Source organism: Neobacillus sp. PVCKKU3 (assembly GCF_058323225.1).
Genome location: NZ_JBLVQN010000046.1, coordinates 1 through 49,851 on the forward strand (window position 1 = coordinate 1; position 49,851 = coordinate 49,851).

Annotated in this window: 48 protein-coding genes and 1 other annotated feature; of the genes, 20 read left to right on the forward strand and 28 right to left on the reverse strand. The window is 40.4% G+C overall.

The features are described from left to right. The first annotated feature begins 193 nt into the window (after nucleotides 1-193). The 6 genes from dltX to ACNQGS_RS24050 all read left to right on the forward strand — a co-directional run bounded on the left by dltX (nucleotide 194) and on the right by ACNQGS_RS24050 (nucleotide 4,757). A complete protein-coding gene (gene dltX / locus ACNQGS_RS24025) occupies nucleotides 194-343 on the forward strand; it encodes a teichoic acid D-Ala incorporation-associated protein DltX (protein ID WP_213140447.1) in 150 nt (49 codons plus the stop codon). Between the two features lie 15 nt (nucleotides 344-358). Then, on the forward strand, nucleotides 359-1,876 hold the full coding sequence (gene dltA, locus ACNQGS_RS24030) for a D-alanine--poly(phosphoribitol) ligase subunit DltA (RefSeq protein ID WP_491489526.1): 1,518 nt from the start codon (nucleotides 359-361) through the stop codon (nucleotides 1,874-1,876). Then, nucleotides 1,873-3,039, forward strand: coding sequence for a D-alanyl-lipoteichoic acid biosynthesis protein DltB (gene dltB, locus ACNQGS_RS24035; protein ID WP_491489527.1), 1,167 nt, complete (start codon nucleotides 1,873-1,875; stop codon nucleotides 3,037-3,039). Before dltA ends, dltB begins: the two co-directional genes overlap by 4 nt. A 5-nt stretch (nucleotides 3,040-3,044) precedes the next feature. Beyond that, the gene (dltC, locus tag ACNQGS_RS24040; protein ID WP_491489528.1) at nucleotides 3,045-3,281 is read left to right on the forward strand and encodes a D-alanine--poly(phosphoribitol) ligase subunit DltC; all 237 of its coding nucleotides are present in this window, start codon (nucleotides 3,045-3,047) and stop codon (nucleotides 3,279-3,281) included. Then, on the forward strand, nucleotides 3,278-4,474 hold the full coding sequence (gene dltD, locus ACNQGS_RS24045; protein WP_491489529.1) for a D-alanyl-lipoteichoic acid biosynthesis protein DltD: 1,197 nt from the start codon (nucleotides 3,278-3,280) through the stop codon (nucleotides 4,472-4,474). Before dltC ends, dltD begins: the two co-directional genes overlap by 4 nt. Before the next feature lie 73 nt (nucleotides 4,475-4,547). After that, entirely contained in the window at nucleotides 4,548-4,757 is a 210-nt protein-coding gene (locus tag ACNQGS_RS24050; RefSeq protein ID WP_491489530.1) for a twin-arginine translocase TatA/TatE family subunit, read from the forward strand. Nucleotides 4,758-4,825: 68 nt separating this feature from the next. Here ACNQGS_RS24050 and ACNQGS_RS24055 read toward each other — a convergent pair whose 3' ends face one another. Both ACNQGS_RS24055 and ACNQGS_RS24060 read right to left on the reverse strand, forming a co-directional pair. After that, nucleotides 4,826-4,951 carry a hypothetical protein gene (locus tag ACNQGS_RS24055; protein WP_491489531.1) on the reverse strand — a complete coding sequence of 42 codons (126 nt, stop codon included), beginning with the start codon at nucleotides 4,949-4,951 and terminating at the stop codon, nucleotides 4,826-4,828. A gap of 134 nt (nucleotides 4,952-5,085) precedes the next feature. Next, complete coding sequence (locus ACNQGS_RS24060; RefSeq protein WP_491489532.1) at nucleotides 5,086-5,646, reverse strand: hypothetical protein; 561 nt, start codon at nucleotides 5,644-5,646, stop codon at nucleotides 5,086-5,088. A 279-nt stretch (nucleotides 5,647-5,925) separates the two neighbouring features. On the opposite strand from ACNQGS_RS24060, the gene ACNQGS_RS24065 reads away from it, so the two are divergent. Further along, the gene (locus ACNQGS_RS24065) at nucleotides 5,926-7,149 is read left to right on the forward strand and encodes an NAD(P)/FAD-dependent oxidoreductase (RefSeq protein ID WP_491489533.1); all 1,224 of its coding nucleotides are present in this window, start codon (nucleotides 5,926-5,928) and stop codon (nucleotides 7,147-7,149) included. Between the two features lie 104 nt (nucleotides 7,150-7,253). Here the strand turns inward: ACNQGS_RS24065 and ACNQGS_RS24070 are convergent, their stop codons facing one another. The 4 genes from ACNQGS_RS24070 to ACNQGS_RS24085 form a co-directional block, all read right to left on the reverse strand. Beyond that, entirely contained in the window at nucleotides 7,254-7,622 is a 369-nt protein-coding gene (locus ACNQGS_RS24070) for a VOC family protein (RefSeq protein ID WP_491489534.1), read from the reverse strand. 71 nt (nucleotides 7,623-7,693) lie between these two features. Then, nucleotides 7,694-8,674: an ABC transporter permease gene (locus ACNQGS_RS24075; protein WP_423802021.1), complete on the reverse strand. Its 981-nt coding sequence runs from the start codon at nucleotides 8,672-8,674 to the stop codon at nucleotides 7,694-7,696. Continuing rightward, nucleotides 8,667-9,581 carry an ABC transporter ATP-binding protein gene (locus ACNQGS_RS24080; protein WP_491489535.1) on the reverse strand — a complete coding sequence of 305 codons (915 nt, stop codon included), beginning with the start codon at nucleotides 9,579-9,581 and terminating at the stop codon, nucleotides 8,667-8,669. The genes ACNQGS_RS24075 and ACNQGS_RS24080 overlap by 8 nt, the downstream gene beginning before the upstream one ends. A 12-nt stretch (nucleotides 9,582-9,593) precedes the next feature. Further along, nucleotides 9,594-10,370 (reverse strand): SGNH/GDSL hydrolase family protein, encoded by a 777-nt coding sequence (locus tag ACNQGS_RS24085; RefSeq protein WP_213140457.1) that lies wholly within the window; start codon nucleotides 10,368-10,370, stop codon nucleotides 9,594-9,596. Between the two features lie 215 nt (nucleotides 10,371-10,585). Here ACNQGS_RS24085 and ACNQGS_RS24090 point away from each other — a divergent pair, with 215 nt between their 5' ends. After that, entirely contained in the window at nucleotides 10,586-11,434 is an 849-nt protein-coding gene (locus tag ACNQGS_RS24090; protein ID WP_491489537.1) for a DegV family protein, read from the forward strand. A gap of 154 nt (nucleotides 11,435-11,588) precedes the next feature. On the opposite strand, the gene hmpA is transcribed toward ACNQGS_RS24090, so the two are convergent. Continuing rightward, nucleotides 11,589-12,854, reverse strand: coding sequence for an NO-inducible flavohemoprotein (gene hmpA, locus ACNQGS_RS24095; protein ID WP_491489538.1), 1,266 nt, complete (start codon nucleotides 12,852-12,854; stop codon nucleotides 11,589-11,591). A 223-nt stretch (nucleotides 12,855-13,077) separates the two neighbouring features. Here hmpA and ACNQGS_RS24100 point away from each other — a divergent pair, with 223 nt between their 5' ends. Then, nucleotides 13,078-13,689, forward strand: coding sequence for a YdcF family protein (locus ACNQGS_RS24100; RefSeq protein WP_491489566.1), 612 nt, complete (start codon nucleotides 13,078-13,080; stop codon nucleotides 13,687-13,689). 4 nt (nucleotides 13,690-13,693) lie between these two features. On the opposite strand, the gene ACNQGS_RS24105 is transcribed toward ACNQGS_RS24100, so the two are convergent. Together ACNQGS_RS24105 and proS are read right to left on the reverse strand one after the other, a co-directional pair. Continuing rightward, nucleotides 13,694-14,254: a GNAT family N-acetyltransferase gene (locus ACNQGS_RS24105; RefSeq protein WP_491489539.1), complete on the reverse strand. Its 561-nt coding sequence runs from the start codon at nucleotides 14,252-14,254 to the stop codon at nucleotides 13,694-13,696. 61 nt (nucleotides 14,255-14,315) lie between these two features. Continuing rightward, the gene (gene proS, locus ACNQGS_RS24110; RefSeq protein ID WP_491489540.1) at nucleotides 14,316-15,746 is read right to left on the reverse strand and encodes a proline--tRNA ligase; all 1,431 of its coding nucleotides are present in this window, start codon (nucleotides 15,744-15,746) and stop codon (nucleotides 14,316-14,318) included. A 95-nt stretch (nucleotides 15,747-15,841) separates the two neighbouring features. After that, nucleotides 15,842-16,057, reverse strand: a binding site (T-box leader). A 169-nt stretch (nucleotides 16,058-16,226) separates the two neighbouring features. On the opposite strand from proS, the gene ACNQGS_RS24115 reads away from it, so the two are divergent. The 5 genes from ACNQGS_RS24115 to ACNQGS_RS24135 all read left to right on the forward strand — a co-directional run bounded on the left by ACNQGS_RS24115 (nucleotide 16,227) and on the right by ACNQGS_RS24135 (nucleotide 22,218). Then, on the forward strand, nucleotides 16,227-16,364 hold the full coding sequence (locus ACNQGS_RS24115) for a hypothetical protein (RefSeq protein ID WP_491489541.1): 138 nt from the start codon (nucleotides 16,227-16,229) through the stop codon (nucleotides 16,362-16,364). Between the two features lie 102 nt (nucleotides 16,365-16,466). Beyond that, nucleotides 16,467-16,667 carry a hypothetical protein gene (locus ACNQGS_RS24120; RefSeq protein WP_491489542.1) on the forward strand — a complete coding sequence of 67 codons (201 nt, stop codon included), beginning with the start codon at nucleotides 16,467-16,469 and terminating at the stop codon, nucleotides 16,665-16,667. Between the two features lie 133 nt (nucleotides 16,668-16,800). After that, nucleotides 16,801-17,262 (forward strand): MarR family winged helix-turn-helix transcriptional regulator, encoded by a 462-nt coding sequence (locus ACNQGS_RS24125; protein WP_491489543.1) that lies wholly within the window; start codon nucleotides 16,801-16,803, stop codon nucleotides 17,260-17,262. 3 nt (nucleotides 17,263-17,265) lie between these two features. Further along, the gene (locus tag ACNQGS_RS24130) at nucleotides 17,266-20,403 is read left to right on the forward strand and encodes an MMPL family transporter (RefSeq protein ID WP_491489544.1); all 3,138 of its coding nucleotides are present in this window, start codon (nucleotides 17,266-17,268) and stop codon (nucleotides 20,401-20,403) included. A gap of 261 nt (nucleotides 20,404-20,664) precedes the next feature. Continuing rightward, nucleotides 20,665-22,218: a TerD family protein gene (locus ACNQGS_RS24135; protein WP_491489545.1), complete on the forward strand. Its 1,554-nt coding sequence runs from the start codon at nucleotides 20,665-20,667 to the stop codon at nucleotides 22,216-22,218. A gap of 47 nt (nucleotides 22,219-22,265) precedes the next feature. On the opposite strand, the gene selB is transcribed toward ACNQGS_RS24135, so the two are convergent. Further along, nucleotides 22,266-24,152, reverse strand: coding sequence for a selenocysteine-specific translation elongation factor (gene selB, locus ACNQGS_RS24140; protein ID WP_491489546.1), 1,887 nt, complete (start codon nucleotides 24,150-24,152; stop codon nucleotides 22,266-22,268). A 119-nt stretch (nucleotides 24,153-24,271) separates the two neighbouring features. After that, the gene (gene coaW, locus ACNQGS_RS24145; protein ID WP_491489567.1) at nucleotides 24,272-25,072 is read right to left on the reverse strand and encodes a type II pantothenate kinase; all 801 of its coding nucleotides are present in this window, start codon (nucleotides 25,070-25,072) and stop codon (nucleotides 24,272-24,274) included. Nucleotides 25,073-25,180: 108 nt separating this feature from the next. Between coaW and ACNQGS_RS24150 the strand changes: the two genes are divergently transcribed. Continuing rightward, nucleotides 25,181-25,654 carry a GNAT family N-acetyltransferase gene (locus ACNQGS_RS24150; RefSeq protein ID WP_491489547.1) on the forward strand — a complete coding sequence of 158 codons (474 nt, stop codon included), beginning with the start codon at nucleotides 25,181-25,183 and terminating at the stop codon, nucleotides 25,652-25,654. A gap of 343 nt (nucleotides 25,655-25,997) precedes the next feature. Here the strand turns inward: ACNQGS_RS24150 and ACNQGS_RS24155 are convergent, their stop codons facing one another. Beyond that, nucleotides 25,998-26,435 carry a GNAT family N-acetyltransferase gene (locus ACNQGS_RS24155; protein ID WP_491489548.1) on the reverse strand — a complete coding sequence of 146 codons (438 nt, stop codon included), beginning with the start codon at nucleotides 26,433-26,435 and terminating at the stop codon, nucleotides 25,998-26,000. 69 nt (nucleotides 26,436-26,504) lie between these two features. After that, nucleotides 26,505-27,083 (reverse strand): histidine phosphatase family protein, encoded by a 579-nt coding sequence (locus ACNQGS_RS24160; RefSeq protein WP_491489568.1) that lies wholly within the window; start codon nucleotides 27,081-27,083, stop codon nucleotides 26,505-26,507. A gap of 336 nt (nucleotides 27,084-27,419) precedes the next feature. Between ACNQGS_RS24160 and liaG the strand changes: the two genes are divergently transcribed. After that, on the forward strand, nucleotides 27,420-28,280 hold the full coding sequence (gene liaG / locus ACNQGS_RS24165) for a LiaG family protein (protein WP_491489549.1): 861 nt from the start codon (nucleotides 27,420-27,422) through the stop codon (nucleotides 28,278-28,280). 48 nt (nucleotides 28,281-28,328) lie between these two features. Here the strand turns inward: liaG and ACNQGS_RS24170 are convergent, their stop codons facing one another. The 6 genes from ACNQGS_RS24170 to ACNQGS_RS24195 all read right to left on the reverse strand — a co-directional run bounded on the left by ACNQGS_RS24170 (nucleotide 28,329) and on the right by ACNQGS_RS24195 (nucleotide 36,192). Next, nucleotides 28,329-28,913 carry a uracil-DNA glycosylase gene (locus ACNQGS_RS24170; protein ID WP_491489550.1) on the reverse strand — a complete coding sequence of 195 codons (585 nt, stop codon included), beginning with the start codon at nucleotides 28,911-28,913 and terminating at the stop codon, nucleotides 28,329-28,331. A gap of 99 nt (nucleotides 28,914-29,012) precedes the next feature. After that, nucleotides 29,013-32,150: an AAA family ATPase gene (locus ACNQGS_RS24175; RefSeq protein WP_491489551.1), complete on the reverse strand. Its 3,138-nt coding sequence runs from the start codon at nucleotides 32,148-32,150 to the stop codon at nucleotides 29,013-29,015. Beyond that, nucleotides 32,147-33,292, reverse strand: a complete 1,146-nt coding sequence (locus tag ACNQGS_RS24180; RefSeq protein ID WP_491489552.1) for an exonuclease SbcCD subunit D — start codon at nucleotides 33,290-33,292, stop codon at nucleotides 32,147-32,149. The genes ACNQGS_RS24175 and ACNQGS_RS24180 overlap by 4 nt, the downstream gene beginning before the upstream one ends. Nucleotides 33,293-33,475: 183 nt before the next feature. Then, entirely contained in the window at nucleotides 33,476-33,676 is a 201-nt protein-coding gene (locus ACNQGS_RS24185; protein ID WP_042463935.1) for a cold-shock protein, read from the reverse strand. A gap of 386 nt (nucleotides 33,677-34,062) precedes the next feature. Continuing rightward, on the reverse strand, nucleotides 34,063-34,419 hold the full coding sequence (locus ACNQGS_RS24190) for an ArsR/SmtB family transcription factor (RefSeq protein WP_491489553.1): 357 nt from the start codon (nucleotides 34,417-34,419) through the stop codon (nucleotides 34,063-34,065). A 24-nt stretch (nucleotides 34,420-34,443) separates the two neighbouring features. Continuing rightward, complete coding sequence (locus ACNQGS_RS24195; protein ID WP_491489569.1) at nucleotides 34,444-36,192, reverse strand: SulP family inorganic anion transporter; 1,749 nt, start codon at nucleotides 36,190-36,192, stop codon at nucleotides 34,444-34,446. A 335-nt stretch (nucleotides 36,193-36,527) separates the two neighbouring features. On the opposite strand from ACNQGS_RS24195, the gene ACNQGS_RS24200 reads away from it, so the two are divergent. Then, entirely contained in the window at nucleotides 36,528-37,319 is a 792-nt protein-coding gene (locus ACNQGS_RS24200) for a TIGR00266 family protein (RefSeq protein ID WP_491489554.1), read from the forward strand. Nucleotides 37,320-38,078: 759 nt separating this feature from the next. Here ACNQGS_RS24200 and ACNQGS_RS24205 read toward each other — a convergent pair. The 9 genes from ACNQGS_RS24205 to pruA all read right to left on the reverse strand — a co-directional run bounded on the left by ACNQGS_RS24205 (nucleotide 38,079) and on the right by pruA (nucleotide 47,188). Continuing rightward, on the reverse strand, nucleotides 38,079-39,539 hold the full coding sequence (locus tag ACNQGS_RS24205; RefSeq protein ID WP_491489555.1) for a DUF4153 domain-containing protein: 1,461 nt from the start codon (nucleotides 39,537-39,539) through the stop codon (nucleotides 38,079-38,081). Between the two features lie 69 nt (nucleotides 39,540-39,608). Beyond that, nucleotides 39,609-40,247 (reverse strand): HAAS signaling domain-containing protein, encoded by a 639-nt coding sequence (locus ACNQGS_RS24210; RefSeq protein WP_491489556.1) that lies wholly within the window; start codon nucleotides 40,245-40,247, stop codon nucleotides 39,609-39,611. Next, the gene (locus ACNQGS_RS24215) at nucleotides 40,228-40,575 is read right to left on the reverse strand and encodes a PadR family transcriptional regulator (RefSeq protein ID WP_491489557.1); all 348 of its coding nucleotides are present in this window, start codon (nucleotides 40,573-40,575) and stop codon (nucleotides 40,228-40,230) included. The genes ACNQGS_RS24210 and ACNQGS_RS24215 overlap by 20 nt, the downstream gene beginning before the upstream one ends. A gap of 117 nt (nucleotides 40,576-40,692) precedes the next feature. Beyond that, nucleotides 40,693-40,866 (reverse strand): hypothetical protein, encoded by a 174-nt coding sequence (locus ACNQGS_RS24220; protein WP_491489558.1) that lies wholly within the window; start codon nucleotides 40,864-40,866, stop codon nucleotides 40,693-40,695. A gap of 84 nt (nucleotides 40,867-40,950) precedes the next feature. Further along, the gene (locus ACNQGS_RS24225) at nucleotides 40,951-42,393 is read right to left on the reverse strand and encodes an amino acid permease (RefSeq protein WP_491489559.1); all 1,443 of its coding nucleotides are present in this window, start codon (nucleotides 42,391-42,393) and stop codon (nucleotides 40,951-40,953) included. Between the two features lie 350 nt (nucleotides 42,394-42,743). Beyond that, nucleotides 42,744-42,998, reverse strand: coding sequence for a biotin/lipoyl attachment domain-containing protein (locus ACNQGS_RS24230; RefSeq protein ID WP_491489560.1), 255 nt, complete (start codon nucleotides 42,996-42,998; stop codon nucleotides 42,744-42,746). Nucleotides 42,999-43,044: 46 nt separating this feature from the next. After that, nucleotides 43,045-44,310 carry a Glu/Leu/Phe/Val family dehydrogenase gene (locus ACNQGS_RS24235; RefSeq protein ID WP_491489570.1) on the reverse strand — a complete coding sequence of 422 codons (1,266 nt, stop codon included), beginning with the start codon at nucleotides 44,308-44,310 and terminating at the stop codon, nucleotides 43,045-43,047. A 69-nt stretch (nucleotides 44,311-44,379) separates the two neighbouring features. Next, entirely contained in the window at nucleotides 44,380-45,582 is a 1,203-nt protein-coding gene (locus tag ACNQGS_RS24240; RefSeq protein ID WP_491489561.1) for an ornithine--oxo-acid transaminase, read from the reverse strand. 61 nt (nucleotides 45,583-45,643) lie between these two features. Continuing rightward, nucleotides 45,644-47,188 carry an L-glutamate gamma-semialdehyde dehydrogenase gene (gene pruA / locus ACNQGS_RS24245; protein WP_491489562.1) on the reverse strand — a complete coding sequence of 515 codons (1,545 nt, stop codon included), beginning with the start codon at nucleotides 47,186-47,188 and terminating at the stop codon, nucleotides 45,644-45,646. A gap of 213 nt (nucleotides 47,189-47,401) precedes the next feature. On the opposite strand from pruA, the gene ACNQGS_RS24250 reads away from it, so the two are divergent. The 3 genes from ACNQGS_RS24250 to ACNQGS_RS24260 all read left to right on the forward strand — a co-directional run bounded on the left by ACNQGS_RS24250 (nucleotide 47,402) and on the right by ACNQGS_RS24260 (nucleotide 49,819). After that, on the forward strand, nucleotides 47,402-48,817 hold the full coding sequence (locus ACNQGS_RS24250) for a sigma-54 interaction domain-containing protein (RefSeq protein WP_491489563.1): 1,416 nt from the start codon (nucleotides 47,402-47,404) through the stop codon (nucleotides 48,815-48,817). A 336-nt stretch (nucleotides 48,818-49,153) separates the two neighbouring features. Next, a complete protein-coding gene (locus tag ACNQGS_RS24255; protein WP_491489564.1) occupies nucleotides 49,154-49,387 on the forward strand; it encodes a methionine aminopeptidase in 234 nt (77 codons plus the stop codon). A 93-nt stretch (nucleotides 49,388-49,480) separates the two neighbouring features. After that, entirely contained in the window at nucleotides 49,481-49,819 is a 339-nt protein-coding gene (locus tag ACNQGS_RS24260; protein ID WP_491489565.1) for a hypothetical protein, read from the forward strand. Nucleotides 49,820-49,851: the final 32 nt, after the last annotated feature.

The following is a 49,851-nucleotide window of genomic DNA, read 5'->3' on the forward strand; positions in this document are numbered from 1 at the left end:
GCCTGGAGCGCAAATCAACAGACTTTTCAACAGCCTGTCCCCCCAATTCCTTTTGAGTTTCTTAATAAAATTTAATAATTTATTAAGTTTTTATTTATTGAGGCGGGATTAAAAGCTATTTATGATTAGTTAGTAGATTAAAAAAATGGTTCATTTTAACTACATCAAAACAACAATACTGGAGGATTCACCAATGTTTGCTAGGTTAAAAGTTTTCTTTGCCAATCAAAAGATAAAATGGTTTGGCAGATTTTTTTATTACTTGCTTATCCTCCTTCTATTATTCTTCATGTATGGCTTCAACGACGCAAGCGCAGGTGCTTATATTTATAACGATTTTTAACGGGAGGCATCCAAGATGAAAATGTTATCAACCATTCAGAGCTTTGCAATTTCAAATCCAAATACATTGGCATATATCTCTCCCACTGAAGAAATCACTTATGGTGAGTTATGGAGACAATCTGAACAAGTAGGAGCATATCTTCTTAACGAAATGAACGAAAGAAAAACTCCTGTGATTGTTTACGGCCATATGGATGCTTCCATGATTAGTTCCTTTTTGGGCTGCGTAAAAGCAGGTTTAGCCTATATCCCTGTTGATACCTCCATTCCAATCGAAAGAATCATGACGATCATTAGCCGTTCCCATGCGGAATTGGTTATTAATACAACTGGGCTGGACCTTGATTTTGACAATCTTCCTGTCACGACTGTTAATTTTGAAAAAGTCATGGCTGAACAGGTAACTACTGCCCCAATTCATGTTGCAAATTGGGTTGACGGTGACGAAAACTATTACATTATTTATACATCGGGCAGTACGGGCAATCCAAAAGGTGTGCAGATTTCCGCCAATAACCTGCAAAGCTTTGTCGATTGGATGTTGAACGACTTTCCAATCACAAGAAATCAGCGGTTTTTAAACCAGGCTCCCTACTCTTTTGATCTTTCCGTAATGGACCTATATCCAGCGCTTGCAAGCGGAGGGACTATTTTTGCGATTACAAAAGAGATGATTGCCAAGCCAAAGTTGCTATTCGCAGCATTAGCAAAATCCAAAACAGAGGTCTGGACCTCGACACCATCTTTCGTGCAAATGTGTTTAATGGATCCGTCCTTTAACCAAGAGCTTTTACCGGAACTGAGGATATTCTTATTTTGCGGTGAGATCTTGCCGGCTACGATTTGTCAGCAGTTAATAGAACGATTCCCTAAAGCCAGGATTTATAACACCTACGGGCCTACGGAAGCAACGGTTGCTGTAACTTCCGTTGAGGTAACTTCAGAATTGCTTGAAGCGAATCCCAATCTGCCAATCGGAAAATCTAAAGCAGATACCCAGATTTTCATTGTCGATGAAAACGGCACCCCCGTCCCACGGGGAGAAAAAGGTGAAATGATTATTGTTGGTCCAAGTGTAAGTAAAGGCTATCTTGGAGAAAAAGAGCTGACTGAAAAAGCGTTTCTTCGTTTCGATGATAAACAGGCATATCGAACTGGTGACGCAGCCTTTATCGACGAAAAAGGTTTTATTTTCTACAAAGGCAGAATGGATTTTCAAATCAAACTGCACGGCTACCGGATGGAATTGGAGGAGATTGAATATCATATTGCCAATTCCAAATATGTTAAATCAGCAGCGGTAGTGCCTATTTACCAAAATGACAAAATAGAGTATTTACTGGCAGCCATCATCCCTACTGCTCATGAGTTTGAAAAGGAATTTCAGTTGACCAGTGCTATCAAAAAAGAACTCAGCGAGGTATTGCCCGTCTATATGATTCCGAGAAAGTTCTCCTATTTTGAAGAACTGCCGATGACGGCAAACGGAAAAATGGATCGAAAAAAATTCAAGGAATTGGTGTTGCAATGACACCATATGGTTCTTTTACATTCTTTATCATCCTTGCTGTACTATTAGCGCCAACTGCTGTTCTGGGACTTATGGGAAAAAGGTTTCACACCTACAATATGTTTATTACGGTTGTTGCCCTAGGGTTAATCTTTGCTTCATCCCTTAAGCAGGCTGCGGACTTAATTATCTTTACCGTTTGGCAGGTAGTATTAATACAGTCATATATATCTTACCGAAAAAAAAGCAATAGCAATGGCGTCTTTTACGGGGCCGTGATCATATCGATTTTACCGCTTGTTCTTTCCAAGCTGCTGCCCTATTTTTCGGATGTTAATTTCATCAGTTTTCTAGGTATTTCCTATTTAACGTTTAAGGGCACACAATTAGTGATGGAAACAAGGGATGGACTGATCAAGAAAAACCCTCCCCTTTCCCGACTGCTCTATTTTATCTTGTTTTTCCCGACTATTTCATCAGGCCCGATTGACCGCTATCGTCGATTTGAAAAAGATATGGCTCTTGAAATGCCAGGGGAACAATATAAATTGTTACTATATGAAGGAATCAATAAAATTTTTCGTGGTTTCCTATATAAATACATTATCGGATACTCTATTAATCACTATTTTATAGCCAATCTGAGATTTATTGCTCACAGTCATTTTGAGAATCATCTTTATTATATGTATGCTTACAGCCTTTACCTATTTTTTGATTTTGCCGGTTATAGTGCGTTTGCAGTCGGTGTCAGCTATATTATGGGGATTAAATCGCCGGAAAACTTTAATAAGCCATTTATCAGCCGTAATATAAAAGATTTCTGGAACCGCTGGCATATGAGCCTTTCTTTTTGGTTTAGGGACTATGTCTATATGAGATTTGTCTTTTGGATGACTAAGAAGAAATGGACAAAAAACAGAAACCTGCTCTCAAACCTTGGCTATATTCTACTGTTTTTATTAATGGGAGTCTGGCACGGCCTTGAGATGCAATATATCATTTATGGGATTTACCACGCTGTATTAATGGTAGCCTATAATTCATTTGAGCAGTTGAATAAAAAGCATAAATGGTGGCCGCAAAATAAATGGACAAATGCCATCTCAATTGTGATTACCTTCCATTTCATTTGCTTTGGTTTTTATATTTTCTCTGGACAATTATTTCATAAAGGAGCTTGATTAAGATGGAATTCAAAAATGAAGTGATTACTTTATTGGCAGAAATTTGTCAGGACGATATTGTGAAGGAAAATCCGGATATTGATTTATTTGATGCCGGTTTATTAGATTCATTCGGAACAGTCGAACTGCTTGTCCAAGCCGAGGAACGTTTCGGTATTACTGTTCCGATTACAGAATTTGATCGTGAAACATGGAATACACCGAATCAAATTGCCATTCAGCTGGCTGATTTAAAATGAAAAAAGCCTTATTTTCTCCCATCCTCATCGCCTTTCTTGGATTGGTTATGATCATTGGGATACCCAATAATTGGATTATCAATATGATTCCCAAAAACAGGGTAGCACAAGCTGCAACAGAATTAAACCCATTTATGTTTCAAGGTAAGTATATTCAAGATAAGATGCTTGAAGATCCTCGTTATTTACCTATTTATGGGTCTTCTGAGCTTGCAAGGCTGGACCGTTTCCACCCAAATAATTATTTTCAAGAAACCGGGGCAGATTTTACCCCTTTTCTTGTTGGCCGGGGAGGAATGGAATCATTAATCCATTTTCTTAATTTTTCAGAACATGCCCAGCAGCTGAAAGGAAAGAAGTTAGTTTTTGTTCTATCGCCACAATGGTTCCAGCCTGAAGGTACAGACGAAACCCATTTTGTTCCAAACTATTCCTCTTTACAGGGATATGATTTAGCCTTTAACAAAAATATCAATCCAGACCTTAAGAAAAAGGCAATGAAACGTCTTTTACAGTTCTCGCCTGTACAAAACGATCCGATTCTTTCTACTATGTACCGGGCGGAATTGACAAAAGATCCGTGGATTAAACGAGCAAGTTATCTGGTGCGTCCGATTGCGTTCACCTATCGGGAGTTATTGGAGAAGAAAGACCTTTATTATACGTTAGCGGGTGGGTTTTCAAGCAAACGAGACATTAGTCCATCGGTTAAAAATAAATCATGGACTGAATTAGCGGAACAGGCAGACCGATATGGTGAGAAAAGAGCAACGAATAATGCCTTCTATATTAGTAACTACCAGTATGATAAAATTCGAAAATTATTGCCTTCATTAAAAAACTCAAAAACAGGTGCTTCTTATGGCGAATCACCTGAATACGATGATTTTGAACTTGTTCTTGATCTTTTAAAGGATTCAGGGGCAGAACCCTTATTTATATCTGTTCCGGTCAATGGTAAATGGTATGACTATACTGATTTCCCTCAAGAGGGTCGAACCGCCTACTACGATCGTATTAAGAAGCAAATTGAGGCGAACGACTTTCGGGTTGCCGATTTCTCCAATCATGAATACGACCCCTACTTTATGAAAGATACTATTCATATAGGCTGGAAAGGCTGGGTTTATGTTGATAAAGCCATAAAAGATTTCTATGATGGACATGAAAATACATCGGTAGCCTTGGAATAGACAGTGCTAGAATAATGGCGGATAAATCTGTATAATATATCTGAACAAATAATCATCGCTAGGAGATGAAGGAATGTTTTCCAACATTGGAGTACCCGGATTAATTTTGATTTTAATTGTTGCGTTAGTTATTTTTGGTCCAAATAAACTGCCGGAAATTGGCCGTGCCTTTGGTAAGTCCATCCGTGAATTTAAAAATGCCACCAGCGGAATTGCTGAAGATATTAAGACGGAAATACATGAAGACATTAAAGAGGCGAAAAAAGTCGACATTACAAAATAATCCTAAAAACAAGGCTGTCTCAAAACACAAGGGTTTGACCCGTGTTGAGGCAGCCTTTTTACTAGTCATTATCTTCTTGATTTTTTTGCTAGTCCCTGGAGTTGATTCATGATTTTTTTACGGGACTTGTCATTCCGCATTAAATACGCAGCCCCTAATGCTACAGTTGTCATCATTAATTTTTTTCGATCCATACCCATACCTCCCCTTCATGTCTCCCTTTTAAAATTCCCCTTTGACAAGCTTTTAATAATGTAATTTTTTATTGGCATAAACACTCAATAGAAAAAGCCAACTACAAATAATTGGCTTTTTCTTTGAGATATTTTTATTCACCGAGTTTTTCTTTGAGCTTCGCATTATGGTCCTTAAATTGTATTAATAATTGATTAAGGGTTTCTGCTGCCTTTTTCGAATCGTTTTTCTCTACCGCAAGCCTAAGGTCATGAAATGTTTTCCATTTCATCATATCTTTTTCACCATGAGCCTTTTTGATAAATTCTTCTTTGGTAATTTTCCCTTCATCTAATTGTTTCTTAAGCTCAGTCATTTTTTGCATTTTCTCTTTCTTCCATTGCTCCCGTTTTTCGGCATTTTCCGGACTCATCCATTTGGTGCGAAGAGCATTTCTCTCCTTCAGAACAGCCTCCCAGTCTTTTTTCTTATCTGGAGTATACTTCTCTACCGATGATAAAAGCTGCTTCTGCCGTTCTGCCATTTTAGCCTGCCAGTCACGATGCATCCCATGTTCATGCTTAGTCTCTTCCGCTTCGCAGTCACAGGGTTTTTCAAGCTGTTTCCCAGTGGTGTCAGGCACCATATTCGCCTTCCCAAGACCAGGTACCGCCAAGAACAGTCCTAATAATAAACAAGCAATTTTGCTTTTCATAAAAATCTCCTTTCAAAATCTTTTATATTTTTTCGAAACCAATGAATGTAATTAGGCACGAATTTATAATGCCCAATTTACGAAAAAAAATTTACCATTTTGACAAAATTTTAGTGATTATTAACTTGTACTCTCTGAAAAAATATCGTAACCTATATACATAAATTGATTGTGAATGTTTTCACACAGGGAAATGAAATGAGATTTTTTGTCTTATTTTTTTAAAATATTATGTGAAACATTTCACAATATAGATATTTTTCTGGGAGCTGATGACATATGACAAAGCCAAAAATTGTGATTCTCGGTGCTGGATACGGGGGCATTATTACAAGCAAACGACTGGAGAAGTTGTTAAAAGATGGGGAAGCAGACGTAACCCTTATTAATAAACACGATTATCATTACATAACCACCCAGCTCCACAAAATTGGCGTTGGTACGGCGGGTGATCGGCAATTTGCCATTTCCATTCCGGATTTAGTTGACACTAACAAAACCCGATTTATTAAAGGTGCGGTATCCACTGTCGATATCCAAAACCAGTTAGTTCAGCTAGATGGCGGGGATACCATCGAATATGACTATTTAGTGACGGCATTAGGCTTTGAAGTAGAAACATTTGGGATTCCAGGCATTAAAGAAAATGCCTTGGCAATCCGCAGCTTTAGGAGCTCAAAAGCAATTTATCATCATATCACAAAGCAGTTGAACCTCTATAAAGAGGATCAAGACCCTTCTCGGTTAACCTTTGTGGTTGCTGGCGGAGGATTTACCGGGATTGAGATGCTAGGAGAATTAGCCGAGGGACTGCCAAATCTTTGCAGACAACACAATATTCCATTTGAAAAAGTAAAAATCATTGCCGTGGAAGCGGCTCAATCTGTTATTCCCTTCTTTCCAAAACAATCAATAAAGTATGCAACTGAAACATTAGAGAAATTTAATGTTGAATTATTGACTTCGAAGAAGATATTGGAATGCACTCCAGAAAAACTATTGTTAGAATCCGATTTGGAAATTCCTGCTCGAACTATCATATGGTCCTGTGGCGTAAAGGCAAATTCCATTGTCGAAAAATTTGGATTGCCGCTTGAAAAAGGAAAGATTCCTGTTGATTCGTACCTTAGGGTAAAAAATATGACGACCGTCTTCAGCGTTGGGGATTGCTCACTATTCATGAAGGATGAAAAAAGCTCTTTACCCCCTACTGCGCAGGTTGCCCTCCAGCAAGCACCTGTTTGTGCACAGAATATTGTGTCTACACTCCGCGGCAATGAATTGAAGGTGTTTGAATACCATCATAAAGGGACAGTTGCTTCCATTGGCAATTTTGCCGCAGTTGGCTTAGTTGGTCGCTTCCGCCTTTCCGGTTTATTTGGCGCCTTCATGAAACAAGTGATTGAAGCACGATATTTGTTCAATCTCGGCGGACCTGCATTAATCCTAAAGCAGCACTTTAGAATCGACCGCGATCCTGTCAAATTCACTGCAAAACAATAACCTTATGATTAAAGGATGCAGCCAACTTACCTGTCTCGATTGATCAGAAAGACAGAATCTCATCAGATATAGAAAACAGCCCGCTTGTAACGGCGGGCTGTTTTTTATATCCATTCTAATAACTCAAGGCGGTTTCCGAATGGATCATGCAGGTGAATCCGGTTTGCACCAGGTAGATTGTCGTCTGTAGTAAAAGGTATATCGTTATTATTTAGATGCTCTTTTAAGGCGTCGATGTTTTCCACAACAAGGGCAGGATGGGCTTTTTTAGCAGGGCTAAAGGGATCCTCTACTCCAATATGAATTTGGAACGTACCAAACTCAAACCAAACGCCGCCGCGTTTCTTTAATTCCTCCGGTTTCTCCACCTCGGCTAACCCTAAAATATCTCCAAAAAATTTTCTTGCTTCGTCTTCACAGCCTTTTGGAGCAGCCAGTTGGACATGATCAATTTTTTTGACGACAAAAGACATATTGATTCCCCCATTTTCTTCGTTTACACCTTTTATTTTATAAAATTTAAAAATTTCTATCAAATTTTAATTTAGTAAACATCCCTCTTGGTAAAGACCATAAACGATACCATTAATGCTGCCGCCCACCACACTAACAGGGTGAGCAATGAAAACGACAGCGTCATACCTTCAATTGGCGGTGCGTTCCCCTTCATATAGTCTGTCAGTCTTAAATTCACCATAAAAAAGAATTTGGCTGATTTCCATGATGAAACCATATTATTTAAAATCGCCCCGGAAATTAAGGCTGCCAGCATAACCCCCATCCCTGCCGCGGTACTGCGGATTAAAACCGATAACATAAACGACAAGGTGCCAACGACGATAGCTACGAACCAAACAAGTCCAAAATCCATTAATAAAAACTTCCACAGACTTAACAGCCTTACTTCAGATGTATTTAACCCGGTATCGGTAACGCTGAACCCAGTTAGGATCGGTGCGCCCCATCCTTTGTATCCGAAAACAAGACCGGAAATACCATATGAGAGAATTCCGGCAATGGCAATAATTAATGAAACGGCAAGGCATAGTGTTATGTATTTGCTCAAGAGGATTTTCCATCTTTTGACGGGCCGTGTTAAGAGCAGTTTGACAGTGCCAAGACTATGCTCAGAGGAAACCAAGTCACTGGCTATAACCATCACCATTAAAGGAATAAACAGGTCAATTGAATTTTCCAGAAAAATCCGCATAAAAGTAGGTGCCCCGGGTTCAGAAGGATTAATATCATGTTCAAGGTAATACTGCTGCTGCTGAAGCGAGATTTGCAGCTGTTTTTTCCATTCGTCTGAAATCCGGCTGCTCGATAAACGATTGGTGGTGTCGACAATCTGCTGCTGAAGTATGGTCCGCCAATCACTGGTACCCAATTTCTCCCGCTGTGTTTCAATCTGCTTATATTGAGCATAAGTAAACAACATGACAAGAACGCCAATGATGATGGCAATAACGATTAATCGTTTCTTGGCTATCAGTTTGAGCATTTCATTTTGAATCAATTTATGCAATTGTCTCACCCCCAGTAAGCTCAAGGAACAAATCTTCGAGCACAGGAAGCTTTCGATGGAATTCAATTACCGAAACGCCAGCATCAACAAGCTGTTTATTCCACTCAGGCGTTCTTTGTTCGTCAAACTCTGTTAAAATGGTGCCGTCTTCTTTTTCCTCTATTGCTGTCATCGCTGCTAATACTTGTTTTCCTTTGTCAATCGGCGCAAGCCGCCAGACGACTCTTTCACGATTTGATAACAACTTTTCAACTGTATCGATGCGTATGATGGCACCCTTTGAAATAATGGCAACCCGGTCACACAATAATTGAATTTCACTTAATAAATGGCTCGAGACAAGGACACTCAATCCTTCCTGTTCGGCCAAAAAGCGGATAAATTCCCGCATTTCACGAATTCCGGCGGGATCTAGTCCGTTAGTCGGCTCATCCAGAATCAGCACCTTCGGATTTCCTAATAGTGCTTGGGCAATTCCCAGGCGCTGCCGCATACCAAGTGAGTAAGTTTTTACTTTATCATGAATTCTTTCGGCCAAGCCAACAAGCTCCGTCACTTCCTTAATGCGTTCTTCGCCGATCCCATCAAGCATGCGAGCAAAGTGAAGCAGGTTATTATAACCCGACAAATATGGGTATAATTCTGGATTTTCGACAATGCAGCCCAAATTTTCCATTGCCTTTTGAAAATGCTCTCTAATGTTATAACCACAAATGTGAATAGTTCCGGAGGTCGGTTTGATTAGACCGACAAGCATACGGATTGTCGTTGTTTTGCCTGCGCCATTTGGCCCGAGGAAGCCAAATACTTCTCCTTCCCGCAAGTCAAAGCTCAATCCCCTGATAATCTCTCTACGCCCGATTACTTTTTTCAAATCCTTAACGGACAATGTTATTTTTTTCTCCATCGGTTTAACTCCTTACCATGTCATCAATGCAGCAACTCGTTCAGCTATTAACCGATACCCTTTTTGATTCGGATGGAACTTATCCGAATATAAATAATCATTTACCTTCAATTCAAATAAATCGAACGTCGGAACAAATACGATTTTAGGGAATAAGGCACTAATTTCAGCGCTATCGTAATTCCATTTCCGAACAACTTTTGACATTTCTTTTCCTTGATTTAATTCAATGAAAGGATTGTACAAACCAACAAAGAACACATTGGCAGTCTGATTGTGTTTGCGGATTTCCGTGAAAATAAAATTCAAATTATCCAGATATTTTTTCTCAATGGCGGTTATATCCTCCGCTTGGAAATCCATTAACCCCTGTCCGCCTCGAAACAAATCGTTACCGCCGATTGTCACTAGCACAACATCTGCTTTTTGGATTTGTCTTCCGACTTCCTCCTCCTGAACCTGGTTGCGAAGCTGGTCCGATCTTTGGCCATTAATGCCGAGGTTGGTCAGTTGGACAGACTTTTTGGTTTTTTCCTTGATTTCGTCAACAAGGACACCTACATAGCCTTTCCCCGTCTCATCACCAGTTCCTCGTGTTAAGGAATCCCCAAGAGCCACTACGGTTAATCCCTTTTTCTGATCAACTTTCTGCTCCGAAACGGATGGCTTAGAGATATTTTCCGATGTACCTGCATAATACTCCCCAACTGCCCAACCGAGTCCTCCCAGCCAGAGGAGACAAAGGAGGGCTGCCACGCCCGTTATCGCCCGAATTGAATTCTTACTCATATGTTCATCCTTTCTGCCCTTCTTCTATCTTTAATTTAAACACTAATTGTTTGGGAAGCAAATTTGAGAATATGAATTTTAAGCGAAACTTAAAATAATTATTGACTCTACAATACGATTCTAGTATCTTTTATGTAGTTATGAAAACTACATGATTTGCTATTTTGAAATGTAAGCTATTACATCTATTGAATTACGCGGAAGGAAGAGGACTTATGAACAAGGCAAAGATTGCATGGATTACCGATACAACATCTTCTCTCTCTAAGGAATTTATTGAGAAGAATGACATACATGTTATCCCGCTTCATGTTGTTATTAACGACGAATTTTATAAGGAAACGATTGATATTACTCAAGAGGAATTTTACGAGCGAATGAAAAATGAGGATGGGAAATTCCAATCTTCCCAGCCGTCCATCAATGATTTCGTAGAGCTCTATGAGAAGTTGAAAGAGGAATATGATTTCGGGATTGCTGTCCATGCATCAAGTGTTCTAACCGGTACCTATCAAACTTCCGTTTTAGCCGCTAATATGGCTGGCTTTAAACTTTACGCTATTGATTCCCTTACAGGTTCTTATCCACTTTCCTTTATTGTTAAAAGAGGGATTGAGCTTGTTGAACAAGGACTTGAGATTGAAGAAGTTGTAAACAAGCTAAATGCTTTGCGTGAACATACGCGACTATTTTTAGTCCCTTCTAATCTCGATCAGCTGCACAAAAGCGGCCGCGTCTCAGGCGGACAAAAAATACTAGCATCGCTTCTAAATATTAAGCCGATATTAGCCATCGAGGAAGGTACGGCAAAAATTAAAGACAAGGTCCGTTCCGATAAAAAAGCCTTTGCTTGGCTAATAAAGACATTAAAAGAAGATTTGGAAACAAAAAAGGTTCAAAAAGCAGCTATTCTTCACGCAAACGATTCAAAAAAGGCATCGGAACTGGAGAAATTACTTAACGAAACCTTCCCAAATTTAAAAACTGAGATTATGATGTTGATAACCGTTGCAGGAGTTCATACTGGGGTCGGGACGACAGGTCTTTCCTGGGTATGCGAATAAATGAAAACTCGCCGATTGGCTAGTCCGATAGGACGAAGACAGAGGCGTAGTTGAATTTATGCGTTAGGAAAGTATAAATTTGTAAAAATTTATACTTTCTATTAGCTAAAAATAAAACCCGAATTCCATTCTTGGAAATTCGGGTTTTTGTTTATTAAACTGTAACTAACTCCTCAGACTGTTCGGCAATGGCTGTATCCTTTTCGTTATTTTCTAAACTTCCCATTGGTCCAAAGAATTCAAAGTGGATTCTCTCTTCAGTTACCCCAAGTCCTTTTAAAGAGCCATTAATGGCCTTCATGAATGGAACCGGTCCACAGAAATAGAATTCAGCATCTTCAATTGCTACATTCTCTTGCAGCCATTCACGTGTCACATAGCCTTCAACATCGAAACGATTGTTTTGGCGATCATCTTCTGTTGGGGAATCATAAAAAATGCAGCTATTTACATTGTCAAGCTGTGCAAGTTCTTCAACTTCTTCCCTAAGCGCATGGACATTACCATTTGCTGCCGCATGGACGAAGGTAACCTTTCTTTCCGGCTGAAGTTCTACCACTGTTTTTAACATGCTCATCATTGGAGTTAAACCTACACCGCCGCTAAGTAATACGACCGGATTCGTTTTTTCAGTATTTAACACAAAATCCCCTGCTGGCGCACTTACCTTTAAAATGTCTCCTTCTTTTACTTCATCATGAAGGTAATTAGATACGACTCCATCCGGATTTGGAGTACCAGCCTCGCGTTTCACGCTGATACGATAGTAATCTTTTCCTGGAGCATCTGAAAGGCTGTATTGACGGATATGGGTAAACTTTTCCCCTTTAATCTCTAGTGAAATACTAATATATTGACCTGGTTCAAAACCGGCAATCTCTTTTTGGTCTTCAGGCTTTAAATAGAAGGATGTAATGACATCACTTTCGATCACTTTGCGTTCAACGATAAAGTTGCGGAAACCGTCCCAGCCGCCTGTTTGATTAGCTGCTTGACCATACATTTCTGCTTCCACACCGATGAAGGCACCTGCGATTACTTCATAAGCTTGAGCCCAGGCATCGATGATTTCATCAGTTGCTGCATCTCCTAAAACATCCTTGATAGCAAGCAGCAAATGTTTTCCGACAATCGGATAATGCTCTGGTTTGATGCCGAGGCTTCTATGCTTGTGGGCAATTTGTTTGACTACAGGAATAATGGCTTCAAGATTGTCAATATACATTGCCGCAGCATAAACCGTTCCGGCAAGAGCTTTTTGTTGTCTTCCCTGTTTTTGGTTGGCGTGATTGAAAATGTTCAATAATTCAGGATGGTTCCCGAACATAAGCTGATAAAAGCGTGTCGTAATTTTTTCACCGTGTTGTTCTAAAACTGGAACTGTTGATTTAATAATCTCGATTGTTTTTTGGTCTAACATTATTGTCACTCCTCTTTATGTTTCCACTATAAATGTAGTGAATTTATATATCCGTAGTGAATTATATGATAGAAATCACTGAGAATAAGTGATGCAAATCACATATTGTTATTTTTGAATAATTCGGACTATGACTTTAGTCGCAAAATTTTCCAGTCAATTCATTTATAATGTAAAATAAAAAGGATTGGTAAATTGTTGAGGTGAGTAATCAATGAAATGGATTCGAAAAAAAGTAGTTTTATTGTTTTGGGTAATATTTGCGGCGGGGATCATTTATGCAGCGTTTTTACAATATAAGATATCCTTAAATTATGGTGTAGTTCCTGCTAAAAATGCGGATTACCTAATTGTTCTTGGCGCAAGAGTGAAAGGCACCGAACCATCGTTAACGTTAGCTAGCCGAATAGATGCAGCTTCCGTATATTTAAAGAAAAACCCAAGCACAATAGCCATTGCTTCAGGAGGGCAAGGTCCCGGAGAGGATATATCTGAAGCTGAATGTATTAAAAGAGAACTGCAGAAACTTGGGATTAACGAATCTCGGATTGTTTTAGAAGGTAAATCAACTGATACATATGAAAATATCCATTTTTCAAAAAAGCTCATTCCGAAATCTGCTAAAGATGGTGTTGTAGTAACGAACGACTTTCATCTCTATCGTGCCTTGTCACTTGCCGCTGACGCCAACCTTAAGGTACAAGGGCTTCCAGCGGATACACCGTTGATTGCTGTCCCAAAATCATATATTCGTGAATATTTAGCGATTACAAAATATTATTTAGTTACGTCCCTAGCTAATTTAAAAACTCGACTTTTGGTCGAGTTTTTTTGATACTTTATTTTATTTTGGCAAAAACACATGTATCTCTTGGTTCATTACCTACAACAGAAATACTATCATTTTTTAAAATGCCTTCCAGGTCAAATCCCAGACGTTCTGGAATGGCCCGGCTTTTCACGTTTTTGGAATCGCAGCGGATTTCTACCCGCTTGGCTTTCAATTCCTGAAAAGCAAAATTGATAATACCCTCAACCGCTTCCGTTATGTAACCCTTTCCGCTATGCCGCGTATCAATCCAGTAGCCAATTTCAAATTTGGGAACATCCCAGTTGATCCTATGCAATCCGGAAGATGCAATAAATTCACCGGTTTCTTTATGAAATATATGAAATCTTAGATCTTCTCTAGTGAGAAACTTCGCATGCGCTTCACGCATGTTGGCCTCTACCTCTTCTGGCGTTTGATCGCGGTGGGCCCAAGGCATCCACGGCTTCAGTTCGGTCAAGGAAGCCTGCATTGCCTCATAAACCGCTTTTCCGTCACCCGGCATCGGCTTACGGATAACTAATCTTTCTGTGTGAAATTCTTCTGGGAAATCTATTAAGATAGGTTTCATTTTGTGCACCTCCTAAAAAATGGGCTCTTCCCATCGAAAGAGCCCCCCAAAAAGGTAATTTTTAATATGCTTTTGCCCAGTAAACCATCTGATCAGCATCTTTTCCGCAGCAAACGCATTTATCTGATACTTTTTCTTGTTCAAATGGGATACAACGTGACGTAGCGCCGGTATCTTCTTTGATTTTTTCCTCACAGGCTAACTCGCCGCACCACATTGCTTTGATAAATCCTGGCTTTGCTTCTAAAGATTCCTTTAATTCAGCAAGTGTAGTCGCAACCGAGGTTCTTTCTTCACGATGCTTTAACGCTTTGTTGTACAGGTTCGACTGAATCTCCTCAAGCAGCGCTACAAGCTTCTCTTCTAATTGATCCATTGAAACGACGATTTTTTCCAAAGTGTCCCGGCGTACCAAAACTACCTGCTTGTTTTCGATATCCTTTGGACCAACTTCCAAACGGACAGGAATACCTTTCATTTCGTACTCATTGAACTTCCAGCCTGGCTTTTTGTCGCTGGCATCGATATCGACACGAGCCACTTTGCTAAGGGAATTTTTCAAGTCATATGCAAAGTCCAGTACGCCCTCTTTATGCTGTGCGATTGGCACAATCATGACTTGAGTTGGTGCTGCCTTTGGCGGAATCACAAGACCGCGGTCATCGCCGTGCACCATGATTAAGGCGCCGATTACACGGGTTGTAAAGCCCCATGATGTTTGATGGACATATTGCAGCTTTCCGTCTTTGTCGGTGTATTGGATGCCAAATGCTTCTGCAAAGCCAGTGCCAAAGTGGTGGGAAGTACCGGATTGCAATGCTTTTCCATCATGCATTAAGCTTTCAACCGTAAAGGTATGTTTTGCCCCAGCGAATTTTTCCTTTTGTGTTTTTTCCCCTTTTACAACAGGAATCGCTAGAGTGTTCTCAAGTACATCAGCATACACATTCAGCATTTTGATGGTTTCTTCCATCGCATCTTCATCGGTTGCATGGGCAGTATGGCCTTCCTGCCATAAGAATTCTAATGTCCGTAAGAATGGACGGGTTGTTTTCTCCCAGCGGACGACGTTTGCCCATTGATTATAAAGCTTTGGTAAATCGCGATAGGAGTGAATAATATTTTTATAATGCTCACAGAACAGAACCTCAGAAGTTGGGCGGACAACTAATCTTTCTGCCAACTCCTCAGATCCGCCATGGGTAACCCATGCAACTTCAGGAGCAAAACCCTCTACGTGGTCCTTTTCTTTTTGAAGCAGACTTTCAGGGATAAATAATGGCATATAAACATTTTCATGCCCTGTTTCTTTGATCCGACGGTCTACTTCATTTTTGATATTATCCCACAATGCAAACCCATATGGGCGGATAATCATCGAACCGCGAACACTTGAATAATCGATTAAATCTGCTTTAGTAACAACATCTGTATACCACTGCGCGAAGTCCTCATCCATTGCAGTAATATCTTTTACAAATTCCTTAGCCATTTTGACACCTCATCATTTTCTGAAAAATATTTCCCGCTCCAGCGCCTGTTTTAGACGCATTTAGCTTTTTGCATATAAAAAGGCCCTGATCCTAAAAAAGGGACCAAGGCCTGGCGGTACCACCCTAAATTCATAAAGCAAATGCTTTAAACTCTTTGCATGATAACGGATTTGATCCGCATGTATCTTCAATCCATCCGATACAGAACTCGGGAGGCAGGTTCAAATGACCGTCTTAAGAAACCTCGCACCAATGGTTTCCTCTCTTGGTAAGACCTTTTCATTTTACTAATCCCCGTCATTGTTTCTAGTTATATTTTTGAAAAAATTATATATTTCCCTTAGCTAAAAGTCAATTCCTTCATAAGAATATTTTTCTCAGCATTAACCATTATTGCCTTTTTTAAATTTTTAATACTACTTTAATCGACGTTCCGAATCAGTTAAAATGCTATTAATAGCTAAATTGGGGTGATTTGCATGGAAAAGGAAAAAAAGGATGAACTCGTGCTCGATGAGGAAGAAAAAGAAGCATTGCTTGAATACATGAGAATGCAAAATGAAGCCCTGAAACGTATTTTTAAAAATGCCGTTGAAAAAGAAAAAAATGAAGGATGATTCCTTAATTTGTTTCATAAACCTCTTTTTTAAAATCTAGCATTCTTTCCCCCGCCCCGAATATAATTAATAGAGAAATGCTAGATTTTAGGGGGAATGCTAGTGGTAAAGAAAGAACTGGAAATTAAAAGTGGTCCTAGTACAACAAACAATAAAAATGATATTAAGGTGAATAACCAATTCAGTTTAACAATTAACTTTGGCGATTCATTAAATGTGCTGGCATTGATAGCAGGTATATATCTAATCAAAAGAATCACGAATAGGAAAAAACTACAAAAGCATATGGAGCAATGGCCTTGATTGTTATACAATCAGGGTCTTTTTTTGCTGTTTGTTCCTAATTGACACAATATTTACTTTGTTATATAGTTTAACAAGTGAATAGTTCAATAAGTTAACTATTTTTCTCGCAAAGTAATGGGGTGAAGGCAAAATGGATAACAACACAATCCAGGATTTAATTGACCGTTATGTAAACATTTCCTTTCAGGTACATAAAAAGGCGGAAGCCTTAATTAAAAATCAACTTGGAAACGAATTGACCAATGACCAGCACTACATCTTAAGGTATATCCACCTGACAGGAGAATGTACCTCAACGGCATTGGCCGAAGCTTTTCAGGTCAATAAAAGTGCAATAACAGCCATTATCAATCGAATGACGGATAGAGGCTTGATACAAAGAACTAGAGACGAAAAGGATCGCAGAGTGGTTTATTTAACACTAACAAAAGAAGGCGTCGAACTGTTTCAAAGTGCCCAGGAAAAGGTCCATCAATTAGTTGAGTCTATCATTACCCAGTTCGATGAAACCGAAATCACAACTTTTATTAACACGTATGAAAAATTAGCACAAATTCTAGACAACAAGAAACAGGAAGAATTGGGGGAATAACAAGTGAGAGCCATCATTAAGGGGAAATGGTTTATCTTAATCGCTTGGATTGCAGTCATCGCTGCGCTTTTTATGGCTGCGCCAAATATGGAAAATCTCGTTCGAGAGAAAGGACAAATTTCCGTTCCAGAAGGCTACCCCTCCACCCTTGCCGAAAAAATTCTCAAGGATGTTCAGTCGAGTGAAAATAAGGGTAATTCCCTGCAAACGGCGCTTGTCTTCTATAGCGAAAAAAAATTAACGAAGGACGACTTCGCTGATGCTGAAAAAGCTGTCAAAGAACTAGATAGAAATAAAGAGACGCTCGGAATCACTGAAATCCTCACCCATTTCACCCAAGAGGAACTAAAGGGCCAGCTAGTTTCAAAGGACGGCAAAACAATCCTAGTTTCCATTAAAGTGACTTCAAATAATAGAGAAGCAAAGGAAATTGTCAAAGAATTAAATAAAGCGATTGATGATGTCAAACTTGATCATTACTATACAGGCGGCTGGGTGATTGGCGAGGACCTCGTCACAAACTCTCAGGAAGGACTGAAAAAAACCGAAGGCATAACGGTAGTTTTCATTTTAGCCGTGCTGCTGCTTGTCTTCAGATCAGCAGTGGCCCCTATTATTCCTTTGATAACGGTAGGATTTAGCTATCTGACAGCTCAATCCATTGTTGCTATTTTAGTAGATAAAGTGAACTTTCCATTATCAACCTTTACACAGATTTTCTTGGTTGCCGTCCTCTTCGGGATTGGAACGGATTATTGCATCCTGCTCTTAAGCCGCTTTAAAGAGGAATTGTCTGCGGGTGAAAATGTAACAGAGGCCATCGTTAAAACATACAAAACAGCTGGAAAAACGGTCTTTTTTAGCGGTGTCGCTGTTTTAATCGGCTTTGCTTCGATAGGTTTATCCACCTTCCAGCTATACAAATCCGCCGCCGCTGTGGCCGTTGGAGTAGCGATTTTATTAATCGCACTCATCACGGTGGTGCCATTTTTCATGGCAGTCCTTGGAAAAAAATTGTTTTGGCCGGCAAAAGGCAAGCTTGAGCATGGCGATAGTAAGCTATGGGGTGTAATGGGGAACTTTGCCCTGAAACGTCCATTGATTGCGTTTATTCTTGTTGCCATTATCGCAATACCTTTCTTATTCACGTATAAGGATCAATTATCATTTAATTCGCTTGAAGAAATCAGCAATGAATATCCATCTATTAAGGGTTTTAATTTAATCGCGGATTCATTCGGTCCTGGTGAATCTATGCCGACACAAATTGTCATTAAAAATGACGATAAAATGAACACCACGGAATATTTGTCAATTACCGAAAAAATCAGCCAAGAACTCAAAAAAGTCAATGATGTCAAAACCGTCCGTTCTGTCACCCGCCCGACCGGCAAACCAATTGACGATTTTTATATTTCCAAGCAGGTGGCAAGCCTTGAGGACGGACTTGGCAAAGGAAATGACGGGATTAAACAAATCAGCGGCGGGCTATCTGAAGCAAGCAGCCAGATGGCAGCTAATCAGCCAAAAATGGAGCAGGCAACAGCTGGAATCAGCCAATTAATCTCTGGCACGAATGAAATTAAAACGAATCTGGCCAAGGTTCAAAGCGGCCTTTCAGATATCGAAACAGGACTTAAACAAGGTTCTTTAGGTTCAACACAAATAAAAGAAGGCCTTACCCAAATCAAAATCAATTCTCAAAAAGCTTTAGATGGAAGCAAACAATTACTTGCGGGCTATCAACAAACAGAAACTGGGCTGGGCACCCTATTAAGCAATTATCAAAAAACGGCCGCTGGGTTGGAATTACTAAGCAGCAGCCTTAATTTGCAAGCTAATTTTAATCAGTTGGAAACAGATTATCCGATTGTCCAGAATAGTCAAGACTACCAAACTATTAAGGCGACAATTGAAGGCATTCCAGGTAAGCCGGCTGCACCTGGGGCCTACGCGGCAGCACAGCAGTTAGCTGCAGGCTTGAATCAACTTAACGCAGGCCTTAAAGAAGCACAAAACGGTCTTAATACGGCCAATAGCGAATTTGCGAAACTAATTTCCGGACAAGAACAGTTAATCAGAGGTATGGAACAGCTCCTTCCGGGTATTGAAGCACTTGAGTCCGGACTATATCAAATGGAAGACGGCCAGGGACAAATCGTCGCAAACATGCCGAAGTTTACCGGCGGTCTTGATGGCATCAATAATGGCCAGCAGGAACTGCTTTCCGGGTTTGAAAATATCGGCAGCCAAATTAACCAGCTTTCTGACGGGTTAAATCAAAGTGCCGATGGATTAAACCAAGTCTCAAATGGGCTGGTAAGTGCCCAAGATTATTTGGCCGATGTATCCAAGCAGCAGAAAAATGGTTTTTATATCCCTCAGGATGTTTTGGACAGCAATGATTTTTCGAAAGTGCTGAATGCCTATATGTCAAAGGATCGCAAGGTCATGACGATTGATGTTGTCTTTAATAAGAATCCATACTCTAATGAGGCGATAAACAGAATACCAGTCATTAAAGATGCTGTAAAACGTGCTGTTAAAGACACCAAGCTGGAAAATGCAAAGGTTGCAATTGGCGGTGTATCAAGCATGCACCATGATTTGGATACCATTTCCAAAGGCGACTATTCCAGAACCGTTATTTTAATGCTTGCAGGAATCGGAATCATCCTGATTATTCTGCTCCGTTCATTGATAATGCCAATTTACCTAATCGGCTCTTTGGTCTTAACCTACTATACATCAATGTCAATCTCTGAATATATTTTTGTAAACTGGCTAGGATACACAGGCATCAGCTGGGCTGTACCATTCTTTGCCTTCGTAATTCTCGTTGCGCTTGGAATCGACTACAGTATTTTCTTAATGGATCGCTTTAACGAGTATCGTGATTTACCTGTTGAAAAAGCCATCCTTGAATCAATGAAGAAGATGGGGACAGTCATCGTTTCAGCAGCTGTCATCTTAGGCGGAACGTTCGCGGCGATGATGCCTTCCGGTGTTTTATCATTACTAGAAATTGCTACGATTCTATTAATCGGTCTTGCCTTATACGCCCTAGTGGTTCTTCCACTGTTTGTACCAGTGATGGTGCGCACCTTTGGAGAAGCCAACTGGTGGCCATTTAAAAAATAACGCCAACACTATATCAACTTTCGAAAAAGCACGCTGGTTCAAGCGTGCCTTCTTTATTATTTCATTTTATCCAGGCTGACTTCGAAAACAAAAATTAAGAAAAAGCTGAAGATTACTCAGGTTAGTCCTTTTTATTTAATTTAAATGAAACTTTTTTAGGACTATTTCGTAGAAACTGTTATATGTATTCAGTATGTTTCTCCCTATTCTTAAATGGATTTATATGGGTTAGATTGTTTTAAAAAATAAGGAGTGAAAAATGTGGGTGTTACATTAAGCAAAGGTCAAAAAGTGGATTTAACCAAATCTCACCCAGGCCTTCAAAAAGTTGTTGTGGGATTGGGTTGGAATATCAATCAAAACGGATCGAATTTTGATTTGGATGCATCCGCTTTTTTATTAGGTCCATCAGGAAAAGTACAAGGCGATCAGGATTTTGTTTTTTACAATAATCCATCCGGAGGGAATGGAGCCATTATTTATAGCGGCGATAATCGAATAGGCTCCGGCGTTAAGGACGACGAGCAAATACGAATTGATTTAAACCGGGTACCGGCTCACATCCACCGTATCGCCTTTACCATTACAATTCATGATGCCCAGGCGAAGCGACAAAATTTCGGACAAGTATCGGATTCCTATGTTCGAATATTTAATGAGGAAAACAATGAAGAATTATTGAGATTTAGTCTAGGTAGGGATTTTACAGTTGAAACCGCGATTGTCGCAGCGGAAATATATCGTCATAACGGAGAATGGAAATTTAATGCCATTGGCAGCGGATTTCAAGGCGGATTAGCGGCCCTTTGTGGAAATTTTGGGGTAACAGTTGATGATCCCCCTGTCAATTCGTCCTATTCTGCTCCGGTTCAGCAGTCTGACCGCCAGTCCGGTAATTCAGTTCAACCAGGCTCACCCAATCAGTACACGGGAAATCCTTATCAAAGTCAGAGCAATAATTCCTATCAAACGCAGTCCTTTTCCGCGCAGAACGGGAGCCAAAATTATAATAATTATGATCCGTATCGCCAAAATCAAACTCAATATGATCCATACCCGCAAAGCCAACATACATCCCAGCAGCCGATCCATCTTCAGCCGGATTCTGCACAGCGACAGCCTGCTTTTGGCTTTCCGTCTCAACCATTCGCTTCTTCAACAAACCAGCGGTCTACATATGGGGGCGATGATATCGTTTGCCCACGTTGTCATTCTTCAAATGTACGTACCGGCAAAAAAGGGTTTGGTTTGGGCAAAGCGGCAATTGGTGGCTTAATTCTTGGTCCTGTCGGCTTGCTAGGCGGGTTTATTGGACATAACCAATTAAAATTCACCTGCAATAGCTGTGGTAGTAATTGGTCCCCTTCGCAAACAGACTACGCGGAATGGGCTAACACGCAAAAAAGACGAGCCCAGGAATTATTTAATCGCTACAAGAGTCAGGATGTATTAGATGCCGTCGTTGCCGCTTGTGCATTGGTAGCCATGGCAGATGGTTATTTAGATGCTTCTGAACGGCAAAAGATGGTCGACTTTGTTAATCAAAGTGAAGAATTGCGGGTATTTGATACCACCAAAGTCATTCAAAGATTCAACTTTTTCGTCTCCAGGATTGAAAATGACCGAATGCTTGGCCGTGCCGAAGCATTACGGGCACTTGGGAAAATTCGCACAAAACCGGAAATTGCCCGCCTGGTCGCCCGCTATTGCATTGCCATCGGCTATGCTGATGGGAACTTTGACCATAATGAAAAGCAGATGGTCGTTGATATCTGCCACGAACTCGGGTTAAACCCAGCTGAGTTTTTATCGTAAGCGTGAAAAAAAGCCTCTGCATCTTGGGATTTGGCAGAGGCTTTTCTCTATTTATTTTTCCAAACTCGCTTATTCTCGACTCGTTTTGTAAAACCTTTTGCATCTAGCTTTTCCAAAAACGGAATCATGTACTTGCGTGAAAGGTCAAGGACCTCTTTCGCTTCACCCACTTCAAATTCGGGCCCTGTAGCATTTTGAAGTTTATGAACGGCTTCTTTAAAAACATCTCCATGATAAGCAAACTGATCATCGAGCAACACAATCAACTCTTGGTCTTCTAGGAATCTTCGTAAATCCCCTTCCAGAGAATCCGGAATGCCTGCATCCGATAAATAGTCTTTTAAATAGCGAACTTTTAACTCATCCTTTTTCAATTCAGCGAGCAGATTTTCCGTCCGTTTTGCCCAGTTTTTTGGAACATGCGGTGAAAACTCAGCCAGCGAGACAAACTGTTCCCTCCGGTTAAATACCTTTTTAGAAATCGCATTTTCTACTACATAATCAAGAAGAGATTTTGAGAATTTTTTTTGCATCGATTGCAGAATTTCAGCTTTATTGACACCTTGCTTCATTGGATTTATATGATGATAATCCTGCAGTTTGTCATAAATATCTTCTTCGATAGACTGGATTAACTGTTGTAATGTATATTCCTTTCCATTAAAAAGAATAAATTCATCATCCTGGAGATGCTCGGATAAGGTTTCTTCGTCCAAGGCAGTTCGTTTGATTAATTCTGGTAATGAGAGGCTTTTCGCTTCCAACAGAGCGGCTGTTATCCGTTCTTTAGGCGTGCCGACTTTTTTCTTCTCCAGTTCCCCAATCGTTTGCTCTCCGAAGCGATACTTATTTCCCCTAGGATCAATAACCCAGCCGCCGCCAATCGTTTCTGTCGGGCTTGGCCGTCTTAAGATGAAACGATCGCCGCGTTTGGTCAGGATTTCTTCCTCAAGTCTAAGTTGGCAAAGGATTTCTCCGTTCTCTTCTTTGATTTCATTTCGGTCAAAAAAGACAATTCGTCCCATTACTTCGGCTGTCCCAATATGCAGTTTAATCGGCATCCGCTGCTTGATTAAATGCTCCAATTCCTCTACAACACGAATGGCGACATCTATTATTCTGGTTACAATAAAATGCTCCGAGGAAACAAGCACTTCACCGCGTTCCAAATCCTCTTTTGAGACTCCTGACAGGTTAATTGCTGCACGTTGTCCGGCGTAGGCTTTCTGGGAAGGTTTGTGATGAACTTGAATCTGCCGGGCCCGGACCTCCAGCCCTTTAGGCATGATTTTTAAAGCCTGCCCCTCTTCCACCGTGCCTTCATAAACCGTGCCGCGGACAACTGTCCCCTGCCCTTTCACAGTAAACACCTGGTCAATCGGCAGGCGGAACGCTCCTTTGGCATCGCGCATCTCTTGTTCCTTGAGCTTTTTAATGATTAGCTGTTTTATTTCTTCAATTCCTTTTTTAGATAAACTGTCAATTAAAACAAATGGTGCATCCTCAAATACAGTGCCTTGCAGTTCTGCTAAAATATCATCCTGTACAAGTTCAATGAATTCTTCGTCTACCCGGTCGATTTTTGTAATAGCGATGATCCCGTTTTTGACACCGAGAAATTTTAAGATTTCGAGATGTTCTTTCGTTTGCGGCATGACACCTTCATCGGCTGCCACAACCAGTACCACCAGATCAATTCCGGCAACTCCGGCAATCATCTGGCGAATGAAGCGTTCGTGCCCGGGGACATCGATAACGGAAATCTGGATTTCCTCATCTTCATATAATGGAGCAAATCCGAGTTCTATCGAGATTTGCCGCTCTTTCTCTTCTTTTAATCGGTCTGTATCAACATTGGTCAGAGCCTTCGTTAAGGATGTTTTCCCATGGTCAATATGCCCCGCCATTCCAATCGTAAAATATCTCTTTTCCAAGCTTGCCACCTTCTTTAATGGTCTTCTTCTCTACTGTAGCCTTTATAAGGGGATTGTTCAAGCGAACTTTATGGGACAAACTTTAGTGGGTGAAGGACTTTTTCAATCATCACTTCATCTTAAATAGAAAGAAATGCCCCTACCGCCCCGCTGTATTCACCATTTTTCAAAAAAGTCGATTGCAGCCCAAGCATCATCATATATTTTTCAAGTGTCTGTGACATCATTTGATTTCCGATTAGCGAACTTCCGATAAGAACAATCTCTTTCACCTTATGAATAGCCGCTGCCTGCAGCGTTAATAGCATAATCGTTTCCGCAACCATATTTGTTACAGCGGCCATTCTATCGGCTGGAGAATGCTTCACGCTCAAACCTTTCGCAAAATTTGCCGCAGTCAGGTCACCATTTATCGGAGGCGCATCGGACTCATAAATATCCTTCACCAGTAAGTCAAGGTTTTCCTTTTGTCCCGTTACGGCCAATTCAGACAGCCGATAAAAATCGGGTTCATTCGTTAGAAGCATACCAAGTCCCATGAAGGTTCCCCCGCCCATGCCGCTCCCTAAAATGCGCTCATACTTTTCCCCATCCACCAAATGCCAGGAAGTTCCTGTCCCTATGTTGACGATGATAAATGGATCCGTCATTCTTTTTCCCTCTTCTAGTAAAAATAGCCTGACCCCTTCACAAGTTGCCTGAAACTCAGGAACAATCGTGCCGTTCGGGAAAAACTTTTCCTGCAAAATATGAGCCTTTCCGCCTGTTAAAGCAGCTATTACATTCGGGGCAGCCGCTTTTAACCAGGTAATAGCAGACTCCAATTCACCGATTGGATATTTTTTATAATGCATTACACCACGTTCTTGAAAAGCAATTTTTACTAAAGAACCGCCTGCATCGATTCCCACCTTTTGCACAGTCAATCCTTTTCACCCCTTAACGAATACAATTATTTAATTTATTTTAAAAGGATATCGACCCGCCATGTCAAATCCTATATGTATTAAGACTAGGAGGAACAAAAGATGATTAAACTAGTGAAGGTTTTAAAGGAAGAAGAACAAACCCTGCATAATCTCATTCAATTTTATATTTACGAATTCAGCCAATTTATACCTGCTATCACTTTGGAGGAAAATGGCACTTATAAGCCCTTTGATTTAACACCATATTGGAGCAGTCCCATCCACCATCCACTTTTTATAAAAAAAAATGAAGAACTCATAGGGTTTGCTTTAGTAGAAAGTACCACAGAATCAGAACCTAATACAATTCTAGAATTCTTTATCATTCGGAAATATTCCGGGAACGGCTTTGGAAAAATAGCCGCAAATGAAATTTTCACTCTCTTCCCTGGGAAGTGGCGAGTCACTCAAATCGAGAAGAACGAACCGGCCAAGGCTTTTGGGAGGAGTACCATTTCTAAATTCACCGGAGGCAGATTCAACGAAACTACCGATGAAAGAAGATGTACTATACAAGAGTTCGTAACGTTTTGATAAAGGGCTGACTCTTAGACTAAGAGGGTCAGCACTTATCGGTTGGGGAGTCAGGGTTAGCACTCGACCTGATAAATAGAGGGAAAAATTCCGCTTAATTAGTAATTATTATTAAAAAAGGCCGAAATAGACGGAGAGATTCCGCCTATGGACTCGAAAAATTCGAAAATATGAGTTTTTTCTTTGCGTAAGCGGAAAAATTCCCCTTATTTACACCGAAACAAGCTCCATTCTGCATTTAGCCGCAAAAATTCCGCTTATTTTACTTTTTCTGGTTTATTTCTTGTTTTGCACCCTAAAACAGAACCCGTTACTTTTAGACACCCCTCCTTAAATTCCTCTGTTATGGTCTTCTTTTTTCAAAATGACTAATGAAAAAGCCTGGTGCTACCTCCATATCCTCCACCAATTTAAAGCCATTTTTTTGATATAAATTTTTGGCAGGTTGATTGTCCTTTCCAGTGGAAACCCTAAATACCTGTATATTCTGGTCGATGTCCTCAACAGCATTTAAAAGTTTCTCGGCAATACCCTTTCTAAAGTGTTTAGGATCTACTACCATTCGGCAAATCGTTAGTTCTTTCCCTTCGATTTCATATGAAACTGCTCCAGTAAGTTCCTCCATTTCAAAATAGCCTATAAAAGATTCACTAGAATTCAGAAATTCTTCAAAGCTCTCCTTAAGAGGCGGGATATCATTAAAGCCTACTATTCCTGCTTCTACTAGATAAGCGGCCCTTTGCAGGTTATATAGGTCCTTAGCTGTACTTAAATTTTTCATATCTATTTTTTGTATCATAAAGTTAATTCCTTTTAGTAATTTTTTATTTCACCATAAACTGGCGACCACCTATTCATCAAGAGAAAGATGTTCAACCCGATTATAAGCTTTAATGACCCAGCCATTTTCCTCAAAATGAATATCATTAAGGCAAGCGTTATCAATCCTCGACTTTCCGTAGCCTAATTCCCCATCTGACAAATGGGCGAGAATGGCATTGATAACGGCGCCGTGGGCGACTAGCAAAACGTTTTTATCCTCGTAGTTGTGTTTAATTTTTTCCAGTCCTCCCATAAGACGTTTAATCAGGGCATCTGCACTTTCTTGATTCGTATAATTTCTGTCAGGGAAAGCAGTCCTAATTTCTTCAATTGTCATTCCTTCTGCGTCACCGAAGGACTTTTCCTTAAAATCGTCCATCACAACTAAAGGAACATTTATATAAGTATTGATGATTTCCGCTGTCTTTTTTGCTCGTTGTAATGGACTGGTTATAATAACATCCCATTGTGAATTTTTTAGGTATTCTCCACTTTCCTCGGCCTGCTTGATCCCTTTCGCATTTAAGGGGATATCCGATCTTCCTTGTAGTCTTCCTATAGCGTTCCATTCAGTTTCCCCGTGTCGTACGATGCAAATCTTCGTAATGTTAATCCTCACCTTTCAATCATTAATGGGAACTCCTGCTTTAAGCGGCCACTTCTTTAATCCATTCATTTGTTTATTTATATATAGTTTAAATATCAATTGCTTATACAATTTAACCTTCCAAACTTAGCCACCGCAATCTAATTATATTTTCCTTCAAATTTTCATAATTGTAAATTTCCTGAAGTTATTCAGTTTAAATTGGGACGGCTTCTTTACCAATTATAAATACACCTCAAGTCTTAGTTGAAAATAAACCCCTGGTACATCGTGGAAAATCAAAGGATTTCTTATGCTATATATAGAAGATGTATAAAGAAAAAGGGGATGAATTTAATGAAAAGAATTTTAATACTACTATTGGTTATAACCGGTTTATATATTGTGTTTAACCAATCCTACACCTTTGATGTATTCGGGTCTGGTAAAAATGGTACGCAGGCTGCCATTACCGATAATACGAAGGTTATCAAGGTGGATGTTGGAAGTGTTAGTACAGAGATTATTCCTCAAGATCGGCAAGATTTAAAGGCCGTTTATGAAGGCAAACAAAAGCTGACTGTTAAAGAAAATGGGGATGCTGTAGAGGTATCGCTAAAGAGCAAATGGTTTACATGGTTCAATTGGGGTAATAACAAAAGTAATCTAAAAATCTACATTCCGCAGGAATACAATAGAGATATGACCATTGATCTTGGATCCGGATATTTAACTTTTTCCGGAGAATCCAAAACAAAACCAATGCAATTACAAAAATTAACTGTTGATATCGGATCTGGATATATAAAGCTTAACAATCTCGATGTGAAAGAGCTTAATCAGGGCGTATCATCAGGAAAGGCAGACATTAATTCTGTTAAAGCTGATAAAGGTATATTTGATCTCAGTTCTGGAGTTCTCGACATTAAGCATTATTCTGGTGCATTAGCAGCCGACGTCAGCTCGGGGAAGCTGGCGGTTCAAGTTGATGAATTAACAGATTCCGTCAAAATGGATGTCAGCTCAGGTTTAGTTAATCTTGACCTGCCCGATGATGCTGATTTTAAATTAGATGGCGGGTTTAGCAGCGGCTTGATTAAATGCGACTTGCCATTGAAAGAAAAAGTCCAGGATAAAGACAGCATCAATGGCACACATGGGTCTGGAAGGCATGCTGTTGATCTTGATGTTTCAAGCGGGATCATTCATATTTATTAATCAATCCATGAATATGGTTTCCTAACATTCTAAAAAAAGCGGCGCTTGTTAATGAGTGCCGCTTTTTGAATGGTAGTATTCTGCAGCAACCTTCCAATCCTCCAAAAATACTGGCCAAAGATTAGGACGGCGTCTGACTGCTAAGGGATGATAGCCGACCGCAGCAGGGTAACCCTTAATTTCATGAATGGCACCACGAAGCAATTTTACCTCTGCTTCCGGATTGCCGAAAAAGGATTGAACCGCTACGTTTCCAAAGCAAAGAATCAGCTTAGGCTGTTTTTCCTCGAGCTGCTGCTTCAGATGAATCATGCATGTTTCACGCGCATGTTCTTTGTCATAGGCTCTTACCGGTTTTCTTTTTAAAATAAAGGTCACGTACAAATCGTCCATGGTGAAACCAACATGATGGGCAGCCTTTTGAAGAGTTTGCCTAGTCCCACATACGAATGGATTTCCTTCCCTGTCCTCGCGGGCTCCCGGGTTATCAAGAATTATCATAATCGGGGCATCGGGGTTCCCCTCTCCCCAAACCATCCGTGAACCATGCTTATCTAAGCCGCACTCACTGCAGTTTTTTAAGTCTTCCGGAGTTGGCTCTTCCGGCCACAATATTGGACAAAAGTCTGACATGTTATCCCTCCAGCCATTTTAAAAACTAATGGTAGTTTAACCTTTTTCCATTTAGATAAATACGAAAAATAGCGAGTGGGTTTCCCCACTCGCTTTTGTTTAATTCGTAAACACAAACTCCGTCCGGCTCCCGGCTTGCCCCGCGATAACCTCAAGTCTTGCATCAATACGTTCCTTTAATTCTGGAACGTGCGAAATGATTCCGACCAAGCGCCCGCTGCTTTGGATATCCATTAACGCTTCAATCGCCTGTTCAAGTGATTCAGGGTCGAGTGTACCGAATCCTTCATCGATAAACATGGTCTCGAGCGAAACCCCGCCGGCATAGTTTTGTACCACGTCAGCCAGCCCAAGCGCAAGCGACAAGGAAGCCTTAAAGCTTTCTCCGCCTGATAATGTTTTAACGTGGCGTTCCTGGCCTGTATATTGGTCAAACACCAACAATTCCAAGCCACTTTGGGCATTCCCTTTAGCACGGTCTGTTTTTCGCAGCAACTGGAAACGGCCTGAGGTCATTTTCCTCAATCTGTGATTAGCTTCTTGTAAAATATCATCCAAGAAAGCTGCCAACACATACCGTTCAAAGGTAATCCGGAAGCTGTTCTGGCCCTTCGTAATCTCGTAAAGATGTCCAATCAGCTTATAACGTTCCTCAAGGACCTTCATATTTTCATTTAATTTTTCCACACGGTTGAAGATTTCTTCGTTATCCCGTTTTTTCACAAAAAGGTCCGTATAATTGCGGTTTAACGCCGCTATTTCACTGTCAATGATCGCAAGCTCATTATTAAGCCCGTCCACATCTGGAGTTTTCACATTCATTAATTTTTCCGTTAATTCATTCAATCGGTCGGAAACAGAACGTAATTCCTCCCTAAACCCGCGAATCTCTGCTTCGAGGCCGCGAATCACAGCTTCAGAAAGTTTTGACGCATGATAGACATTATAGTTTTCAAAGCCCTGTTCCACCAATTTATTCTTAAAAATCTCACGTTCAGTGGTTAATTCCTGCTGTTTAGAATCAAAGTGCTTCTCGGCGTCCTGCAATCTTGCAGATTCGGCAGCAAGCTTTGCATTTACGGATTGCAAATGCCGTTGTGCCTCTTCTAACTGTTTAATTAGCGCATCATAGCGGTTTTTAGAAATGGTGAGTGCTTTTTCATATGCTGATTCAGAACGAAGATTTTCCGGAATTGTATTCATCATTCTAGTCAGAATTGTCTTCTTCTCAGTATATTGAACTGTCAGTTCCGAAACTTCTTGTCCTAATAGTTGAATCGCCTTTTGCAGCTTTTGTTTTTCTAATTCCTGATTACCCAGTTCCCTTTTAACCAAATCGAGCTTATTCATTTTTTCCACTAATTTTCGTTGCGTTTCCTGCAGACTATTTTTCTCAGCGAGAAGCTCCGATTTCAGAAGTGGTAAATCAGGTTCGGAGAACTCAGCACGGTAACCGCGAATTTCCTTTAGGACTTCCTCTACTGTTTCCCTTTGTGCATTTTCTGCAGACTGGCACTGATAAAGCTTTGCTTCATCAAAAGATTTTTCTTTTTCCCATTTAGCCGCTTGTGCTTTCGCTGCCTTCATGTCTTCTTCACTTGGAACACTTCCATCGTGCAGGACGGCTTTAGCAGGGTGATGTTCAGAACCGCAAACTGGACAAGCTTCCCCCTCGTGCAATTTTGCGGCTAAAAGCGAAGCCTGTCCATGCAGCCATTTTTGCTCCAGTTGTTCCACAAGGGCCTTTGCATCTTGAAATCTGGCAGCCGTATTTTCATATCGCCCTGTAATTATTTGCAGTTCCTGTTTAGCCTTGTGATGGCGGCCAAGCAAGTTTTCAAATTTGTCAAGACGCTCAAGCTCTGACTGCAGTTTTTCAATCAGCTGTTTATTTTCAACAAACGCCAGCTGGCCTTTTTCAATTTCCTCCTTTTGCTGCTGAAGGAGTTTTAACTGTTGTTCTGTTAATTCAAGATTACGTTCCGTTTTCACCTGGTTGTTTCTTGCGGTTTGCAAGGAGGTTTCTACCTTACCAACCTCTTTCATTAAAGATGCAAATGAATAAACATCCTCTTTCATGTTAACTAACCGGTTTACTTCCTCTTGTGCTGTTTGCCGGTCTGCTTCTCTTTCAAGTTCCATCTGGAGGCTTATTTCTGACTGTGCCTTGAGGCTAGTTAAATTTCCTACCTCCGTTTTTAGTGTAGCAACATTAGCATTTAATCGATCTAATTCGCTCTTCAAACGATGGCATAACTCTTCCTGTTTGGCTAAAAGGGCCGCTTTTTGGGCACGCTGAACCTGTCTTTCTTTTTCCAAGAACAAATCAACCTGAGATTCCAAAAGAGCCTTCTTTTCCTTCAGCTCTTCCTTCTTTTGCAGCTGTTTAAGCGTCTCTTCTGCTTCAAACAACATGCCTTTAAGAGCATCCTGCTGCTTTACCTTTTCCTTTAACTCTTCAGACAACTGCCCCAATAATTCCCCCATACCGGCAATTTCAGCTGTCAATAGCGGCATAATGATGGTGTCATTGTCACTTCCAGCTGCTACATATTCCCGTAGTTCATCATTGGTCACTGCTTGAATCCGACGAATGGCTTCGTTCCTAGCCTGCACTTGGTCTTCAACGGACTTTTTCAGTTCATTCGCTTCCTCTTTCAGCTTATCCTCAACCATTTTATAAAGCTGCGTATGGAACAGCCGCTGCAATATGACTTCCTTATCTTTACTGTCTGATGTTAAAAGCTTGCGGAATTCGCCTTGAGGTATCATTAAGATCTGCCGGAATTGATTGGCATCAATCAACATGATTTCTTTAATTTTTTCCTCGACATCGTTGATTTTGGAAGCTAACAGCTTTTTCTCCCCTTCGGCGTCCCACATATATAATTCGGCTTTTGCACCAATTGAAGTGTAGCCGTCACCTTTTTCCTTTGGTTTCAACTGCTGTGGCGAGCGGGTAATGGAATAGACCTTGCCTCTTAATGAAAAATCCAGAGAAACCTCGGTCAGCAAATCATCCTTGGCAAATTGACTCCGAAGCTCGGGACCGTTACGATCCTCGCCGCTTGCCTTACCGTAAATGGCATAGCTAATCGCATCAAAAATCGTCGTTTTTCCAGCACCCGTTTTTCCGGATATGACGAACATCGTCCGATTGCCAAGTTCCGTAAAGTCAATTACTTCCGTTTCAGCATAAGGGCCAAATGCTTTAATCGTTAGTTTTAACGGTCTCATCTTGCGCCTGCCCCCTTCAACACTTTATCGATGATTTCTGACATGGCATCTTTTTTATCCACTGTAAATTCAGACGTTGTCATCTCGTTGTAAAATTGTTCAAACAAATCGATTTCCGACTTTTTCTCGCTCCGAAGGGCATTGAAGGATTGTTTTTTCTTTAAATCGGTCATCTCAATTTTCCGCTCTAAATGAAGCACGTTCGGGTATACTTGGCGCAGCTTATTAATTGGGTCAATAAGAGCTCCTTCATCTAATAGGTTAATTTTTAAATAGTCTTGGGTCCGTTCTTTTTCATAAAATTGCGGGTCGAGCAGTTGTTCAAGATATCCCTCCATCTCACGCATATCATGTGATGGAGTAAGAGAACGGTAACGGTGTTCAAAGTTTCCCTTCTCATCCATTTCAATAATGGAAATAGACTTTCTTTGTTTGGCTTCGGAAAAAGAATATTTTAACAGAGATCCAGAATATTTAACCTTTTCGTGGGTAATCGCATCAGGGCTGTGAAGGTGGCCCAATGCCGTATAAGAAAATGGCTCAAACAATTCTGCGCCGACGCATCCTGAGCCGCCAACGGATAAGATTCGTTCAGAATCGGATTGAACTCCGCCTAATACAAAGGCATGTCCAACCAAAACATTCGGTTCATTCGGGTTTAACGTTTCTTCGATTTTGCCAATCATCCTCTTCATCGCTTCTTGATGGGAGTGGATGGAGTCATCCTCTAAAAGCTGGCGTACGACCCCAGGCTCTGCGTACGGTACGAGATAAAAGTTTACCCCGTTAATCCGGACTGGATCAAAGCTGTTCGTGAGTTTGCCTGATAAATAAAATTGGCTGTGCTTGTACCATGAACTGCCAAACGAAAGGCGCTCCGCGCTGTCATGATTTCCGGCAATGGCTACAATCGGGGTTTTTAATTCAACATTTATTTTAAAAAGGATTTCGTCAAGAAGTTCAACGGCATCGGTAGGAGGAACAGAACGGTCGTAAAGATCACCGGCAATGACAACTGCATCTGGTTTCTCCTCCGCAACTACGTCCACGAATTGGTATAGGACCTCGCGTTGATTTTCCGTCATGTAAACGCCGTGTACCAATTTTCCTAAATGCCAATCAGCGGTATGGATAAATTTCATCTGCATCACTCCATGTTTTAAATACGTTTATACAATACTATTATTATAGCAAAATATATAGCAGGCTGGCCTTGGAAATGGGTTATGTTTTTTGGAAGTTGGGGGGATAATATCCATTGTGTGGGGAGACAATAAAAAACAGTCCGGCACAAGTACCGGACTGTTATAGTTAGTTTGATAGAATTACTTTTTAGTTACGTTAGCAGCTTGTGGTCCACGAGCTCCTTCAACTACTTCGAAAGAAACTTCTTGGCCTTCTTCTAAAGTTTTGAAACCTTCAGTTTGGATTGCAGAGTAATGTACGAATACGTCGTTTCCGTCTTCTCCTTCGATGAATCCGAAACCTTTTTCTGAATTAAACCATTTTACTTTACCGTTTTTCATAAAAAAAAATCCTCCTATTGGCTTGAAAAAAGCCATGTGTAAAATTCACCAAATTACAACGCAGATAGCTTTACTCATTACTTCATCCAAACTTCGGTCAAAACCTTGATCAAGCATATTACATAAATCTAATCTTGTGTAACGGCTGTTTAAAATTTATCATTATTTAGTAGGAATGTCAAGGAAGGGAAAGGCGACATAAACTGACACGATTCTCGCTAACCCCATGATTTTTTATTATTCTAACAATAATAATTTACTTATTAATCTATCTGATGAGGAGGAAAACAAGAATCATATGTCGTTTTTTGAAGAAAAATATTTAGGCTTTCCTTATGAAAAAGTCATGACAAGTTTACTATTTAAATAGAAAAAAGCCGAAGATTTTAATTCTTCGGCGTAACTGCTGGTATTTCTTCCTCTTCTTTAAATTTATCCAATATGGTGATGGTATCGACCAAATGATTGTTGAAAATTTGTCTTGCTACTGCTAACAGGTCGATGATCATAGGATCTTTTAACGTGTAGATAACTTTGTTTCCATCCTTGGTGCCCGATACGATATTTTTCGCCCTTAGTACCTGCAGCTGCTGTGAAACAGCTGAACCTTCACTGCCCGCAAGTGTCTGTATTTCATTGACACTTTTTTCTCCCTCGGCGAGAATTTCTAAAATACGAATTCTTAATGGATGAGCCAAAGCTTTAAAAAATTCTGCTTTAAATCTCTGCATTTCTAAATTCAATTCATCATCACCTTTACTGTAAAACTAGAAGGTTGCCGTTAATTTCTGTCTGCTTCCCTCTTTTGCCTCTGTACCGGAAAGCATTTTACATTCTCTAAATGCAAAATGCTTACAGCCTAGGCATTTATTTTGATTTATTTCCTTCAAAGCATATTGAATGGCTTCACCGGTATGAGCAAAGAAATGTTGTTCGCCAACAACCTCGAATAACCCCGTCTTTTTCAATACACTTTCCGGCTGCGGATTTATTCCTGATATTAATACTATACCATTTTTGGAAAAGTGGCGTACAATACTTGCCAAATTCGCTTCCCCTGTTGTGTCCATAAATGGAACCTTGCCCATCCGCAGCAACAGAATCTTGGGACGATAATTGATGGTATTCATGATTGTTTCTTCAAATGTAAGGGCTGCACCAAAAAACAGCGGTCCTTCAATATTAAAGATGCTAATCTGCGGACAGTCGTGTGTATCAGTCACCATCCCAGTTTCCACCTTGGCCCGATTAGTTTGCGGGTTAGGCAGCGCTTTGGCCGTAATCATGACGTCGCTCATCCGTTTGACAAACAGAATGGCCGACATGACCAATCCTACCTCCACCGCCACGGTCAAGTTCACAAAGACTGTTAATACAAATGTGACGACAAGAACAAGAGAGTCCGTTGATTTTGTTTTAAAAATATGGGCAAAAACTTTTTGCTCGCTCATATTCCAAGCAACAACCATTAATATCGGCGCCATGCTGGCAAGTGGAATAAACGAAGCATATGGTGCAAAAAAGATTAACACAAGCAGTACCAAAATTCCATGAAAAATCCCTGATAACGGTGAAACTGCTCCATTTTTTATATTTGTTGCTGTCCGGGCAATGGCACCTGTGGCCGGAATCCCGCCAAATAATGGCGTAATCATATTGGCAATACCCTGCCCGACAAGCTCTTTATTGCTGTTGTGACGACCGCCCGTCATCCCATCTGCGACTACCGCAGAAAGAAGCGATTCAATTCCGCCAAGCATGGCTATAATAAAGGCCGGCCTTATCAATTCTAGGATGATATCCATGTTTAACTCAGGCACATGCAGCGCGGGCAGCGTACTAGGAATTTGACCATAGGCCGTTCCAATGGTTGCTACCTCACCAGGATAAAACAATGAAGCGGCGGCAGTTGATACGACTAAACCGATTAAAGGCCCCGGAACCTTTGGCGCGATTTTCGGTGTTATGATAATCGTTGCCAAACAGATCGCTGCTGTTAAAATACTGAAAATATTCGTAGATCCAAGGTGCACAACAATTTCCTTAATGTTTAAAATAAATTCCTCATGCTTTTTGATGCCCTCTAAACCTAGGAAACTGGCAATCTGTCCTGTAAAAATGGTTACCGCAATACCTGCGGTAAAGCCGATGGTAACAGGTCTTGGGATATATTTAATCAGCGAACCAAGCTTAAATATCCCCATTAAGACAAGGATTACTCCAGCCATAAAACCCGCAATCAGCAGGTTTTCATAGCCATACGTCATGACGATTCCGAACAAAATCGGAATAAACGCACCTGTTGGGCCGCCAATTTGATACTTGGAGCCGCCGAATAAGGAGATAAGAATCCCGGCAACAATGGTCGTATAGATTCCATACTCTGGCTTCACTCCGGAAGCAATGGCAAAGGCCATACCAAGGGGGATCGCAATCACCCCGACAATCAACCCTGAGAGCAGATCCTTTGGTACACTCTTTAAAGAATAATGATGGAATCTTTTGTCTGTAAACATACTCACCCTTCTTATCACCTATTTTTGTATATCTGATTATTTGAATATATAATAATAGATGAATATAATCAATAGTATTTGTAAAAAAATGTACAATTGTTTTCTTTTTTTGTTTATGTTACAATAGCATAGCGATGAGCTGAATTGCATAAGACGAGAAAACATTCCTTTTAGGAGCGCACAATGTGGAGTGTGGTTTTTTCGCCGCAATACGCAAAGACGCCTGATTTTTCAGGCGTCTTTTTTATTTGATTTTTTTGTTAAAATTAGCACTTTTTTCCTATATCCATTAAAATATATTTGGGTGTTAATTTTTAAAAAGTGAGGAATCTGTTATGAATAACCACGAAATAGATTACAAAATTTACGGCGATGATATGCAGTTTGTGGAGGTGGAGCTGGACCCGCATGAAACAGTTGTCGCAGAAGCGGGAAGTTTCATGATGATGGATGACGATATTCAGATGGAGACCATTTTTGGTGATGGTTCTGGAGGTAGTGGCAGCGGCCTGATGGGCAAGCTGTTTTCAGCGGGAAAACGCGTGTTAACAGGTGAAAGCTTATTTATGACAACCTTCACGAATGCAGGTGCAGGCAAACGCCATGTATCCTTCGCTTCCCCTTACCCTGGAAAAATTATTCCGATGGATTTAAGTCAGTTTGACGGCAAAATTGTCTGTCAAAAGGATGCATTTCTCGCAGCGGCAAAAGGAGTTCAGGTCGGCATTGAGTTCCAGCGAAAAATAGGCGTTGGCTTCTTCGGAGGCGAGGGCTTTATCATGCAGAAGCTTGAAGGCGACGGAATGGCGTTTGTTCACGCAGGCGGAACGATCATTAAAAAGGATCTTCTTCCTGGTCAAAGTTTGCGTGTTGACACAGGTTGTTTGGTGGCAATGACTCGTGATGTCCATTATGATATTGAGTTTGTAAAAGGCGTTAAAACGGCATTGTTCGGCGGCGAGGGCTTATTCTTTGCAACATTGCGTGGCCCTGGCTCAGTTTGGATTCAGTCGCTGCCATTCAGCAGGCTGGCAAGCCGGGTATTTGCTGCAGCACCCGCACGCGGCGGCAGCAAAGATGAAGGCAGCATCGCCCGCGGTCTTTTTGATATGTTTAATGGGGATTAATTAAATTGTTCATTAACTAATAGAAAATTAAGCAGATAAATAAGACAAAAACCGTGCCTCCCAGTAACGGGTTCCGTTTTCTGTCGCAAAACCCGTAAATGTAGCCCAATTTCCCCTGCAATTTGTTTCTGTTTTTGCATTTAAAAATAAAATGGCTCAGTTCATTATACTGAGCCATTTTTAGTTGCCTGAATACTACGATAAAAAGATGCTAATATCCTCATCTGGGTCTGTTAGGGTCCGCTCTTATCAGTTTTGGGAGCAGGTCAAGCACCGATTTTGATAAGTAAGCGGAGAAATTTCTCCTAATTAGGAAATAGCACTGAAAATAGCCTTAATAGACGGAAAGATTCCGACTAATGAATCAAAAAACGTGAAAATGGGTAATTTTTCTTTGCTTAATCGGAAAACCTCCGCTTATATCCCCCGAACCCAGCTTTATTCTACTGTTTAACCGAAAAATCTCCGCTTATTTTTTATATCACTGGTTACTCAATTAAGGATTAGACTATTTATGTTTCTAAGCATTTTTTGTAAGATAAATTGTATATCAAATTGTGGGGGTAGAACAGCCATTGTACCCCTACGATTTGTGGTGCATTTCCCTATACAAATTTTTATGTAAAATTCACCCAAATAGATTTACACCAATAAAAAATGAGTGTCAATTTCATATGCAAATTGGCACTCATGTTAATATACATTTTTAATATTTGCGATAGTTAACGGAACCCGTTAGCCTCCCAGCCCGGTTTCGTCTTATTTTAAATGAAGCTTTCTAAGCTCCGTAAATGCCTGCTCTCTTTTTAAATTATAGGACTGCCATGATCTATCCTCTGTTAGGGCCTCCTTCTGCCTGACTTCTAAAATTTGCGTCAAACCTTCAATATTCTTATCTTTTTCGTAAAGGTCGATTAACCCCAGAACGCCAGTATAGGACAGGCTGTCAAAGTGGTGAACATCAATTTTCCTTGTTAATTCATAGCGGTCGAGGTTCTTACTTACAACAATTTGATTAGGATCGATGACCGTCATGGCTGTGTAATAAAGCAAGGATGAAATAAAGAAAAAATGAAATAACGACAGCCGCTCTATCCAAACTTTCACCAATGTATAGGTAAAAATCAACACTAAAAATATCATAAACGAGTGTGCCATAACTCTTATAAAAGTAAATCCATATGCATCTTCATACATACTTAGCCTGATAAAAGCCGAGCATAGCATCACAGCACTTGAAAACACCAAAAGTGTCAGCAGGATTTGCGTAAATCTTTTTATGAAATGAGAGGTCAGGCCCACGAAAGTCAACACAACCACAATGATCGATAAATTAATGATGGTGACGAATAACAGTTCAAAAAAGCCCTTCCTAGCGTACTCGGCATAGGTATAATCACCCTGAAGGGTTCCACTGAAGAAATATTTAAACTGAACTACGGTAAATAATAGATAAACGATATTAATTAAACAAAGAACAGTTATGGTGATAATCGCATCCACTTTCAATCCCTGTTGGAACTCAGCCTGCTTTATCACCTCAATTTGCTTTTTAATCAAGACTTGCATAAACCCAAAGAAAGCTGCAGTAAAAATGAGAATAACGATTAACCTTATCATGCCTTCCGCATCAAATGCATTGAACCAATTCGGGATACCGCCCATAATCCGTTCAAACTGGGTATCCGCCGACATAAGAAGACTTAAGACCACAAATAGGACTGGGATTGAGATCAGAATGCCGATGAAAACCTTTTTCCAGATGATAAATTTATCTTCATCCACTCCTCGTTTTACACCGCTTCCAATCAGCTTAGTCATTGCCGCATTATACTTGATTGCATCTAACAGTCTAAAAAACAAATAAGGTATAAACCAGATTTTATTCCACTGCATACTTTTCGGACTTGTTACAATGACTATATGAAAAACAACTAGTGCAGGTATGACTAAAATGTTTAATACATTAAAAAACTTATTATCGTTCAAAAAGTAGCTTGCGGCCAGAAGCCAGATGCAGCATAGAACCAGGTAACCGAATCGTTGGTGGGTAAACGAAAAGCGCCGGTACCGCCAAAAAAAGACCGCATAAAACGCGATAAGAAACACCAAATATGAAATCCCTATTTGCCCACGGAAAAATGATTCTTCAGCTAAAATCCCAAGCAATAAGCACAAACCTAAAAACAGCCAATCCATTTTTTCCATTTTGCTTTCCATTTTCATCCCTCATTTACATTGTTTTTCTATATACATCGTATTTCTAGGTAATATTGCAAAAAAAACTGCTTATATCGACGCTTTCCTCCCCCAGCGATAGCCAAGCATACTTATTGGGTACAGAAATATCGTAAAAATGATACAAGCAATAATAAATGTTTTCGTTAATAAAGGAGCAAACCATGAATGTGGTATGATTTCGAAAACAGTTAATATCATTAAAATTAAATTAGGTATGAGCGATAAAAGAAATGTTTTTCTAAGCAGCTTTCGGCCGCCATGTCCAAAGCCTTTGCCGATTTCATACCCCAATAACGCCCAAAAGAACATATACAAGAAGGCAATTAAATTGGGAATGGATGTTAGGTGATTCCATATTGATGTCAGCCACGACCATTGATACAAATTATGTATAAGCGTAAGAAAACTGCCTCCTGCAAAAAAAATAATATTAAGGAGAATGAACAGCCATTTCATATTGCTCGGAGTGACGGAAAGTTCTTCCTTCCAAGCGGCAGCTATTTCTGCTGGGCTGCCGAGCCTTGTGAATAAAATGTCCTCGAGTTTCCCATGATCCGTTACTTCAAAGGATTCCAAGATGATTTCATCAATATGGGTCTCGTATTCGCGAAGAATATTTTCTTTATCTTTGTGAGTACCGAGTTCTTGGGAAAGTTCATTAAGAAACCTACTCTTCAGCTGTTCCATGCTTCGATCTCCCAATAACCTTATTCATTACTTTTACAAAGTCCTGCCATTCTTGTGTTTTTTCTGCGAGCACTTCTTTTCCAGCTTCAGTGATGCGATAATACTTGCGGGCCGGTCCCTTCTCCTGCTCCTGCCAATAGCATTCAATGTACTCCTGCTTTTCAAGCTTATGGAGCGCAGGATATAATGTCCCTTCTTTAACGCTTAAACCATTTTCACTTCGCTGCTCCAATTCTTTAACAAGCTCGTAGCCATACATATCCCGTTCGTTTAATAATTGTAATAGGATTAGTGACGTACTCCCTTTTACCAGTTCACGATTAAACATTTTCTCACCTACCTAGATTTATTAGGTATATAGAAATTCTACATGACAATTTTTACCTTGTAAAGTGTTTTTACACAAAAAAGTGACGATTAAAAAAATCGTCACTCCCTACGGCCATTATTTCATTTTAAAATCATCTTGTTGACGCTCAATATATTCATCACGTTCGCCGCCATCTGACAATTCCTCAGAAAATCCATATCCGGTTTCACTCTGCACCAAGTTGCTTGTCCTGATTGTTTTTGGATGTAAATTGTTATTAGGTGCAGCCTGCTCATTCCACTTTCCCATCGATATCACCTCATTTTTATTATTTGGTGTTTTTAAAAGATTATCCACGAAAAAAACGCTTGGAATCCCAAGCGTTTTTAAAAATTAAATAACCATTTTTTTATCATTTTGAAGTTGTAATTCTTGCTCTTCTGTGCCGTCCTGCTCGCGGTTCTTTTTAATTTTGAAATGGTAAATTAGGTAGCAGGCAATAACAAATGGAACACCAAGACACAATGCCAAGCGCTGCTCTGAGTCAAATGCTAAGCTTGATAATACAACAATGTTTAATGTTAAGGCGATAATTGGCAGAATTGGGAATAGTGGTGTTTTAAATTTCAAATCCTCCACTTTACCACCTTCACGGATAAATTTACGACGGAAGGCAATTTGTGAAGCGGTTATGGAAATCCAGCCCACCTGTGCTCCTAAACCTGCTACTGACAAAAGCCAAACAAAGACAGTTTTTTCAGCAAAAAAGCCTGATAATAAAGATAGAAGTGCAATCCCAAGTGTTAACAGAAGCGCATTAAATGGAACACCATTCTTGGTTACTTTTGTTAAAGCAGGACTGGCCATCTTTTCCTTAGACATTGCATACAACATTCGGGTTGCAGCGTAAAGACCCGAGTTTGCTACAGAAAGTAAAGCTGTTAGGATTACAAAGTTCATAATATCAGCAGCATATGGAATACCGATGCTGTCAAATACCACAACGAACGGGCTTTCCACCACACCTGCTTTTTCCATTGGAATGATACCGGCTACGACAAAGATTGCTAACACGAAGAAGAACAGTGTACGCCAAACTGTTTGTTTAATTGATTTTGGAATGGTTTTCTCCGGCTCTTCACTTTCTCCGGCAGCAATCCCGATTAATTCGGTTCCCTGGAACGAGAAGTTAACTGCAATCATGGTAATGATTAAAGCAGTAAAGCCGTGCGGCATGATACCGTGAGCTGTAAAGTTGGATAAGAATGGGGCAGCATGTCCGCCTTTCATATGAATCAGACCAAACATAGCAGCGCCGCCTAGTGCGATAAACATGATAATTGCTAAAATTTTTATACTTGAGAACCAAAATTCTGCTTCACCAAAAGCTCGGGCAGATAAAGCATTTAGAGCAAATAATACGACGGCAAAAATTGCACTCCATACCCAAACATCTACATGCGGAAACCAGCGCTGCATCAGCTGTCCTGCTGACAGCAGTTCAAGAGCAACAGTAACAGCCCAGCCTAGCCAATATAACCAACCAAGAGCAAATCCTGTCCCCGGTCCAATAAATTTAGTGGTATAGGTTTGGAACGATCCCGATACTGGCATGGCGACAGATAATTCACCAAGACAAAGCATGGTTAAAAACATAATGAAACCGCCGACGATATACGAAATAATTGCTCCTGTCGGCCCTGCCTGACTGATGGTATAACCAGATCCTAAGAACAAACCTGAACCGATGACTCCGCCCAGCGAAATCATGAACAGATGGCGGGACTTCATCGTTCTTTGCAGTTCATGGGTTTGATTGTTTTCAGGTAATTGCATGAAAATTTCCCCTCTTCCCATTAAAGTATACGCTTACAAATTGATGATGATTGTAAAAACAGGAAATAATGTGACTAGTAAACTGCCTTCACTTTCTGTCACACAAGAAAGAATAAGCGAATTTATAATTTTATACAACAGGCAAATCTTTCTAAAACTAACACTATTTTTACGTTATATTTATTTGCAATTTTCATGCCAAAATATAAAGCTTAATTTTTGACCATTTTTCGAAATTATAGCGCCAAAATTTTTGGCATAATATTAAAGATTTTGCGCTCCAAATGCAAAAATACTCTTCCCACTAAAATGGGAAGAGTATTAAATGGATGGAAAATGAAATACTTTTATTAATCGCAGCCGGTAATTTGTAAATCATCTTGGATGATTCCTAACTTGGTTTGCGGATCCACCTTTTGTCCCTTCTTTACATAAATGGATCTTACATACCCGCTTATACCGAACGAAATCTCTACAATATCACCGTTCTCTGCTCTTACTAGAAATAGTTTCTCCCATTCATACACGTGGTTGTTTTCCTTTGTGACAACTTTTTCAACAGTGCCAGAACAAGGACTATAAATAGTTTCATCCTTAAAAATCAATTTTGTTCTCTCCTTATCTTAGATTTCGTCCGATTTTGAAAGCTTTTTACACCCAGCCGCGGAATTGTGCTGCTTCCGCCATTTTTCTAATACCTGTCATGTAGGCAGCCAAACGCATATCAACTTGATATTCATGCGCTGTCCGATAGATTTTTTCGAAAGAGTCAACCATTACTTTTTTAAGTTTCTCGGCTACTTCCTCTTCAGTCCAATAATAGCCTTGATTATTTTGCACCCATTCAAAATAGGAAACTGTTACACCGCCTGCACTTGCCAAAATATCAGGGACAAGCAGGACTCCGCGTTCAGTTAGAATATTCGTTGCTTCGAGAGTTGTCGGACCATTGGCAGCTTCCACTATGATTGCTGCTTTAATATTGGCTGCGTTTTCCGCAGTGATTTGATTTGAAATGGCAGCAGGAACAAGGATATCACACTCTAATTCAAGCAGTTCTTTATTGGTAATTGTCTCTTTAAAGAGCTGTGAGAACGTACCAAAACTATCTCTTCTATCAAGCAAGTAGTCAATGTCAAGACCATTTGGGTCATGGACTCCACCATAAACATCGGAAACAGCAATAACCTTTGCACCGGCATCATGCATAAATTTAGCTAAATAGCTGCCCGCGTTACCGAAACCTTGGATGACTACCCGAGCGCCTTGCAGTTCAATTCCTTTTTTCTTGACCGCTTCTTCGATGCAAATGGTTACGCCGCGTGCTGTTGCTGTTTCACGGCCTTGGGAACCGCCCAATACGATTGGCTTACCGGTAATAAATCCTGGTGAGTCGAACTCGCGAAGACGGCTGTATTCATCCATCATCCACGCCATAATTTGGGAGTTCGTATACACATCTGGCGCCGGAATGTCTTTTGTCGGACCTACAATCTGACTAATCGCACGTACATAGCCGCGGCTCAGTCTTTCAAGCTCTCTAAATGACATCTTCCGAGGGTCGCAAATGATGCCGCCTTTACCTCCGCCATAAGGAAGATTGGTAATCCCGCACTTTAAGCTCATCCAGATGGACAATGCTTTTACTTCCTCTTCATTCACTTCCGGATGGAAGCGGACGCCGCCCTTGGTTGGACCTACCGCATCATTATGTTGGGAGCGGTAACCGGTAAACACTTTAACAGAACCGTCATCCATTCTGACTGGTATGCGGACTGTCAACAATCTTAATGGTTCTTTTAATAAGTCAAACATCTCGTTTTGGTAACCTAATTTTGTCAAAGCCTTTTGGATTACTGTTTGTGTAGAGTAAAACAAATTTAATGACTCCTGCTCCTTTTGCTGCTCATTTGTCATTTCATTTACCACTGCATTAACAGACATGGAAAGACACCTCATCAAATTTTTAAATAGTTGTTGTTTAAATTAACCTAAAACCTTTTGAATCTTTTCAACTGCCCAATCGATTTCCTCTTTTGAGATAATCAGCGGCGGTGCAAAACGGATAACTGTATCATGCGTTTCTTTACATAACAAGCCTTCTTCTTTCAACTGTTCACAATATGGTCTTGCTTCTTCTGTTAATTCCACCCCGATAAACAATCCTTTACCGCGGACTTCCTTAATCATCGGATTGCTGATTGTCTTCAATTGATCTAAGAAGTATTTTCCTAATTCAAGTGAACGTTCAGACAGTTTTTCCTCTTCGATGACATCAAGGGCTGCAAGGGACACGGCACAAGCAAGCGGATTACCGCCAAAAGTGGAACCGTGCGATCCTGGATTAAATACACCTAAAACATCGGAATTGGCAACCACGCAGGAAATTGGGAACACCCCGCCGCCTAATGCCTTACCTAAAATAAGCATATCTGGTTCAACTTCTTCCCAATCGCAGGCAAACATTTTACCAGTACGGGCTAAGCCAACTTGAATTTCATCAGCAATAAATAAGACATTGTTTTCTTTACATAGTTCAGAAGCAGCCTTTAAAAACCCGTCAGGAGGTAAAATGATTCCCGCCTCCCCTTGAATCGGTTCCATTAAGAATGCTGCAGTATTTGGTGTAATCGCTGCCTTTAACGCCTCAAGGTCACCGTAAGGAATTAATTTAATGCCAGGAAGCATCGGGCCAAAACCGCGCTTATATTCTGGGTCCGAAGATAAGGAAACCGCACCCATGGTCCTGCCATGGAAATTGCCTGTGCATGCAATGATTTCTGCCTGATTTTCGGCAATGCCTTTTACATCATAACCCCAGCGGCGTGCAGCTTTTAACGCTGTTTCAACTGCTTCCGCGCCGGTGTTCATTGGAAGCGCCATGTTCTTGTTGGTCAGTTTGCAGATTCTTTCATACCAAGGGCCAAGCTGGTCGTTATGGAATGCGCGCGATGTTAGAGTTACGCGGTCCGCCTGGTCTTTCAAAGCTTGAATGATTTTTGGATGGCGATGGCCCTGGTTTACTGCTGAATACGCGCTAAGCATATCCATGTAGCGTGTTCCTTCAGGATTTTCCACCCAAACCCCTTCTGCTTTGGAAATGACGATTGGCAGCGGATGATAGTTATTGGCTCCAAATTTATGTGTTTTTTCAATAATTTCAGTAGATTTAGTTGATGTCATAGTCATTTTATGTCCTCCCTTTATAGTTGCAAGAGAGCTTGTGAGCCCCCTTGCTATCCTCTTAAAATTACAGCGTTTCTGAAGTCGTTTTTGCTTGCATATGAAGAATTAAATAATCAGGGCCGCCTGCTTTGGAGTCCGTTCCTGACATATTAAATCCGCCAAATGGCTGATAGCCGACAATGGCACCTGTACAGCCCCGGTTGAAATAGAGATTACCTACATGGAATTCGTGGCGCGCTCTTTCAATATGCTCGCGATTATTGGAAACCAATGCACCAGTTAAGCCATAATCGGTGTTATTGGCAATCTCCATCATATGGTCAAAATCACGTGCTTTAGCGATAGCCAATAACGGCCCAAAAATTTCCTCAAGCATAATGCGGGCATTCTCATCAACATCCGCAAAAATGGTTGGCTGAATGAAGTAGCCCTTTGAATCGTCCCCTTCACCACCGGTCATGAGTCTGCCTTCTTGTTTGCCAATTTCAATATAGCTCATGATTTTTTTGAAGGATCTTTCATCAATGACAGGTCCCATATAAGTATCGGCTGATTCAGGGCTTCCAAGCGTTAATGTCTTTGTAAGGGCAACCACTTTTTCAAGAACTTCATCATAAACATCTTGGTGAATAACAGCACGTGATCCTGCGGAACATTTTTGACCAGAGAATCCAAATGCTGAGTAAACGATAGAAGACACGGCTAAATCTAAATCTGCATCTTTATCGACAACAACTGTATCTTTACCGCCCATTTCGGCTATCACACGCTTCAGCCAAATTTGGCCTGGGTTAACTTTAGCTGCGCGTTCGTAAATGCGGCAGCCCACTTCACGGGAACCTGTGAAGGATACGAAACGTGTTTTTGGATGGTCAACAAGATAATCTCCAATTTCAGCCCCGCTGCCTGGAACATAGTTCAATACTCCATTAGGAAGTCCAGCTTCATGCATCAGCTCTACAAATTTTGCAGCAATGATTGGCGTTGAGTTTGCCGGCTTTAAAAGCACAGTGTTTCCGGCAACAATCGCAGCTACTGTAGTTCCGGCCATGATCGCCAATGGGAAGTTAAATGGTGAAATGATAATCCCTACTCCAAGCGGAATATAGCCGAACTGATTAAATTCACCGGGACGGCTGTTTACTTGAACACCGTCTTTGATTTTCAGCATTTGACGGCCATAGAATTCTAAAAAGTCAATTGCTTCTGCAGTATCAGCATCTGCTTCCTTCCATGGCTTCCCTGCTTCCTTCACCATGTAGCTTGAAAATTCATGCTTGCGGCGGCGCAGAATGGCTGCAGCGCGGAATATAATGTTGGCACGATGTTCAGGGGCCCAGTTTTTCCATGTTTCAAAAGTAGTTAATGCTGTTTGCATAGCACTTTCAGCTAATTCTAGGTCAACCATCGATACGGTACCGATAACTTCTTCCTTATTTGCTGGATTGATAGACGCAATTTTTTTATCAGTTGTAATTTGCTCTCCGCCAATGACGACTGGATAGTGCTTGCCAAGCTGGGATTGAACAAAGTCTAGTGCATCTTGAAATGCTTTTTTATTCTTTTCTTCAGAAAAATTCGTAAGTGGTTCATGTGTATACGGTTGCATCTAATTAAGCCTCCTTTGTTTGTAACACACTTTTAATATGCAAGTTCCGTGCCAACTATTTTTTTGCAGTTTAACAACATTCCAATATAAAAAACACGCCAATTTTTTTTGCTATTTTGCATATATTTAAGAATTTACGCAAAATTATTTTGCATTATAGTCTGATTTTTGATTAAATTGGTGCATAAGGGATTTGCAAGGAGAGAAAACGTCATGGAAAATACAAAAAGAACAATCCAACAGCTGCAATATATAAACAGTATGTACAAAAGGATATTGGACGAGGTCGACGTAGGTGTCCACGCCGTCGATAATACGGGGAAAACAATCGTTTACAATAAAAAAATGATGCAAATAGAGTCGATGGATATTCAGGAAGTAATCAATAAGAATTTGCTGGATGTTTTTAAATTTAAAGATAATCAATCTAGTACACTAGTAAAAGCTCTACAGGATGGGAAAGAAACCAGTAATGTCAAGCAAACCTATTTTAATAATAAGGGCCGCGAAATTACAACCATCAATAATACGATCCCAATTTATCAAAATGAAAATCTGCAAGGTGCAGTTGAAATTGCCAATGACGTGACGAAACTCGAACGCCTGATAAAAGGAAATACCAATAAAAGCGGCACCAGATATACGTTTGATAATATCATTGGGAATAGCCCTGCCCTTAAAGAAGTGATTGAGGCAGCGAAACGTGCGAGCCGGACTGCATCTTATGTATTAATCGTTGGGGAAACAGGTACAGGCAAAGAGCTTTTTGCGCAGAGTATTCATAATGCCAGCACTCGGCTTGCCAGTCCATTTATTTCGCAAAACTGTGCTGCCTTGCCTGATAATTTAATCGAAAGCCTTCTTTTCGGAACGAAACGCGGAGCTTTTACTGGCTCTGTTGATTCACCGGGATTATTTGAACAGGCTGAAGGCGGCACACTGTTACTTGATGAAATTAACTCTTTAAATATGAACCTTCAGGCAAAGCTGCTTCGGGTCCTACAGGAACGAATGATCCGTAGAATCGGCGATACAAAGGATACACCTGTTGATGTCAGGGTGATCGCCAATATCAACGAGGATCCGATTGATGCCGTCGCCAATAACAATCTTCGAAAAGATTTATATTATCGGCTGGGGGTGGTAACAATTTTCATCCCGCCATTAAGAGAAAGAAAAGAGGATATTCCATTATTGGTGGAGCACTTTATCGAAAAATATAATGATCGTTTTCAAATGAATGTAAAAGGATTATCTGAAGAGGTTAAGCAATCATTTTTTGAATATGATTGGCACGGTAACATCCGCGAGCTTGAACATATCATTGAAGCTGCGATGAACATCATGATGGATGAAGAAATCATCAAGTACTCCCATTTACCGTATCAATACCGCAATAAAATGCAAATGAAGGAAAGAATGCTCCCTCTTTCTACAGTTGATACCTTTATTAATGAACAGGCTGATATTGCAATCCCTCTTAAGGAGCAGCTGGAGCTATTTGAAAAATCCAACATCGAACACGTGCTGAAAAAGAATAACCACAATATTTCAAAGAGTGCTAAACAGCTGGGACTAAGCCGGCAAAGCCTGCAATATCGAATAAAAAAACTAAATCTCAGCATTTAATATTCAAAAAAAAAGCGGTAATCAACGGGATTACCGCTTTTTTGCATTCACAAACAGGGCTTGTTTTACATAAAAATATTATTATATAAAAGTATTTGCAGCAGCTGTAACCTTTTTAAAAGATAAAAGCATAATTATTCCATTTTTACCCCATACTAAGAAAAGCGGAAGGCGCCCGTCAATCGGCGTATGGACTGGAGCGCTTCGACTGAGATAAAGGAAACACGGAGAGCGCTAGCGATCCGATGTTGACTTATCGTAGGGAGAAGAGCGAAGTACACTAGCCGATGGCGCCTGGAGCTGGACAATTTTCAAAGTCAAAAACTCTTGTCCTATTTGAATAAAAACGTTGAGGTGAAAAAAATGGGACTGCTCAGTTCATTCAATCAATGGAGAGAAACACGATATCAAAATCATCTCTCCAATATGAAAGACCAAGGCAAATGTCCAGATTGTTTTGGCCGAGGCTACACCGTTTACCCTTACAATGAATTTGCATATTTTAATTCGTTTGAATGTCCGGGATGTCAAGGCAGCGGCCATTACACGGATTGGGAAAGCTATCAATAGACTAGTCCAAAATAGAAAGAGGCAGTCTCACATGGATTCTGATCCACTAGCCTTCGAGACTGCCTTCTTATTTAGTTGATTGGAGGTAATGCAATGTCGGTTATTGTCCACCAGACATTCACGATTAAACAGGATAAATTTAAAGAAGGCATTGAAAATTTACGAGAAATAAAAAAGTTTAGAATGGAGAATTATAACCATAAGGTTGAGATTCTAACGCCTATTTCCGGAAAAGATCATACATATGCATTGCTGTCGACTTACGACGGGTTAGCTGAGATGGAATGGCAAAATAAGAAAATGTTTGACGATGAAGAATATCTGGAACTAATTGGACCATTTTTTCTTGAAAATATAGCAGAAGGCAGCATGTATACGCAGATTTATCGCACGCTTAGCGATAAAAGCAATGAGAAGAAAAGTGAAAAATAAAGATGATTGACGTGCAAATTTTTTTGCACGTT

What these genes read in the sequence shown, in the direction of transcription:
- ACNQGS_RS24180 (WP_491489552.1), bottom strand. Translation starts at nt 33,292, where the DNA reads ATGAAATTTATCCATACCGCTGATTGGCATTTAGGAAAATTGGTACAC.
- hmpA (WP_491489538.1), bottom strand. Translation starts at nt 12,854, where the DNA reads ATGTTAGACCAAAAAACAATCGAGATTATTAAATCAACAGTTCCAGTT.
- ACNQGS_RS24260 (WP_491489565.1), top strand. Translation starts at nt 49,481, where the DNA reads ATGTCGGTTATTGTCCACCAGACATTCACGATTAAACAGGATAAATTT.
- ACNQGS_RS24055 (WP_491489531.1), bottom strand. Translation starts at nt 4,951, where the DNA reads ATGGATCGAAAAAAATTAATGATGACAACTGTAGCATTAGGGGCTGCG.
- liaG (WP_491489549.1), top strand. Translation starts at nt 27,420, where the DNA reads ATGAAAAGAATTTTAATACTACTATTGGTTATAACCGGTTTATATATT.
- ACNQGS_RS24125 (WP_491489543.1), top strand. Translation starts at nt 16,801, where the DNA reads ATGGATAACAACACAATCCAGGATTTAATTGACCGTTATGTAAACATT.
- ACNQGS_RS24070 (WP_491489534.1), bottom strand. Translation starts at nt 7,622, where the DNA reads ATGTCTTTTGTCGTCAAAAAAATTGATCATGTCCAACTGGCTGCTCCA.
- ACNQGS_RS24080 (WP_491489535.1), bottom strand. Translation starts at nt 9,581, where the DNA reads ATGGAGAAAAAAATAACATTGTCCGTTAAGGATTTGAAAAAAGTAATC.
- ACNQGS_RS24200 (WP_491489554.1), top strand. Translation starts at nt 36,528, where the DNA reads ATGAATAACCACGAAATAGATTACAAAATTTACGGCGATGATATGCAG.
- ACNQGS_RS24150 (WP_491489547.1), top strand. Translation starts at nt 25,181, where the DNA reads ATGATTAAACTAGTGAAGGTTTTAAAGGAAGAAGAACAAACCCTGCAT.
- proS (WP_491489540.1), bottom strand. Translation starts at nt 15,746, where the DNA reads ATGGCTAAGGAATTTGTAAAAGATATTACTGCAATGGATGAGGACTTC.
- ACNQGS_RS24105 (WP_491489539.1), bottom strand. Translation starts at nt 14,254, where the DNA reads ATGAAACCTATCTTAATAGATTTCCCAGAAGAATTTCACACAGAAAGA.
- ACNQGS_RS24175 (WP_491489551.1), bottom strand. Translation starts at nt 32,150, where the DNA reads ATGAGACCGTTAAAACTAACGATTAAAGCATTTGGCCCTTATGCTGAA.
- dltC (WP_491489528.1), top strand. Translation starts at nt 3,045, where the DNA reads ATGGAATTCAAAAATGAAGTGATTACTTTATTGGCAGAAATTTGTCAG.
- ACNQGS_RS24210 (WP_491489556.1), bottom strand. Translation starts at nt 40,247, where the DNA reads ATGGAACAGCTGAAGAGTAGGTTTCTTAATGAACTTTCCCAAGAACTC.
- ACNQGS_RS24155 (WP_491489548.1), bottom strand. Translation starts at nt 26,435, where the DNA reads ATGAAAAATTTAAGTACAGCTAAGGACCTATATAACCTGCAAAGGGCC.
- ACNQGS_RS24085 (WP_213140457.1), bottom strand. Translation starts at nt 10,370, where the DNA reads ATGAGTAAGAATTCAATTCGGGCGATAACGGGCGTGGCAGCCCTCCTT.
- dltA (WP_491489526.1), top strand. Translation starts at nt 359, where the DNA reads ATGAAAATGTTATCAACCATTCAGAGCTTTGCAATTTCAAATCCAAAT.
- pruA (WP_491489562.1), bottom strand. Translation starts at nt 47,188, where the DNA reads ATGCAACCGTATACACATGAACCACTTACGAATTTTTCTGAAGAAAAG.
- ACNQGS_RS24250 (WP_491489563.1), top strand. Translation starts at nt 47,402, where the DNA reads ATGGAAAATACAAAAAGAACAATCCAACAGCTGCAATATATAAACAGT.
- ACNQGS_RS24215 (WP_491489557.1), bottom strand. Translation starts at nt 40,575, where the DNA reads ATGTTTAATCGTGAACTGGTAAAAGGGAGTACGTCACTAATCCTATTA.
- ACNQGS_RS24115 (WP_491489541.1), top strand. Translation starts at nt 16,227, where the DNA reads ATGGAAAAGGAAAAAAAGGATGAACTCGTGCTCGATGAGGAAGAAAAA.
- ACNQGS_RS24225 (WP_491489559.1), bottom strand. Translation starts at nt 42,393, where the DNA reads ATGCAATTACCTGAAAACAATCAAACCCATGAACTGCAAAGAACGATG.
- dltB (WP_491489527.1), top strand. Translation starts at nt 1,873, where the DNA reads ATGACACCATATGGTTCTTTTACATTCTTTATCATCCTTGCTGTACTA.
- ACNQGS_RS24060 (WP_491489532.1), bottom strand. Translation starts at nt 5,646, where the DNA reads ATGAAAAGCAAAATTGCTTGTTTATTATTAGGACTGTTCTTGGCGGTA.
- ACNQGS_RS24240 (WP_491489561.1), bottom strand. Translation starts at nt 45,582, where the DNA reads ATGACTATGACATCAACTAAATCTACTGAAATTATTGAAAAAACACAT.
- ACNQGS_RS24185 (WP_042463935.1), bottom strand. Translation starts at nt 33,676, where the DNA reads ATGAAAAACGGTAAAGTAAAATGGTTTAATTCAGAAAAAGGTTTCGGA.
- ACNQGS_RS24090 (WP_491489537.1), top strand. Translation starts at nt 10,586, where the DNA reads ATGAACAAGGCAAAGATTGCATGGATTACCGATACAACATCTTCTCTC.
- ACNQGS_RS24220 (WP_491489558.1), bottom strand. Translation starts at nt 40,866, where the DNA reads ATGGGAAAGTGGAATGAGCAGGCTGCACCTAATAACAATTTACATCCA.
- ACNQGS_RS24050 (WP_491489530.1), top strand. Translation starts at nt 4,548, where the DNA reads ATGTTTTCCAACATTGGAGTACCCGGATTAATTTTGATTTTAATTGTT.
- dltD (WP_491489529.1), top strand. Translation starts at nt 3,278, where the DNA reads ATGAAAAAAGCCTTATTTTCTCCCATCCTCATCGCCTTTCTTGGATTG.
- ACNQGS_RS24235 (WP_491489570.1), bottom strand. Translation starts at nt 44,310, where the DNA reads ATGACAAATGAGCAGCAAAAGGAGCAGGAGTCATTAAATTTGTTTTAC.
- ACNQGS_RS24195 (WP_491489569.1), bottom strand. Translation starts at nt 36,192, where the DNA reads ATGTTTACAGACAAAAGATTCCATCATTATTCTTTAAAGAGTGTACCA.
- ACNQGS_RS24170 (WP_491489550.1), bottom strand. Translation starts at nt 28,913, where the DNA reads ATGTCAGACTTTTGTCCAATATTGTGGCCGGAAGAGCCAACTCCGGAA.
- ACNQGS_RS24065 (WP_491489533.1), top strand. Translation starts at nt 5,926, where the DNA reads ATGACAAAGCCAAAAATTGTGATTCTCGGTGCTGGATACGGGGGCATT.
- ACNQGS_RS24205 (WP_491489555.1), bottom strand. Translation starts at nt 39,539, where the DNA reads ATGGAAAGCAAAATGGAAAAAATGGATTGGCTGTTTTTAGGTTTGTGC.
- dltX (WP_213140447.1), top strand. Translation starts at nt 194, where the DNA reads ATGTTTGCTAGGTTAAAAGTTTTCTTTGCCAATCAAAAGATAAAATGG.